We start from the raw sequence: 46,297 nt of genomic DNA on the forward strand, positions 1-46,297 counted from the left end.
TTTTCCTGCGCAATCTCCTCATTTTTCCCTTCCAATTCTATGAGACTTATATTGGTCAGGTAGGTTTGATAAGTAGTATTCACCAGGGACATTAATTCCTGTGTTCGTTGGGCAATGGCCACTTCCGTATTTTCAATTTGGATCTTGGCTATTTTCTCATTTCGATTTTGATTAAACCCATCAAAAACATTTAGACTTGCACCAAAACCATAATTCCATCCTCTTGAATTTGAACTGGTTGTAAAACCCAAACTAGATTCGGTACGACCAAAATTATAGCCTGTACTCGCAAAAATAGTAGGGTATCGCAATGCCTTGGTTTGTTTTAATTCCAGTTCACTTATCCTTTTGTTGATCTGTTCCACTTGAAGCGTCGGATTTTCTTTCGCCACTAAGGTTTCAAGTTCTGGCAATTGCAGTGCTTGATCTACAAAAATTTCGGGCACTACCTCAAAATCGATCTTCAGATCACGTGCCAGATACTCGTTCAATTGAACCTTGGTATTTACATATAGCTCCTTTTGCCGCTGCATCAAAGTTTCATCTGTATTTAAATCTACCTGGGCATTAAGCACTTCCAATTTTGAAGCTTTTCCAATGGTAAAGCGGTTATAGGCCAGATCAACCCTTTGTTCCGAGATAATAATGGTACTATCCAAAGCCGTGAGTTGCTGTTTCTGCTGTACAAGATCAAAGTAGGTAATCATAACCTCTCCTACCTTGTTAAGGATCACCTGTTTTAATTGTGCTTCTCCCAATTTCCGGGTTTCTTTTAGCTGCTCATAATCCGCGAACATTTTTAAACCATCAAACAATGTCCAATCCAAGGCAATTCCGTAGTTGAGACTATTGTTTTTGGCATTGTCCCTTTCCACAACGCTTCCATCAGATCGGGTCTGGCTTAAATATTGTACACTATTATTATCGATTAAATTTAGTCCTACCTGAGGAAGCATCCCTGCATTTCCCACACTCATCGAAACCTCATCTATTTGTAGCTCATTGGCCGCGATCTTTATCTGATAGTTGTTCTCCAAGGCAATTTGGACGGCTTCCTCTACTGTAAGAATATCCTGCGCATTAATGAGGTTGGTTAAGCTAAAGAAAACATATAGTATGGTAGCGTAATTATAGTTGCTCATTTTAATAGGATTCGAGGACTTTAAACTCAGGATGTTGTTTTTTCTCCCTAGACCATAAGAAATACAATGCCGGGATAACAAATAATGTCAGCACCAAGGAAAACATGGTCCCCCCAATAATTACCACCCCCATGCCTATGCGGCTGGTCGACGCCGCACCTAGGGACAAGGCTATGGGCAAGGCTCCCAAGGCAATAGTTAGACTGGTCATGAGAATAGGTCTTAATCTGGACTCCGACGCTTTTAAAATGGCCTCCATTTTAGACATCCCTTCCTCCCTAAGTTGATTGGCGAATTCCACAATCAATATACCATTCTTGGTAACCAGTCCAATCAACATAATAGTGCCGATTTGACTAAAAATATTCCAAGTCTGGCCAAAAAGCCACAGGGAAAACATAGCCCCGGCTACGGCCATGGGTACCGTTAAAATTATAATTATTGGGTCTATAAAACTTTCAAATTGGGCTGCCAATATTAAAAATATAAGAAGCAGCGCAAGGCCAAAAGCAAACAGGGTATTGGAACTACTCTCTACAAAATCCCTGGACTCCCCACCTAAATCGGTAGTAAAGCTTTCATCAAGTACTTTTTCCTTAATTTCTTCCATAGCGGCTATCCCATCGCTTAGGCTCTTCCCAGGAGCAAGATTTGCAGAAACTGTTGCCGAAGTAAATCTGTTGTTGTGAAATAATTGGGGCGGACTACTATGTTCCGATGTGGAAACAAGATTGTCCAATTGAATTAAGAGACCATCACTATTCTTTACAAATATGGAAGTAAGGTCCAAAGGTGCGTCCCGGTCCTTTTTGTCGAATTGGCCAATAACCTGATATTGCTTACCATTCATTAAGAAATACCCAAAGCGTTGCCCGCTGAGGGATAATTGCAAAGTTTGTGCTACGTCCAAAACGGAAACCCCCAGGCTCTCCGCTTTTTCCCTATTTATGGTTACATAAAGTTCGGGCTTATCAAATTTCAGGTTTACATCGGTAAAGGAAAAAGTTTCATTTTTTTCGGCCTCCTCCATAAATACCGGAATTTTTTCCTTCAGCTTTTCAAAATTCTGCGCTTGTATAATATATTGTATTGGTGCTCCTCCACGGCGATTCACCGCGATTGTTGGTCTCTCCGACACATTGGATTTTCCGCCAACATAAGATTTTGCCCATCTTCCAAGATCTGCTGCAATTTCTTTTTGTGACCGCTCCCTTTCATTAGGTTCTACAAGCGCAATATTTGCTCGACCACTATTCACTGAGGAAGTTGTACCGAAACCGGGAGACGTGAGTACCAAACTCACCTTTTTTTCCGGGATAGAATCGTTGATCAGGTTTGTAATGTCATCCATTAACCGATCCATATATTCATAGGAAGAACCTTCTGGCGCTGTAACGCTCAAACGAATAAAACTACGATCGTCATAAGGCGCCGTTTCTTTTTGAAGCAGACCGTAAAAAAGTGCAATAAGGCCTATACAGGCCAATAATATTGGAAAACTCATCCATTTCCTATTCATAAAGGCTCCTAATGCATTCGCATAGGATTCATTCATTTTTACAAAATAGCGCTCCGTGAAATTATAGAATTTGGAATGGCTCTGCTTACCTGGTTTAATAAGATATGCGTTTAACATTGGGGTCAAGGTAAGGGACACAAAGGCGGATACCAGTACCGCCGAACCCAGGACAACTCCAAATTCCCTAAACAATCTCCCAACAAAACCCTCCAGGAATATAACAGGAAGAAAAACCGCCGCAAGGGTAATGGAGATGGATATTACCGCAAAGAAAATCTCGTTGGACCCTTTTATTGCAGCCTCGATGGGGCTCATCCCGGCCTCCACCTTCCTATAGATATTTTCGGTTACCACAATTCCGTCATCCACAACAAGTCCCGTTGCCAGAACAATGGCCAAAAGGGTAAGTACATTGATAGAAAACCCGAACAACCACATAATGAAGAATGTGGCTATCAATGATACCGGAATATCTATCAACGGGCGCATTGCCATTGACCAGTTTCTAAAAAATAGATATATGACCAAAATAACCAGGATAATCGATATCAACAGGGTTTCTGCTACTTCGGTAACCGCCTTTCTTACAAATACGGTATCATCTATTACAATGTTCAATTTAAACCCTTCGGGCAAATCCTTTTTAAGCTTTTCATATTCCAGATAGAATCTGTCGGCGATTTCAAGATAATTGGTACCGGGTTGTGGTACAACGGCTATAGCCACCATAGGCTGACCGGAATCGCTCATCTTGGTTTCCATGTTCTCCCCTTCCAATGAAGCCTTGCCAATATCGCTCAGACGCACCAACTTTTCACCATCGGCCATGATTATAATATTATTGAAGCCTTCCTCGGAGTCCAAGTTACCAATGGTCTTTACGGTTATTTCCGTATTATCACCTGTTAATTTCCCCGATGGCAGCTCCACATTCTGCGCCAACAACGCACTGCGTACTTCTGCCACGGTTAAACCGTAGGACGCCAACTTAAAAGGATCTATCCACAGGCGCATGGCATACCGGCGTTGTCCCCATATTTGAACACTACTTACCCCAGGGATGGTCTCTATTCTTTGGGATATCACATTTTCGGCATAGTCCGAAAGCTCCAATATATTTTTACCATCGCTCTGAATGGTCATCGAAAGTATCCTATCCGCATCGGCATCGGATTTTGAGACTACAGGAGGGGCATCCAAATCATCGGGCAGACTTCTTACCGCCTGGGACACTTTGTCACGGACATCGTTGGCTGCGTCCTCCAAATTTTTATCAAGATTAAACTCTATACTTATGGAACTAGATCCCTGAATGCTGGAAGATGTAATATTCCTAATTCCATCAATGGAATTTATGGCCTTTTCCAAGGGTTCTGTAATCTGGGATTCAATAATATCGGCATTGGCCCCCGAATAATTGGTGCGAACCGATACTTGGGCGGGATCTATGGAAGGAAATTCACGAACTCCCAAATAGGTAAAGCCTATAATCCCAAATAAAATTATGACCAAATTCATTACTATGGTAAGTACCGGCCGCTTAATGCTTAATGTTGATAAACTCATTGTTCCGCAGTAAGAGTTTCAGTTTCCTTTAATAATACCTTTACCGGAGTACCGTCCTTTAATGCCATTACCCCATAGGTAAGTACAGTATCCCCGCCCTTTAATCCAGAGATAACCCTCACCGAACTGCCCGTCCTAGCACCTATTTCAACATCTATTTCTTTGGCCTTGCCATTCTCGACGATAAAGATTTTTTTTCCATTCTGAACAGGAATCAAAGATTCACTGGGCACCAATAAGGCATCACGGACCGTTTCCAGGGGCAATATTACATTGGCAAAAGCGCCTGGAAAAAGTTTACCCCCAGGGTTTTCGGCCGTTGCCCTCATTTTTAAAGTTCTAGTGGCAACCTCCACTTCTGGTTCAATTGCATATATTTTCGCATTGTATTCCTCTTTGGAATCGGCTGTTGTAAACGTGAAAGAAGTACCAACCTTAATCTGGGTAGCATATTTCTCGGGAATTGAAAAAGTAATCTTTAGTTGATCTGTATTCACCAACTTTGCCACAGGGGTTGCAGGACTAACATAGGTCCCTTTGGAAATAGAACGAAGTCCTATAATTCCAGAAAATGGGGCACGGACAGTTGCTTTTGATAATTGTGCAGCTATCAATTCCGATTCTGCACTGGCCGATTGAAAATCGGCACTTGCAATGTCATATTCCTCTTGACTGATGGCTTGTTTTTCCAATAGAAGTTTTGCCCTCCTTTCATTTTCGGCAGCCAGCTTTTGGGCGGTGCGTACTTTGGACAATTGCGCTTGCAATTCAATATCGTTCACCCTAAACAAAACCTGGCCTTGGAAGACCTTACTACCTTCCGCAAAATTAATACTTTCAACAACCCCTGATACCTCACTTCTTATCTCTATTTGCTCATTGGCCTCAAGGGTACCTGAAAGGGAAATATTGTCATTAAATTCTTGGGGACGAAGGACCAAGCCCGAAACTATAGGGACCGAACTGGTGCCGGCCGAACTTCCTGATATACCTGCGTCGCTATTTTGCAAAATGCGATAGGTTACCAAGCTCCCTAGTCCAATTAACAATAAAGTATAAACGAAGTATTTTATTTTCATGATTTTTGGAGATAGCAACCAATAATAAAAACATTAACAAGACTCTAACAAATCTAATTCTTCTGACCTATTTTTAAGAATAGTTAAACTTTATTTAACAGTGATTAACACAAAACGAAACTTTTAAAGAAGATGTTTGCGATAAAACTAAAAAAACACTGGGTTTCTTGAAGATTTCTAGTCAGTTTTAACTTTGATCCAATAACATTGAAAATAAAAACGATAGGAAAGATTGAAATGAGGAGCACTTTAATTATCTCCTGCCATAAATTACCCCTGCCATGAAATCGACAGTTCCCAAGCCAGTAATGAAGTCTAATTAAGATTTGTCGTTACCAAATGGATTTTATGGGGCTTATTGTAAATCCACCCAATTCCAATTCCATATCAGCTGGATTAGAAATCAACAAGGTCCGGTAAAATTCGTTTGGAAAAATCTGGGCGGTCATTACATATTGCCCACCATTTATAAATATCTCCACCGAGGACCAATCCGTCAGGATCCGTACTTCATATTCCCCATTGGGCAAATCGGGGATAGGCATGGTCTGCACATTTTTAGCGAAATCTTCATCAAAAGAAGTTTTCCCCGAACGTGACCTATCCAGAATAAATTGTTGGGCCTCACCGTCCAAAATCAAATTCAAATGCTCTCCCGAACTATTTTGGAAATCCAGACTGAATGCCCGTGAACTAGTTGTGAATTTTACTTCGGACTTATTAAAATGATCAAAAGTCAACGACTTATCCAATTTCGGACCTATTGCGATGTCCTCTGAAGAACCTGGACCCCGAATTTCATCAACACTATCCAAGGGGTAATTAACCAAAACAAACTTATCATTTATCTGGTGTAGGGAAAGTTTTCTGGGCAGCGTCATTGCACTACGCCATTTTTCGGTGGGTGTTTCCTGGGCATAGGCCCAATTACTCATCCAACCAATAAAAATCCGATCATTATTGGGAACATTGTTATAGGTTACCCCTGCATAGTTATCGGCACCCCAATCTATCCATTTATGCTCCTTTTGATCGCTTGTAAAGGTTGTACCATCAAAATCACCTACAAAATATTGGGTTCCGCTGCCTCCGTTCGGGGCACCTGGGTTAATACTGATCAAGAGCACCCACTTTTCCAAATCGCTACCTTCCACCTTTAAAGGAAATAAATCCGGACATTCCCAAACTCCACCATGGGCCCCTTGATCCTTTCCAAACTCGCTCACCTCGACCCATTCCTTTAAATCAGGGGATTGCCATATTTGGAGATGGTCCCCTGCAACCAATAACATTGCCCAATTGCCAGTTTTATTATTCCAAAAGACTTTGGGATCCCTAAAATCCCTTATTCCTTCATTTTTTATGACGGGATTGCCATCATATTTAACCCAAGTATCCCCATTATCCAGACTATAGGCAATTCCCTGGGTCTGAAAATTATCTTTTCCTGCTTTTTCACCTACCGGATCATGATAGGTAAATATGGCCACTAATGGTGGGTTATCCTTGGTTCCAAATCCCGAGGAATTATTAGTATCTACAACAGCACTTCCCGAAAAAATGTAGCCGTGTTCATCAGGAAATAAGGACATAGGCTTATTTTCCCAATGCACCATATCCTTACTTATTGCGTGACCCCAATGCATGGGTCCCCAAACAATATCCTCTGGATAATATTGATAAAAAAGATGGTACACCCCTTGGTGATAGACCAAACCATTAGGGTCGTTCATCCATTTTTCAGGTGGCGTAAAATGAAATTGGGGACGATGGGCTTCCTGATAAAGTCCCAGCTCGGCATCAACACTTTGAACCGGACCTACTTTTTTCTCTTCCTTGCACGACAAAAGTGCCAATCCCAAAACAATCCAAAACAACTTCATATCTTATTTTTTTAAAGCTACATTTTTATTAAAAATAGCGAATAAATGCCCATACCAAAAATATCACTGAACGATTTTGCTTCCAGGGCACAATAATCAACATCATACCCTTTGGATTATCCAATTCCAAAAAGGGGAAGGTGATATTTCTGACTGGTGATTAAAGTAGCAATGTGCCCCAATTATTCAACAACAATATAAATCGCAGGGGGAATCCAGGGAATATAGTAGCTTGATAATTATGGCCTGTTTAGTACCCTTCTCCAGTAATAAATGGGCACTACGACTCGAAGAAAGAATAATGCAAAAACTGATCCATGTCATATGAATTGAAGTAAATACTTGATAAATTATGTGTTAAAATACTGTGTCATGGAACCAAAAAAGAATCCTAGGGCAGATTTAAACAGAAAAAGTGGACTTTTCTTTGTAATTGGCCTAGTTATAGTACTATTTGCAGTATGGAGGGCTTTGGAGTTAAAAACGTATCCCAAGGCAAATACTGCCATAGAGCAGTTGACGGTAACAGATTACTTGGAAGAAAAAGTACCGGTTACCGAGGCATTGAATGTTCCACCACCGCCCCCTCCTCCAGCAGCTCCCGAAGTTATAGAAATTGTTGAGGATGTGGCCGAAATAGAGGAAACGGTGATTCAAAGTACAGAAATAAATCAGGAAACAATAGTGGAAGAGGCTATATTACAAGTTGAAGATATAGCAGTGGTGGAGGAAGAAGAGGAAGATATTGAAGTTCCCTTTGCTGTAATCGAAAATGTTCCTGTTTTTCCAGGATGTAAAGAAACCTCCAACGAGGCCCAGAAAGCTTGCTTTCAGAAAAAAATCCAGGAACACATCATAAAACAATTTACCTATCCCGATGTTGCAGTGGAATTGGGCATTGAAGGCAAGGTATATGTACAATTTATTATCGATAATACCGGTTTTATAACCAACATTAGAACAAGGGGACCGGACAAAATGTTGGAAAAGGAAGCCCACCGGATTATTGCCGCATTACCGCAAATGACGCCAGGAAAGCAAAGGGGAAGGGCCGTTAAGGTTCCCTATACCATCCCTATAACTTTTAGGCTGCAATAACAAAACAGACCCATTCATAATTGTACATCCTATTCCCTATAGGTTGTAGACCTAGGATTTAGCTTTATTATAACTGATAAGTTGTTGAGGCCCGTCCAGCAAAATTCTAACAATCTGCAGGGTGCCATCGTCCTTTGTAGCTATTTCCCATTTTATGAGGGCAATGGTCCCCTTCTGGATCTCAAGCCCGGTAATACTCCGAGGGTGAACACAACTACCGTCATTAAAAAACGGAATTTCCCCGGGAGCAGGAAAGCGTGGCCTATGGGTATGGCCCGCAATCGTCAGCATTTCATTGTTGGCCAAAATCCATTTTTTTATGCGCCTTTCAATTTTAATAAGCTCTTTGTAGTTTTTGGCGGGACTTGTAGGATCGGCAATGCCCCATACCTGCAACGGCTTCCATAAAACACGCACCAAGAATCTGCCCCAGCGCCAAAAGGTATAGTTCCACCAGTCTGCCTGGTGTCCATGGGTCAAAAACAACTCTTGACCGCTGTTCTTATGCTTTAAAATTATGGCTTCGTGATAGGTGATGTCTTCAAACAATTCTTTATTGCAATCATCAATGGGCTCAAAATAGGATGATAAATTCTTTTTTACATACAAAGGATCTTTATAAACCATGTCATGATTCCCCCAAATCATATGGAGCCTTTTTTCCAGGTGAAATTGCTTTAAAAGTTTATATACGTTCTTATGTGCAGTAAAAATGGAGTCAAAGTTGAGATTCTCCCAAAGTTCATCCCCGTCCCCCAATTCGCAGTACGTATAACCCTCGTTAAAGTAGTGCCTTAGGGCATGAAAATATATATTTCGGTTATTGGCAAATTCATCCGCAAAACTACTATCCCCCCTATGACAGTCGCTAAAAAGAATAATTTTGGAGCTGTCATCAAAAGGCAGGATTTTAGCATTTTTAAAAGCCCTGGACAATCTGGCAGATGAGGTCATTTCTTTTAGGTTAATAGTTCATACATATATAAGTTGGCATATGAGGGATCATCTGAACAACATCAACAAATTACCCATACATTTCTTCCAAATGTAGTATAAAGCTTAAATATCCAAAAAAAGAAGGATATTCCATAAGGGTGGAAAAAATGAAAAAAAGCTTTTTCTTTTGTAACTTTACGCTCCAAACTAGGACTAAGGTGAATAATGAAGGGATTATCTGAAAAAATATCACCACTGGATCACCATATAAGCTTTAATAAATTATTGAAGCAATATGATGAAATGGCAGAAAGCGAGGATTCGTTCTTGGCCACCAAGGCACGATATATTTTGAATGCCCAAGCTCCATTTCCGGAATTGCGTGAGGGTTTTAGCGATATCACCCTGCTGGAAAAACATAAGGAGGTAATTCAAATAATTTTGCAGGATTTGTTTTCGTCCGTTCTTACCACCAACGAAATAAAAACGGCTTCCTCACCTTACACGGATATCATATTTAATTCCAGTCAGCGTTTTGAAAAAATATTGGCAGCTGCCGGACCAAATTATTTACCTCAAATAAGGAACCAAGAAGAAGAGGTGAATTATATCATGGCCTGTGTGGTAATCCTTAACTTTCATTACGGTTATAACTTAGATTTCAAAAGACCATTTTTTTACGATATTCCTGATGCCAAGGGTGTAATGAGGCATTACCGCATTTTGTACAATGCCGATTTTATGGAAATCATTCCCAATGGAATCCCATTGGGAATTACCCAGGAAGACGTAGACAAGTTATTGGAAAATATAGATAATGTGGATCTTTGGAAACAGAAGATTCCGCCCAATAGTTTTATCAGCAAAGGCTTTGTAATCTCCAATATGTTCGATGTTACCGCTGAACATTCCATCTCGGAAATAAAATCCAACCTCATAATCAATGACAAAAGTGGTGGCAACTTCATCAAAGGAGTGGAGAATACCTTTAAATCTTTATTTGGGTTGCCAAATATGCGTATTGGATTCTCGGTCTACAATTCCAAAGATGAACAATTTGAGCGGGTTTCCGTTAACGGAATAAATAGTTTTATTTTACAAAAGAAACAAGTTGAAACTTGTAATGAGGCTCTTTGTAAATCCTCATACAGTAAGTTAATAGATCAAAACCACTACTTTGTAATAAGTGATGTTGACAAGTATTACAAGCTTTCACAGGGTATGGCGCCCTATAAAGGTTTATACGAACAAAAAATTAAAAGTGCCCTTTTAGCTCCCATTGCCAAAAATGGACAGTTGCTAGGGGTATTGGAGTTGGTCTCCGATAAGGCCAATGACCTTAACAGCGTAAATGCTACGAAATTGGACGATGTAATTCCCTATATCGTTTCTGCGGTTTTACGTTCAATACAAGAGGAGGAAAATTTGATCGATGCGGTTATTCAAAACGAATGCACTTCCGTGCACCCTGCCGTATACTGGAAATTTAAGGAAGAGGCCAAGCGATTTATATTGGACGATATGGAAGGTTTACAACCCTCTTTCCGCGAAATTGTTTTTGATGAAGTATATCCATTGTACGGACAGGTAGATATCCAAAATTCCTCCCAGGAAAGAAATATGGCGATTCAAAGGGACCTTATGATCCAGTTGTCCGAAATTAAACAAATAATGACCGAGGTTTGGCAAAAGTATAGTTTGCCAATTTACGAAGAACTTATATTCAGGGTGGACAACCACCTTGATGAGATCAAAGAGGCCTTACATACCAATAGCGAACAGGCTATTTTCGATTTTGTGCAAGAAGAAATAAACCCTGTGTTCGCCCATATCAAAAAATCCGATACCCAAATTCAAAATCTATTACTTTCCTATGAAGCCAAAATAGATAAGGGAACCGGTTCCTACTATGATCATAGAAAAAATTATGACCAAAGCGTAATGCTGATCAACAAAAAGTTGGCATCTGTAATCGACAGCAAACAGGAAGAGGCACAGCAAATGTACCCTCATTATTTTGAGCGCTACAAGACCGATGGGGTGGAACACAATATGTACATTGGGGACTCCATTACTGGAGCTAGGGCATTCGATCTACTTTATCTTAACAACCTTAGGCTGTGGCAGTTACAGGTTATCTGTGAAATGGAAAATAAGCATTACGACCTTAAATCCAAGTTGCAGGTACAATTGAATGTGGCATCACTTATTCTGGTCTATAACGGCTCTTTATCCATTCGTTTTAGGATGGATGAAAAACGATTTGATGTAGACGGTACTTACAATGCCAGGTATGAGATCATAAAAAAACGAATTGATAAATCCTACATCAAGGGTACCAATGAAAGATTGACCCAGGCCGGTAAAATAGCCATTGTCTATTCACAAAAAAAGGATGAGCTGGAATACTTGCGATATATTAGATTTCTTAAGGCCAAGGGTTATTTCAGCGGCAAGGTGGAAATTGTTGAATTGGAAGGACTCCAAGGGGTTTCAGGCCTAAAGGCCATTAGAGCTTCCATTCTATACAAATCCCACAAAGAAAAGGACAAGACCTATACCTACGAGGATTTAATGTTGGAATTGAACAAATAAGGTTGCTATCATTGGTTATAAACCACGATCCGGACCAAAATACTTAAAAGATACGACAAAGGCAATAACAGAAACAATCATTCCTATGATGAAAATAGTATAGGTCCATCGCAGTATTTTATACTTCCTGTTCAATACCAATCCAAGATAATATAAATCCTTGGTCAAGGAGGAATAGATATAATCCTTGTCCTGTACCAATTCGTTTATGGCCCATTGATAATCCTCCAATTTCATTTTATGAAAATTGCCAAAAAACAACAAGTTTACCTTGCGCTCCTTTACATCCTCCTTGGTAAATTCGCCTTGGGTAACATTTGGTCTTGTTGCAAGAACAGCAAGTACCATTGAAACCACACTAAAAATAACAAATAACAAGGTGGGATAGATTAGGTAATTATTGGACGGATTGTCCAGTTTGGTCATAAGATTGGACAACACCAAAGAAATAATAATGGCATTTACCGAGAGTAGGATATTAGCTTTGGTATCAGCAATATCACTAAGCATTAAATGATTTTTTAAAGTTACCCGAAATAAGGTCTGTATACCCCTATCAGGGCTTTCACTCTTATACTTGGCCTTTAATTTTTCCTTCTTTGCTAAATTTTCCTCCGCTTTTTTCCCCTTGATCAGCCTTTTTATATTCTTATTCTTTTCTTCCTGCCAATTCTGTAGAGCATAATCGGTATAAAAACGCTGTTCCGTTTGGAACATCTTAAGATTCGCGTCCCGCCATTCCTTTTGTGTATAAGTTGCCAACCCTAAAATTTCCAATTCTTCCCGAAGCAGCTCCGAAGTTTCCATATAACTCTTTTTTCCAAAATGGGAACAATCGGCATCTCTAATGATCTCCTCCAGAAGGTTTTGTGGCTCATAGAACCTTTTGGTTGCCATGATAAGGCTACAAATGCTTTCTATCTTCTTTTTATCATAATTCTGTGATGCCAAAAACTCCCGGGATATAACGCAACTTGTCTCCTCATGATTCTCCGAACCTTTTGTATATCCAGTATCATGTAGCCATGCTGCCAATAAAAGCATTTCGTTTTCCTCCTCCCCCAAATTATAAAAATTCAATAATTCTTTAGTACTTTTAACAACCCGCTGGGTATGACTCAAATTGTGGTATAAATAACTGGTATCTAATTTATTTGCTAATAAATCGACAACAAAATTTTTAGTTTTTTCTAGAATTTCCGACATAAGAGTTAATTGTGACCCACAAATTACAAAATTTTGATTTCTAAACTGATGTACATGCGGAAACATTACCTACTTATAATAATACTTTTTCTATTGGTAGGCTGTGCCACATATAAAACAAAATACGCGGAAAGTTTCAATGTTGGTAACACAACCGGCGACAGCGAATTAGTGCATACTTTTTATTTGATAGGGGATGCAGGAAAATCCCCTATGAAAGATCAAAGTGAAGCACTTAAAACTTTCCAAAAGACCTTGGAAAAAGCCGACAAAAATAGCACCGCCCTGTTTTTGGGCGATAATATCTATCCTGCAGGGATGCCCAATAAAAAGGATTCGACCCAAGCCTATTTGGAAGCTAAAAACAACCTGGATGCACAACTACAGACCTTGACCCAATTTAAGGGCAATCCCATATTTATTCCTGGAAACCATGATTGGTACAATGAAGGTCTGGATGGCTTGGAAAGACAACAAAAATACATCCAGAAAAAATTGGATAGCAAAGAGGTCTTTTTTCCCGAAGATGGCTGCCCTATAGAGAAAATAGATATCAATGATAAAATAGTGATTATTGCCATTGACACGGAATGGTACTTGACCAATTGGGACAAACACCCCACCATGAACGATAAATGCGAAATAAAGGACCGTGAAACCTTTTTTGAGGAACTGGAAAGCCTTATCAAAAAAAATCGGGACAGGACTACCATTTTGGCCCTTCACCATCCCATGTTCAGTTACGGGCCGCACGGCGGACAGTATTCCGCAAAGCTTCATTTAAACCCTGCAGGCGGCAAATTTCCCTTCCCTATTTTAGGTACTTTTGCAAACCTGATCAGAAAAACAAGTGGTGCCTCCTATGCCGATCTCCAGAATAAAAGATATACGGAATTAAGGAATCGTCTGGTAACCATCGCTCAGTATTCGCAGAAAGTTATTTTGACCTCAGGCCACGAACATACCCTTCAATATATTGTAGAGGACAATACCCCACAGATCGTTAGTGGTTCTGGGTCCAAGGAAGGAGCTGCCAGATTATTGAACGGCTCAAAATTCTCTACGGGAAGAACGGGTTTTGCAGAATTAAAGGTGTACAAAGATGGTTCCTCCCAGGTAAGATATTTTGGGGTTGGGAAAAATAATGATCCTGACCTTCTATTTTCTACACAGGTACTGCCTCCAGATAGAAACGAGAATTATATGTTTAGCGACAAGGATTTTCCAAAGGAGGTAAAAGCGACTGTTTACTCCAAGGAAGAAGTTAAAAAAAGTAAATTTTTCAAATCTATTTGGGGCGATAGGTACAGGAAATACTACGCCATGGAAGTAAATGCCCCTACCCTTAGGTTAGATACTTTGTTTGGAGGTTTAAAACCGGTCCGTAAAGGCGGGGGCAACCAATCCAAATCCCTGCGATTATCCGATAAAAATGGAAAGGAATACGTAATTAGGGCAGTAAAAAAAAGTGCGGAAGTATATCTACAGGCCATGGCCTTTAAGGATAAATACGTCTTGGGAGAATTTAAGGACACCTATACCGAGAAACTTTTAATGGATTTTTATACCGGAGCACTGCCGTACGGCCTTCTTACAGTGGGAACCCTTTCGGACGCAATAGACCTTTACCATACCAACCCTAAACTATACTATATCCCAAAGCAATCTGCTTTAGCGGAATTTAATGGTGAATTTGGGGATGAACTTTATATTTTGGAGGAACAGGTGGGTGACGGCCATGGGGAATTGGGCAGTTTTGGTTATGCCAATAAAATTGAAAGTTCCTGGGACATGATCGATAAAATTAAAAGAGACGAAAAATATATTGTAAATACCGACAGATATCTAAGGACCCGCTTGTTTGATATGGTCATGGGGGATTGGGATAGGCATGACGACCAATGGCGATGGGGCGAAGTAAAGAATAAGGAAACAGGAAAGATTGTTTTTGAGGCCATCCCAAGAGACCGGGACCAAGTGTATTCCATTTGGGGAGATGGGGCCCTGATGGGTGTTGCAACAAGAATAATTCCTGCCCTTCAAATGATGGAAGGATTTCATAATGACATTAGAAATGTGGAGGCGTTTAACAAGAGTGCTTATGGTCTGGATGCAACCTTACTTGCCGAAACCACAAAAGCCGATTGGGAGAAGGAAGTACACTATATACAGCAAAACCTGACCCCGGCGGTAATAGACGAAGCCTTTAAAGCCTTTCCCAAAGAAATTATGGACGAAAATATTCTTGAATTAAAGAATATACTTAAATCCAGGATCAAGAACCTTCCCAAAATTGCCGATGAGTACTTTTTGGCACTTAATAAATATGTAGTCATAAAAGGTACCGATAAGGACGATTGGTTCGAAATCAACAATTTGTCCGAACAAGAAGTGGAAATCAAAGCTTTTAGAAACATAGACGGAAAAAAGGAAAAACTATTTTTTCAAAAGAAATTCAACCGCAATATCACTAAGGAAATTTGGATCTATGGTTTGGACGATGATGATATTTTTGAAGTCGCTGGGACTAAGGGCAATAAGATCAAAATTAGACTTATTGGCGGGCAAAACAACGATGTTTATGATGTATCGGAAGGCACAAATACCTGGATTTATGACCATAGATCCAAAAAAAATACATTCAAGAAAATCAAGGGAGCAAAACTAAGACTTAACAACGATTACGAAACCAACACTTACCAACCACTTAAACTTAGGAATAGCACACGGCAGATAATACCGACCATCGGATTCAATCCCGATGATGGAATGAAGCTTGGCTTTAATGCCACAAGCACCTTTTATGGACTACGACAAAACCCATATACAACCCAACACAATTACAATGCCGCCTATTATTTTGCCACCAACGGTTTTGAATTGGGCTACAAAGGAGAGTTTGCCCATATTTTCGAAAACTGGAATTTGGAACTGGCCGCCCGTTTTACCAGTCCCAACTTTAGCATTAACTTTTTTGGAATCGGGAATGAGACCGAAAATTTTGATAATACTTTGGAGATGGATTACAATAGGGTGAAAATTCAAAACTTAAATTTTTCTCCCTCTTTGATTTGGCGTGGACAGCTAGGGGCAAAATTCAGAACCGGCATTTCCTTGGAAAGTCTGGAAGTGGAAGAAACCGAAGATAGGTTTGTGAACACCTTTTACCTGGCCAACGGGGAAGAGAATAGAAACAGTTTTTTTGGGGTTGATGCGGAATACAGCTATGAGAATTTGGACAATGCAGCCTTCCCCACCATGGGGATGACCACTGGACTGCTCTTGGGTTACAAGGCCAGTTTAGAGAATCAAGGTCAGGCCTATGCCTATATAGTTCCAAGTCTTTCCTTAGATCATAAATTAGTATCTAATGGTAGATTGGTCCTTGCCTCCAAATGGAAGGCCCATTTTAATTTAGGGGACGAGTACGAATTTTACCAGACAGCCAGTATAGGTGGTATAGATGGACTTAGAGGTTTTAGAAACCAACGATTTTCCGGTAAGACCAGTTATTATCAGAATACAGACCTTAGATACAGTCTTAAAAGCCTAAAAACAGGATTATTGCCTGTTACCGTAGGGGTATATGGCGGTTTTGATTACGGAAGGGTCTGGACTCCCAACGAAAATTCCGATCTGTGGCACACCTCCTATGGAGGAGGGTTTTTTATTAACGGAGCGGATGTGATGACAGCGAGATTAGCCTTGTTCAACAGCGTTGACGGTCCAAGATTTTCCTTCGGTGTTGGTTTTGGTTTCTAATATTAAACTCTATGTTTTTGTATATGGTTTAGTTGCCCAATACAAAAGAATATAAATTTCTTCCCGTTTTTGCAGACTCTTCGTCCGAAAGCAATAAGGTATTGTTATTGGTAAAGGAAACGGATTCCAATTGCGTATAGACGCCCAGGTCTATCGTTTTTAGTGTCCCACTGGAAATAAAATTGTCCGATACATAATCCGTAAACACCCATAAAGTACCATTCCCCAACAATACTATGGTCTTACCATCAGGAGAAATATCGGCAGAGGTTATTTGCCTATTCCTCTTTCCTTTCGGAGGAATAAAGGAACCCAAATATTGGGCTTTGTGTTTTCCCTCTACGGCAGGCACTTTGTACAATAAGGCTTCCCCGTTAAAAGGCTGGGTCCTATTCTTTGTTATGATGTAGAAGTTGTTCCGGTAATAAAAAAATGCCTCGGCATCATAAAGCATTTTATTTTTTTTTGGAGGAAAATCTTTTTGTTCGGGGTAATTGAATTCAATCTTTTCCGCCTCAATATCATCCCCATTTTCTTCATTGGGATCGGGAATTTTATAAATGGCCAAATTCTTCCTATCGTTGCTGTTATTACCAAAGTCCCCAATGAATACATTACCATTTTCATCACGTGCCATATCTTCCCAATCGTTGTTTTTGGCATTCTTTACTTTTAATTCCTTTACTAGGTCACCTTTATAATTCACTTGATAAATTTTATCGGGATTACCTCTATCCATCACGAACCAAACCGTTGAGTCCTTGGCAGGGACCATTCCAGAATTCTCGGTTAATTTATGAGGAAGTTTGGTAACATAGGTCAGTTGACCATAATTACTGGCACAGCTAATTATGCTTCCCCAGAGCAGCAAAAACAAGTATTTTTTCATCCAATTAAAAATTTAATCATCTATGTGGGGAACTAGCAAATTAATCCTGCTTATGCATATATTCTATTATTCTTTTAAGGGCATATAGATTTCAGCGATCCAATCCAATTCGTTTCCCCCAATATTAGGGTTGCTAAAAAATACCTCAACAGGTCTTTCCCAGACCTCCATCCCATTCTTATTTGCATAATCCAACAAGGCGTACCAAGCACGGTCAGAGGTTATATAATTTCCGTTATAAATGGCTTTTATCGCCCTAAGGCCTTCAAATTTCTTATACTTTATAATACCATTTTGCGGAAGGCTATCACTTTTGATAATTGGATAACAAAAATTATAGCTAATACTGTCCACTTCCCTGTTCCAATCGGTAATTTCCAGAAATGGTCTGCCGTTTAATTCTACATTATTGTCCACAAGTACCGTACTTAATATAGGGTAATTTTGCATCATTCCCTTTGCTTTCCCGAACTGCGAAGCCTTTATGGGGATATAGGCACAATAAGTATCTGGAAGCTGTTGTAAGGTATCCAAAACGGTGACCTTAAATTTTTCCAAATGCTCCGTCAGCGCATTGTTAAAGTCCAGAATGGTTCTTTTAGTACGTTTTTCGAAACCAGTATCGAAAAAGGGGATTATCAATCTATTCCCCAAGCTATGATCTACATCCTTTATATATACCTTAATCTTTGAGGTAGAATCATTAACCGGGGTTATTTTCCATTGATATAGGTATGTAGAATCATTAAACTTAAATTGCTGATCTATATTCAAAAAATCTCTTTCTTCCAACAACACCGTATTCTTATTGGCATTGCCCCATGACTTTATACTCTGATTAATGGTACCGGGGAATGTTTTGGAAGTAATGGATACCGAATAATCATAAGGCTTTATAAACAAATACCAAACCAATGATCCCAGAAGTAGGAAAGCCACTAAATAAACAATTTTGTTTCTCACTAATTGTAATTTTATGCCGGGTTAGTAATTCTTGAAACCTTTGTAAATTCAGATATGAATCCAGTTTAAAAAATTACTTGGATACCAATTCCTTTTTCCCGTTCATTTCCAGTTTATCCACAATAAATTTCCCCAAATTTCTACCTTGTCCTACCCCGACTTCCACTGCGGCCCTATAATGTATGCCCCCGTACATTCTACTTATGGCTGCTTCATCTGCCGCCTGATTAAAAGAGGTAAAACTTCGTATTGGCAGACCATAGGGTATTTCGGTATCGTCATCAAATGCAAAATTATCCCCAAAAATACTGGTTAAGGCCGTAGCTGCAGCACCGGAGACCACGGAATGTCCGCTGGTGTACTCTGGAAATGGGGGTGTTTGAAGGACAGGTGCCCAGTTTTCATCTATATACTGATTTATTACGGTTTCCGGACGTATTAAATTAGAACGGTATTTTTCGTCCCAACAGCTTATAAAGGCATCGGCTATTGCCATTGAAGTTTTGGTATAGGCAAATACGGTTTTGTCAAAATCCGAGTTTGTTTTCTCGCAAGCAATTTTGGTAATCCCGATCCAATGTGCCCCTGGAGTAATCTTTTTGGTTGCGAACATTAAATGGCCCATGGTTACCGAAACATAAGGATTACAATCCCAAAATTTTGCAATAGCTATCTCTTCCGAGCTATCCCCTTTGGCAGTAATGTCTTGACTAATATCATAAACCTCCTTTACTTCCCTGTAAAAGTCGGATCCTTTATCCATAGAAAATGATGGTGGTGGCGCTGGCACAAATTGATTGGCAGAATCAATTACGAAGGGCCTTATTTTACTCCAATGAGGTTCTATTCCGTCCATATAAGCCGGTGGGGTGGGTTGCCAACGCGAATCATCGTCCGTATTAATGGTAAATTTGGGCATAGTCCTGGTCTGCTTATAATTATCCTTGTCCAACCAATCCCCTATATGCTTTGCCACGGCCAGACCATATTCCTCAGAATTCTCAAAGAGGGTCAAGTTTTTTTCTTGCCAATTTGCATACAAACTATCTCGATGTACCTCAATTTTATCCTCGGAAAAAATTAAACGCTTACTTAATTCCATATGCGCAATTAGGGCCGCCATTTGATAATTTATGGGCTTGTCCTCGGCTGGCACTGGAATAGGGGTCAAATCTGTAACCTGACTTACCAAAGATTTGTACTCATCGTTGTTCAGCGCTACAATTTCATAGGCAGCTATATTGGGATAAGCAAAAATTCTACTGGCCACTGGGGGAGAAAAAATATCATGGATCATAACTTCTGTGACCTTATGGATAGACCTATGTAGATCCTGGGAAGTAATAATTATAAGCTCTTCCTTTTTGTTGCATGATATTACAACCGCAAATAATACAACTAATTTTAAAAATAGTTTCATCTTAATCTTTTTGTCCAAATAATACTAAATCTCCCTTAATCCCCCAAGTCATACACCTGGGCCTTGTCATCATTAAAGGTAACCAAGAGATAGGTCTTACCGTTTAAATCTATCATCTTCAAATGTCTAACAGATTTAAGCCCCAGTTCCAGTCCTAATTTGTTACCCAAAATTACATCATTTTTATCCTTTATCAGCGCTCCTGAGAAGGAATCCAACCTGCCATGATATGGCTTAACACCAAAATAGTTCCCCGCTGCAAGAATTTCAGTTTCCCCGTCCTTATCAAAGTCGTACTCCAAGAAGGCCCTTATTGGGGCAACCTGTAATTCCGATTTAAAGGGAACAAATGAATATTTCCCGCCATTATTCTCCAAGTAACCGGATTCTAGCGTATTCACTTCAAGAACGGTACTGTTCTTAAAGGAATCTACATCAAGAATATCCTCTATAGATTTTCCTGCAAAGGACTTATAAGTTAAAAATTTCTTTCTAAGGCCAACCATCTGGGCCGAAAGTTCATCCAATCCTTCCAAAGAATAATATTTGCCATTTTTTTCAATGGCCACTATAGTCTCCGTACTTCCGTTCTGGTCAAAATCCGAATAAAACATTTTCATTGGAAATTTATCCGATGCTTTAAATTTGGTGTTGTTGCCCCAATTACCCAGTAGATAATCCAAGTCTCCGTCCTTATCTATATCAAAGGGAATTATACATTCCCACAGTCCTTTATAAGGGCGGTCCAAAGGTAAAACTTCCATCAATTGCCCCTTGTTGTTCTTAAAGAATTTCGGCGACATCCACTCCCCTACCACTATTAAATCCAATACCCCATCATTGTCAAAATCGGACCAAGCGGCATCAGTGACCATCCCTACCTTTTGTAGTTCCTTATTTTCCACAACAGTGAACCTGCCTTGATCGTTTCTTAGCAAAAAGGAATTGGGGATATTGCCAAAATCGTTGGTTATGGCATTATTGCCTATAAATAAATCCAAGTCCTCATCGTTGTCGAAATCACTTTCCCGTATTACGGCAGCATTTTCAAAATACTCCGGTAACACACCAGGCTCAAAACCGGTAGTGTTTTGAAGGTAATAACTATCTTTTAAGGGTGGCATTTCATTATAAAAATCCCCGCCTCCGGATCCTATTACAAGATCGGCCATCCCATCTTTGTTCAGATCAGCTATTAGGGCAGTAATATCCTCCTTTATAGAGTCATTGGCAATATTATCTATTCTCTTTTCCAGATAGGTAGTATCGCCTTGTAAAAATATTCTGGACGGAATGTATTTGGAACCTCCAAAGAACAAATCCTTTTTACCATCACCGTTCAAATCCCCTATGGCCAATGCCGGACCACGATCCGATATTTGATAGGGAATCAATTTCTGTCTGTTGATATCCAGATAATTGTCTTCCTCATGCTCAAAATTGATTCCCAAGTTACCTGTAACCTTTTGGAACATCTTTTTGGAAGTAGGTCTTAGCGAATTATAACTGAAGGGTTTTGTGTTTTCTGGGGAAATAACCAAGGTTTGATTGGTAGCCACTTGTTTTAAGACTTGAAAGGTCTTATTTGGCCAGACAATTTTTAAGGAGTCTACCGTCTTTTGTTTTCCAAAACCAAAATGGACCATGGGTTCTGAAGAGGCTTGGAACCCCCGAACGGTATACAGTTCCTTATACTGTAATTTCCCATTTAGATAGGCAAAAACTTTGGTGCCAATGCCAAATTTATTCTTGGCCGTATAATTAAACCTAAGTTTTAAATAATTGGCCTCGGTGTCCGTTTTATTGATATACAATGCCGCGGGACTGTTGAGGGTATTGGTTATAAGGTCCAGATCACCATCATTGTCCAAATCTGCCATGGCAGTAGCCCCGGAAATCAAGGTATCCTTCATGATCCAAGTGCCGGACATATCTTGATACTTCATGTCCTCCCCACCTTTAAAAACATAATTATGGGTCACCCCGGAAGGCATCATATTAATGGCTTGTTGGTCCACAAGTTTGGTATTGTTAAGCTTGTTTCTTATTTGTTCGTCCGAAGCGAATTTTATAAAGTCAAGATCGTTTGGCCTTTTGGGGATACCATTGGAAATAAAGATATCCTGTTCCCCATCCTGGTCATAATCCCCAAAAAGTGCACTCCAACTCCAATCGGTCGCCGCAATTCCGCTTTGGATAGCTGTTTCGGAATAGGGGGCATTGTGCTGGTTTATAAACAGCATATTCCTGGAATATTGGTAGTGGTACCCAAAACGAGCCACTCTCAAAATTTGGGTTTGGGTAAGGTCGTCCCCCTCTGAAGACTTAAGTACCTTTTCATCTTCGGGGAGCATGTCCAAAGAAATAAGATCTGGCCAACCGTCATGGTTAATATCGGCTACGTCGTTCCCCATGGAAAATTTGGTGGTATGTCCAAAATAACTCCGCAATTGTTCTGAAAATGTTCCATTGCCGTTGTTGATATAATAATAATCGTCCTCATGAAAATCGTTCCCAACATAGATATCCGGATATCCATCCTGATTAAAATCGGCTACTGCAATACCCAGTCCGTATCCATTTGCGCCACCATAAATGCCCGCTTCTTCACTAACATCTTCAAAAATGCCCCCATCATTGCGCAACAACCTATCCCCCGATTGGGCATTTCTCTTTTTACGTATTTCGGCCTTACCATAAGATTCTTGGGTATGTACGGCATGATTGAGCAGGTACATATCCAAATCCCCGTCCAAATCGTAGTCCAACAAGGCGGCGGAACTACTGTAGGTATCAAAATCGAGTCCAAATCCGGCTGCACTTTCCGTAAAGGTAGTATCCCCATTGTTAATATACAGTTCATTATGTCCGTTAAAGCCATTTATACCTACTACTGCGCAGACGTAGATATCCAGGAGACCGTCCCCATTAATATCTCCCATAATGGCTCCCGTATTCCAGGAGCTTTCCCCAGCAATACCCGCAGTGTCCGTAATATCCCTAAACTTCAACCCACCTTCGTTTAGGTAAAGTCTATTTTTAACTTGGTTCCCGGAAAGAAAAACATCTGGCAGTCCATCCCCATTAATATCCCCAATAGCTACTCCACCTCCATTGTAGAAATAGAGATAGTCAAGAATATTCAAGTCGTCGGATTCCGTAACGGTATTCTGAAAGTCGATCCCCGTTTCGCTTGGCGATGGGTTCCTGAAAACCTCACCTTCCTTCGGGCCACAACCCAAGAGAACCACTGTGAATAAAACAAAAAAGTTATATCTACTCATCCAGTGCAAAAACTTTTGGTTTATTATCATTAATGGCAGCAATTACGAACCGTTTACCATTGCTGTCCTGAAACTGTTCAATATGTTTTACCTCCTCTTTTATTAAGAACCCGCTTTCATCGTAATTCTGCCATTTAAAATCCAATTTTTCATTTCCCAGAAGAATACTCCCAAAATTGGCGTCCAGACGTGAATATTGAGGTTTGAATTCAAAGTTATTACCGCCCATAATAAGGTCCAAATAGCCGTCGCCATTAACATCGGTACAGGTAATTCCGCAGACGCAGGACAATTGTACTCGCCCTGGTAACTTTTTTATGGTAAATTTTCCTCCCCCTTCATTAATGGCAATTACCGATTCCTGTACGGTGCCCTCCTTTACTATAGATCGATCGAAAATTTCGCCAGAAAACAATTCCCCTATCGTTCTTTTTGCATATTCGGAAGCTTTGAGGTTTTGCTTTTTCAAGGCCACCATTTGGGTTGTCAACTCCTTCTTTTGATGAATGGGGTAGTCCTTCCCCTCAAAATTTCGCGTGGTAATTTGTTCAATGGTCCCATTATTATCAAAATCGTTGACCCACAGTTTCATTGGATTATCCCTAGAACAGGAATAGGGCACATTATTCCCCTGATTTCCCAAAATCAAATCATAATCGCCATCATTGTCCAAATCTTCTGCACTCACTACATTCCACCATCCGGTTAAACTATCCAGTGCAGTATTCATCTTGGAAATTCTCTTGCCGGAGTTTTTATAGATTACCGGCCTGCCCCAATCTGCCACGGTTATTAAATCTTTCTTCTGGTCACCATCCATATCTACCCAGATAGCGTCCGTTACCATGCCTGCCTGTTTTGTATCGTAGGCAAGACGTTCCGTAGCATCCACAAAAGTGCCGTCTCCCTTATTTTCAAGGAATAAATGGTCTGGATCCAAACCATAATTCCCTACAACACTCCTAGACCCTATAAAGACGTCCATATCCCCGTCACTATCAAAATCATGGGGCGCAATCACGGCAATATTTTTAAAGGTACTGGGCAAAATTTCAGATGAAGCCACAAAAACTCCCTTGCCGTTATTAATGTAAAGCCTTGCCCTATAGCGTGTTTCATCCCCTACCTGATTTCCGCCATTACCTACCATCAGGTCCATATCGCCATCACCATCTACATCCAAAAAGGCCGCGGCAGTATCCTCTAGCGCCACATCCTTTTCAAATGCCTTTTGAACACTGGCGGTTAATTTTCCATTGCCATTATGAAGATAGAGTACCCCGGGCTGATTTGCCCCACCTCCAATAAAAATATCCTCATTACCATCACCATTAACGTCGGCCACAGCCAAGGCAGGTCCTTCTTGGGAGAGCATTTTAGAAATCAGCCCTTCGTAATCAAAGTCATTGTAATTGTTCTCTTTGTGCTGCAATAGCTTGGCATTGGCCAGCTCCCTAAGAAGAGGATTGACATTGCTTTTATTATTGGGAACAAATAAATCCTGGGCCTCAGAATTCTTAAGGGTCAGGAATTGATTGGTTTTAATATTGCTGAATTTTTGGGTACGGTCGTCGGGCCAAATTACCTGCAAGGAATCAATGGAGGTATTTTTGCCCAGGCCAATGGTCATTATATAGTCCACTGAGGATTGAAAACCTCTTGAAGGCATTAATTCCTGTACTATTACCTGATCGTCAAAAAAAAGTTTTACGGTGGCCCCAATGGCAAATTTGTTCCCATCCTTGCCTTCAAACTTTAATTTAAGATAATTGTTTCCGGACTTTTTTTCACTGTGATTCTCATATACAAAAGCCTCCATATTTACATTATTGACCACAATATCCAAGTCCCCATCATTATCAAGGTCACCGTAAGCCGCTCCATTGGACATACTGGGCAATTCCAAGCCCCATTTTTTGGTTTCATTGGAAAATGTAATGTCCCCATTGTTCCTATACGCGTAGTTTGGTTGGGGAGCAATGGGCATTTTGGATATTATGGAATCTATGGATTGTTTCTCTCCTGTTAGTGCCATTTCCTGGATAATCTCGTTAGCAAAGAAGTCCACAAAATCCAGATCCGTAAGATCGTGATTAATACCATTGGTTATGTAAATATCCTTTAAACCATCGTTGTCCATATCGAACATAAGTCCGGCCCAGCTCCAATCGGTTTTGGCAACACCACTGTAATAGGCTATCTCGGAAAACGAATTATTTCCGTTATTTAATTGCAAGGTGTTTTGGATGTACTGCTGGTAAAAATCCTTGCTCTGCTTTAGTTTAAAAACGTTGTAACCTTCAAACTCCATAACCGATTTCACCCTTTGGTCCCCTTCCGGTAGCATATCCGTAATAAAGATATCCGCATAGCCGTCATTGTTTATATCGGCCATGTCTATTCCCATTGCGGATAAACTTAAATGGGAGGTCCATTGTTCAATTTCCTCCTTAAAAGTGCCATCCTTTTGATTGATATAGAGGTAATCCCTTTCGTAAAAATCATTGGAAACATAGATATCCGGATAGAGATCCCCATTGATATCACTTACCATTACCCCAAGTCCAAAGCCTATTAAACTTCCATAAATACCAGCTTTTTCACTAACATCCACAAACTTGCCGTTGTCATTTCTAAGGAGCATATCGCCCACACCTTTGAAGATCTCCGGAACTCCGGCCCAATCTTGGGCCCTTACTTCGCGCTGTTCTGCATACCCCAGACTACTTACGGGAACATTACTGTTATTCAATATATATGCATCAAGATCCCCGTCCTTATCGTAATCAAAAAACGTGGCATGGGTAGAAAAACCGGTCTTGGCCAAATTATATTCAGCGGCCTTCTCGGTAAAGGTAAGATCGCCATTGTTTATATAAAGGTCATTATCATGGTTATTACCCTCCATATTACCTGCATTACTTACATAAAGATCCAATAATCCATCATTATTAATATCTACCATGGTTACCCCTGTAGACCAGGGTTTGTTTCCCTGTACACCTGCTTTCTCGGAAATATCCTCAAATTGTAGACCTCCTTTGTTCAAATACAGTTTATTGGGAACCATATTCCCTGTAAGATAAATATCGGGTAGGCCATCGTTATTAATATCACCAATTGCCACTCCCCCGCCATTGTAGAAATTTCTATACTTAAAAATATTAAAGTCTTTCTGGTTTACTACTTTATTTACGAAGTCGATACCTGTTTTTTCAGAGGCTAATAATGAGAATAAGGCATCCCCGTTATCCACGGCCACTTTATCCACTTCTTTTTTTTGGGAACAAGACCCCAACAATAGCACTCCCATTAAAATAAGGCTTCCCCTTATAATAAGTTTCCCCATATATTCTTGTGATTATTTTTTTGAGATAGCCTTAAAATCCATTAAATATTTTCCACGGCTATTTACCATTTTAATTTCAATCCATTTTGCCAATATTTTTTTCCAACCAGCAAGGAAAAGTGAATTCCATAAAATACATGGCCTTTTTGGACCTCCATTCAAAAGATCTAAAATCGTTATGAAAGCTGGTATTCAAAGGGAAAAAGCCACCCTTTAAACATAGGGACGAAGATAAATAAAGTTCAATAATTTAAAGGTGAAATCAATGTTAATAATTGATATTTTTTTGCGCTTCCCTGATAGTATTTTGATTCACCCTAAATATGCATTTTGTGATAAAGTAAATATCCATGCCATATATTATAAATAATCCAATATATTTAGACCACCAATCAATTAAACTCGAATTTATAATGTTAGGAATTCTTTCTTTCGTAGGCTTTACCCTTTTAGTGGCCCTTATAGCCTACCTGGCTACCCGAAAAACTGATGAAAGTTCCTCTGATGGTTATTTCTTGGGAGGTAGAAGCCTTACCGCCGGAGTAATCGCAGGTTCTTTACTTTTAACAAATCTTTCTACGGAACAAATAGTAGGTCTTAACGGAAGTGCTTATACCGATGGTTTATCGGTAATGGCCTGGGAGACCTTAGCGGCAATTGCCATGGTAGTTACTGCCGTTTTTCTATTGCCCAGGTATTTAAAAGGCGGACTTACCACCATCCCCCAATTCTTGGCAAAAAGATTTGATGTAACTACAAAAACCATAACCTCAGGTCTCTTTTTGACCGGCTATGTGGTAGTACTTTTACCTGTTATCCTATATTCCGGTTCCGTGGCAATAAGTGGCATGTTCAATGTTCCCGAACTTTTGGGGGTTTCAGATTCGACTGCCCTGGTCTTGTGCATTTGGGGAATTGGAGTAATTGGATCTATTTACGCAGTTTTTGGTGGACTAAAGGCTGTTGCCGTTTCGGATAGTATTAACGCTATTGGTCTCATTGTTGGGGGAATCTTGATACCCATTTTTGGATTGATGGCCATAGGGGACGGAAATATGTTTACCGGTCTTGACAATTTAATTACTTCGGATGCCGCACGATTTGACTCTACCGGTAACGCTGGACAGGAAGTACCATTTTCTACAATTTTCACAGGAATGATGCTGGTACAGCTTTTTTATTGGGGTACCAACCAACAGATTATACAAAGAGCCTTGGGAGCCAAGAATTTGGCCGAGGGTCAAAAGGGATTATTATTAGCTTCTTTTTTAAAGATTCTTGGACCTTTAATTTTAGTTCTTCCAGGAATGATTGCCTATCATTATTTTGATGGCAGTTTGGCTTCCAGTGACCTTGCCTATCCAGAATTGGTACGTGCCGTATTGCCTAAACCTTTGGTCGGATTTTTTGCAGCTGTACTGTTCGGGGCCATTTTGAGTTCCTTTAACAGTGTGCTCAACAGTTCGGTAACCCTGTTCGGAATTGATATATACAAACAGCATATAAATAAGGAAGCCCCTGAAAAAACAGTGGTTAAATACGGAAAGATATTTGGTATCTGTTTGGCACTGGCAGCTATGTTCATAGCGCCATTAATCGCCAATGCCGGTAGTCTGTTCAATTACCTACAGGAGATAAACGGTATATACAGTATTCCTATATTCACAATTATTGTAGTAGGGTATTTAACCAAAAGGGTACCTGCTATAGCTGCTAAAATAGGCATCTTTTCGGGATCATTATTATATATTATAAGTCAGTTTATCCTTAAGGGCCAGTTTGTGGATAAAGCCCTTGAAACGGCCAAGGCCTCTGGCATTACAGACCCTGCCGCATTGAAATTAATAGAGGCAGATGCTTATCCACACTATTTGCACATCATGGCTATTTTGTTTGTTACCAATGCCGCGATTATGCTTTTGATAGGAAAGTTTTACCCTAGAAAAGAAGCCTTTGAGCTGGAATACACCAAGCAAGTTTCTATAGAACCCTATAAATATGTAAACCATGTAGGGATTGCCATTTGCGTTATAGTAATTGGAATTTATATTTATTTTGCCAAATAGTTTCTTGGCAATAGCACTAAACAACTTTGCCACATAAAAAAGAGGGCTGTTCAAATGAACAGCCCTCTTTTTAGTATAAACCTAAATTAAATTTTTAGTATCCCGGATTCTGAACCAAATTAGGATTGGAAAGCAATGCTGTTTCCGGAATTGGGAAAAGATTCATATTAGGATCTCCAGTTACCTCCTTAAGACCCCAAGGGGCGGTGAACTTATCGAATCGTACCAAATCGTTCCTTCTCCAAAATTCTATGTATAGCTCCCTACCGCGTTCTGCCAATAATACATCCTCTGTAACATTGGGCAAATCAGGGGTATTGGTCCTAGCTTGACGTAATTCATTGACCATTGAAGTTATATCCTCTCCCATACGCATCATGGCCTCGGCCTTCATCAAATGGGCATCGGAATATCTAAAAAGAATCTGGTGCTTTCTAAAAGAGTTAATTTCTCCCCCATCATTCGGGTGGTATTTAAGAATTCTTATACCGTCAGCTTCTCCATTTCCTACCAAAGAGGTCAACTCTTTTTTCAATATTAGATCTCCTCCCTGTCTATTTTTCAATTTAGTTCCGTCTTCATTGTACTGCTGATTGATCAAAAAGCCGTACCCAAGACCTAAATTAACATTATCGGCATTGGAAGCGTCCGGAACCCATCCTCTTCTTTCTTCCTGGCCATCGCCCACATAATTGGTGTTGGGATCGCCTTCAAAAGAGTCATAGAATTCGGCCAAGGTAGAAAATCCGTTCCATCCACCACCAGTATTATCTGGGGAGTTCATGTTGTAATGCATACTATTCCATATCCTTGCCGCAACTTCACTCTTTAAATAGAAGATGGTTTCGTTATCATCCGAGGATTCAAATATCTGAAAATATCCAGTCTCGATTCCAAAACCAAGATCAGCTATCTCGTCAACAGCATCTATCACTTTTTGCATATTGGCGTCATCAACTGCACCCCCATTATAGATATGGGAATTCAGGTACATTTTAGCCAAAAGAAAGTTCACCGCTGCCTTTGTAGCAGTCCCCGTATTGGCAGTTCCTGGACTACCATCGGGCAAGCCCGGCAATGCTGCCAATAAATCCGACTCCACAAAGCTGAAAACCTCACTTCTGGTCAACACCTTTGGATTAATTTCCGGACCTTCATCCACTTCCCTAAAGGGAACGGATCCAAAAAAGTCCATCAAAAAAAACATATTGAATGCCCTTAGATATTTGGCTTCCGCCAATACTGCGGCATCCGGGTTACTTTCTATAATCTCAGAAGCCCTAAAGACATTCTCATTTAAATTGTTCCATGCGTTCTTAATAAATAAATGCGCTGGGGTCCATGTATGGGTATGCAACTGTCTCCATATCCCGTTATCGCCCCAGTCGGTTCCACGAGTTGGTATCAACAACTCATCCGTAGTAACCTCGGACATTGCGTACATGGTTTCCTGGGTCTGAAAATCGGCACCCACACCATTGTACAGGTCACTAAGTGAAGAAGCCGGATTAGCCAGTGGTGTAAAACCGCCACTGGTTGCCTTACTTATGATCGAATCCGTTTCTTCTATCTCCAAATTGGTACAGCCAACAAGGCCCACCAATACAAATATGGAGCCGAAAACGGGTTTCATATATTTTTGTATGTTCATAATGCTATGATTAAAAAGTTACGTTAAATCCTAATGTGTATGTTCTTGGTCTTGGGAAGGAGCTATAATCGATACCCGCTATAGGCAGACCATTTAATAGGGCAGCACTGGCCGGCGCCACACTAACCTCTGGATCAAGACCTGAATAATCTGTAATCACAAAAAGGTTCTGACCGGTAAGACTAAGTCTCATAGACTTGAACAAGCCTTCCTTTAAGGGAACGTTATAGGAAATAGATGCTGTTTGCAATCTTACAAAATCGCCTTTTTCCAAGAATCTAGTAGAAACCGAAGCTTCTGCAAATCTACCTTCCTGTCCTGCCAACTCCACCACATTCTGTGTTACATTATTACCACTACCAATGGCACCTCCCGTAAAAAATGCGTTGGCGGTATTGTTGTAAATATAGTTGCCAAATTGCCCATTAAAATACATGGATGCCGACCAGTTTTTGTAACTGGCAGAGGTAGAAAAACCTCCTGTGAAATCCGGTAGGGCACTTTTACCCACGAACTGTTGGTTATCCACACCGCCCTCATGCACAGGGTTCCCGTTGGCATCGAAACCTGTAAACTCCCTTAAATAAAAGGAATACAAAGGTTGTCCTGAGGCCAAGCGTTGGGCAAAAGCGTTGGACAGACCGGCACCGCGAATTGTACCCGCTGCAATCTCTCCGTCGAAATCCGTAATTTCATTTTTATTGTAGGCCACGTTAAAGCCAGCAGTCCAATCAAAATCCTCTCCTTGTAAAATATCGTAATTTAGGGAGAATTCAGCTCCTTGATTCAACACAACGGCATCCAAATTTTGGAAAAAAGTGGGCTGTGGGGAAGGCTGGGCCGCTTCTATATTAAGAAGTAAATCCCTTGTTTCCTTGCGATACACATCCACCGATCCACTAAAACGATCATTGGCAAACCCAAAATCCAAACCTACGTTATATTGGGTAGTCTCCTCCCACTTTAAATCAGGATTGGCAAATTCCACGGTTGAAATACCCGGTACGCTAACAGCACCTCCATCACCAATATTGGGATCACCATTGGTGGTAGTGGAATATCTTTCCCTACGAGCGAAACGACCATATCCCAAACCATCCTGGTTTCCTGTAATACCGTAACTCAACCTAAGTTTTAAGGTAGACATGGCATCGCCCATAAAATCTTCTTCATTGATCTTCCAGGCAAAAGCTGCGGAAGGGAAAATACCGTATCGATTATTTTCGCCAAAACGTGAAGAACCATCGGCCCTGACCGTTGCTGTAAACAGATACTTACTAGCTATACTATAATTGGCCCTGGCAAAAAAGGATTGTAACTCGTCCGTATTATCAAAAGTATTTGTGAAAATAGATTTCACAGGAATAGTTACCTCTCCCAAATATTCAGTTTCAGGTGTTGGAAAAAGCCTATTCACAAAAAGATCGGCAGCACCCCCGGACGCATAACCATATTGCTGGTAAGAGCCCGTAATCATGGATTCTATCTTGCTTGCTGCATCGGTTAAATTCCTGGCCATGGAGTTTAAATTGGTTGTGGAATAACCCCAACCTTCCACATTTCTTCCCTCTGTATTAAAATCCTGATAGGAGAAACCTCCTAGAACATCCAATACGGAATTATCGAACTCTTTTTTGTAAGTCAAGGTTAATTCCAACAGCCTATTTTCCAAATTAAGGTCATTTAAGGTACCTCTACCATTACCCCCTGCACCACGACCAACATTAAAGGATTTACTGCCCAATTCAGCTTCACGTGTAGAATTGGATTTATCGTAACCTACAGTAGCCTTGGCCGTTAAATCTTCCACAATATCATATGAGGCAGAAAAATTGATCAAAAAGCGATCGGTATAAGTTAAACTTTGCCAGTTCTCCAACAAATTCAATGGGTTGATCCTATCCCCTGGGTTGAAAGTACTATTGGCAGGCCAGGTAGGATTGGCAGAATAAGCTGATCCCAACATATCCCCAGTGGACCCTGCACTACCACTTAATGGTGGTGCCTCGTCATTTACCCTTGAAAGGGTAGTCTGTAAATCCAACCTCAACTTATCGTCAAATACTCTTTGGGAAAGATTAATTCTACCAGTAACCCTCTCCTGTGAGGATTTTGGTACAATCCCGAATTGTTTCCCATAATTAAATGTAGCCCTTACATTGCCCGATCCATAATTCTGGGAGTAGGCAAGGTTGTTATTGGTCGAAGATGAATTTCTGGTTACCAATGACTGCCAATCGGTATCATTCCCTAAATCTGTTGCATTTCCTCCAAAGGCAGAAACGGCGGACAGGAATTCGCTCCTATTCAATAAATCAAATTCATTGGCAGGTGATGAAAAACTTAAATCGGAAGAAAACTCCCAAGTACCTCCCTGTGCACCACCTTTACCACTCTTGGTAGTAATGATAACAACACCATTGGCACCTCTGGAACCATAAATGGCCGTTGATGACGCATCCTTTAGGATACTCATGCTTTCAATATCGTTTGGGTTCAAAAAGCTAAGTGGGTTTCTAGCAGAACTAGACCCTACACCTATATCCGTACCTTCAGAAGAACTACCTCCAGAAGGAAGTGGAACACCATCTACCACAAATAAGGGATCGTTATTGGATCTAACCGAAGAAGTACCCCTAATCCTGATGGAAACACCAGAACCTGGCTCACCACTTCCTTGGGAAATTTGAACCCCAGCGGTCTTACCCTGAATCAATTGTTCGGGAGACGAAATAACGCCTCCGTTAAAGTCCTCGGAAGTTACTGCGGAAACGGCACCGGTGGCATCCTTAACAGTTGTAGTACCATAACCTATGATAACTACTTCTGCCAATGCCTGTGCATCTTCTTCCATCATAATATTAATAGTGGTCTGGTTCCCTACTGCCACCTCCTGTGTTTTGTAGCCGATATAGCTAAAAACAAGGACAGAACTTGCATCCACATCACTAATGACAAAATTTCCATCAAAATCTGTTTGTGCCCCATTGGTAGTTCCCTTTACCACGACACTGGCTCCCGGTAAGGGGCCACTAGCATCAGATACCGTACCTGATACTTCTTGAGCCGATGCTAATCCAAAACACAAAAATGTTCCAAATAGCAAAAAGCTTTTAAGTAATTTAAGCTTCATACATTGTTAGTTTTAATTGAGTTAAATAATTGAAAGTTGTAATTGAGTTAATTAATAATTGAGTTCACTATTTCATAAAAATTCACGTTCCATTATCGAAGATAAATAATATTATCGCTATTTATTGTTATATTTCTATTTTTAACGCTAAAAATTTAACTAAAACGTTTTCGTAAAATTTCGGTCTTTCGTGACCATAAACACAGGGCCAACAACCGATCTCTGTCTTTTTTATGATTTCAGAAATGTTAAATATTGTACGAATATACACCATTTTTTATTTCAATGGTATTTTGACAAAAATATGTACTATTTAAACAATTCTTTAAAATAGATTTCACTCCTTATCTGAATATACTATTTTTACATCCTGTAATCCAATATTCCAATTAGCGCCAAAGCATTGTGAATGCCTTAATATTTTTAATAGTATATTCACTTGAAAAAAAATTGACCTTTGAAAAGAAAAATCACCCTCAAACATATTGCAAGGGAATTAGGGGTTTCCATTTCTACAGTTTCCAAAGCATTGAAAAATAGTGAGGAAATTGGATCTGACACTAAAGAGAAGGTCCAGGCTTTTGCCAAACTTTACAATTACAAGCCCAACAATATTGCCATCAGTTTAAAAAATAAGCGCACCAAAAATATTGGCGTTATAATCCCAGATATAGTACATCACTTTTTTACCACTGTTTTTAGAGGGATCGAAAAATACGCCAATGCCAAAGGCTACAATGTCATTGTCTGTGTCTCCGATGAATCTTTCGACAAGGAAGTCATTAATATGGAATTACTTGCCAACGGAAGTATAGACGGGTTTATTATGGCGCTTTCCTCCGGCACCCAATTGAAAAACGATTACAACCATTTAAAGGAAGTTACCGAACAGGGCATACCTTTGGTATTATTTGATCGTGTTGCGGAAGATATAAAATGCGACAAGGTAATCATCAATGATAAAAAGGGAGCTTATAACGCGGTAACCAAATTCATAAAGGACGGCAGAAAAAGAATAGCCCTAATTACTTCAGAGGACTATATAAGTGTAAGCAGGGAAAGAGCTGCCGGTTATAAGGAGGCATTGTTGGACAATGGCATAGACTATAATGAAGACCTTGTTTTAAAATTTCCATCCATGGAAATCAACGAAAACTTGATTGAGGATTTTTTTGAAAGGGAAACAGTAGACGCCGTGTTGAGCGTTAATGAAATATTTGCCATTCACAGTATGCGCTATGTACAAAGTAAAGGCTTAAAAATTCCTAAGGATATTTCCTTTATTGGTTTTACAGATGGGCTTCTGTCCAAATACGCCTCCCCCGGATTAACCGCCATTGCGCAACACGGTGAACAAATGGGAGAAATAGCGGCAGAAATACTTATAGACAAGGTAGAAAACGATATGGAGGAAGAAACCTATGTAACAAGGGTTTTGGAACCTACCCTGATAGAGCGCGGATCAACTGTTAATTAAGAACCCTAACAAGTAGTTTCAAGGCCAATAATATCCAATTACCCTACAAAAGCTGGCCATATGGCCCTCTGTCCCCAAGATACAGCCAGTACATGGTCATTTCCCCAACAACAAACACTTCTTTTTACTGGCCGTCAAAATATTTATTAATATCTTAAACCGATGAATAAAACTGGATTTATTTTTGATTTGGACGGTGTTATTGTGGATACTGCCAAATATCATTATCTGGCCTGGCGAAAATTGGCCAATGAATTGGGATTTGAATTTACCCAAGAGCAAAACGAACTATTTAAAGGGGTAAGTCGCAAAAGATGCCTGGAAATTCTCTTGGAAATTGGGAACATTAAGGCGTCGCAAGAACAGTTCAGCAGATGGTTGGTGGAGAAGAATGAGGATTATTTGTCGCTTATAGAAGAAATGGATGAATCGGAAATTTTGCCAGACGTACTAAAGGTGCTGCAGTTTCTTAAAAAGCACAACATGCCGATAGCCTTAGGGTCTGCCAGCAAAAATGCCCGTCCAATTTTGGAAAAAGTAAAATTAATGGATTATTTTGATGTCATTGTGGACGGAACCCACGTAGCCAAGGCCAAGCCCGATCCCGAAGTTTTTTTGATAGCCGCAAAACAATTGGGGGTTCCTCCAAAGGATTGCGTAGTCTTTGAAGATGCGGTTGCCGGAATAGAGGCCGCCAACAATGCAGGAATGCTGAGCATAGGCATTGGGGAAGAAAAAGTGCTTTCCGAAGCAAAATTTGTGTTTACAAATTTCACGAAAATGGATGATAAATTCCTAAATAGGCTATTAGAATAAACTCCGTGACGAACATTCACAATAATTAATTAATTTGGTGTCTTTCTATTTGGAACCTGATATTGATCATCAAACCCCATTGCAATAACCGAGAAACACTAGCACAATGAATCAAGATTATATAAAGCCCGATAACTGGTCTATCATAGAAGAAGGATTTGAAAAAGAAAGAGTAAAATCCTCCGAAAGTTTATTCAGTCTTGGAAACGGCGCCATGGGGCAACGCGCCAATTTTGAAGAGAAATATACCGGACCCACTTTTCAAGGAAGTTATATTGGAGGGGTATATTACCCGGACAAAACACGTGTAGGATGGTGGAAGAACGGCTATCCGGAATACTTTGCCAAGGTGTTGAACGCTCCCAACTGGATCGGGATCAACGTCCTTATTAACGGCGAAACTTTAGACCTGAACACCTGTAAAAATGTACAGGATTTTCGCAGGGAATTAAACATGCAGGAAGGGTGGTATACACGTAGCTTTAAGGCTACTTTGCCCAATGATACCATTATAGAAGTAAAGATTACCCGCTTCCTTAGTTTGGACCATGATGAAGTAGGTGCCATTAAATACCAAATTAAGGCGATAAACCAGGATAGCGCCATGGCCTTCCATCCCTATCTTGATAGTGGGATTACCAATGAGGACACCAATTGGGACGACCAATTTTGGAATACCACAGGGGTTACAACGGACGGTTCACAAGCCTTTATCGAGGCCCATACCATGAAGACCAATTTCGCTACCTGTACTTTTATGGAATCCAAATTGTTCCATAATAATGAATTGGTATTGGAAAAACCGCTGGAAGCCTTATCAGAGACTACTGTAGTACATCAATTTAAAAAGGACATTAAAAAAGGAGACACCCTTACCCTAATAAAATTTGGCGGATATACTGTTTCTACCAATCATAAGCCCAATGAACTGATAATGGCAGCCAAAAAAGTTTTGCAAAAAGTAACCGAAATAGGTTTTGAAGCCCTGTTGGAGCAACAAAGGATATCATGGTCCAAAATCTGGGAAATGAGCGATATTACCATTGAGGGCGATGTAAAGGCACAACAGGGAATTCGCTTCAATATTTTTCATTTAAACCAAACCTATCTGGGCAGGGATTCCAGACTTAATATTGGCCCCAAGGGATTTACTGGGGAAAAATACGGAGGAAGTACCTATTGGGACACAGAGGCCTACTGTATTCCCTTTTATATGGCCACCAAAAATAAAAAGGTAGCAAGAAACCTATTGACCTATAGGTACAACCATTTGGAAAAGGCTATTGAAAATGCCAGAAAATTAGGTTTTGTAAATGGAGCGGCCCTATATCCCATGGTAACCATGAACGGGGAGGAGTGCCATAACGAATGGGAAATAACCTTCGAGGAAATACATCGTAATGGGGCAATAGCCTTTGCCATTTACAATTATTACCGTTTTACAAGTGATTATACCTATATCCCGGAAATGGGGCTGGAGGTCTTGATCGGGATTGCCCGCTTTTGGCATCAAAGAGCCACATTTTCTACCCAAAAGAACAAATATGTAATTCTTGGGGTCACGGGTCCCAATGAATACGAGAACAATGTAAACAATAACTTTTACACCAATTATATTGCAAAATGGTGCATTAATTATGCGCTTCAGGAACTACAAAAAGTTAAGGATGGCTACCCAGATGATTATCACAGAATTATAGGAGTAACCAAACTTACAGAAAAAGAGACGGAGGCTTGGGCCAAGGTGGCCAAAAAAATGTACTTCCCCTTCGATGAAAAACTGGGCATTTATTTACAGCAGGATGGCTTTTTGGACAAGGAACTTATCCCTGTCAAGGAATTAAACCAAAAAGAGAGGCCTATCAACCAAAAATGGAGTTGGGACAGGATTTTGAGATCCCCTTACATTAAACAGGCAGATACCCTACAGGGATTTTATTTCTTTGAAGACCATTTTACTACGGAAGAACTAGAAAAGCATTTCGATTTTTACGAACCTTTTACCGTACATGAATCTTCATTATCCCCATGTGTGCACAGTATTCAGGCTGCAAAGCTGAACAGAATGGAACAAGCATATGCCTTTTACCTCCGAACTTCCAGATTGGATTTGGACGATTATAATAAGGAAGTAAAGGAAGGACTGCATATTACCTCCATGGCCGGTACCTGGATGAGCATAGTGGAAGGTTTTGGAGGTATGCGAATATTGGACGATAAACTGTCCTTTAGCCCAAGAATACCTAAACAATGGAAATCCTATTCCTTCAAGGTAAATTTCAGGAATAGAATCCTGAAGGTAAAGGTTACGGAAAACGAAACCACATTTGACCTGGAAGGCACAGACGAAATGTCCATTAGGGTAAACGGAAAACGCGTGGTTTTAACCGCCGGCCAGAAAACCTATTCCCTCGTCAACTAAGTTCTAGATACTATCAAAACAAAACGTTTAAAAAACACATAATTGGGATTGTTTTTTGAAAAAACTTGAAATAATTGGGTTGAAAGTCGCTCCCAAAATAAAATTTTTGAAAAAATTGACCCTAATTCCAAAAACAAGTATCATTATTGCACTGAAAAGCTAAGCGGCCAATAGATTAGGCTTTTTGTTCCGAAAAGAAAGCACAAAATGAAAGAGACCACTGCAATTAGAAAAACAGTTGTTTATCAAGTATTTACCAGATTGTTCGGGAATACCAATACCACCAATAAACCTTGGGGGACCATTGAGGAAAATGGAGTTGGTAAATTTAGTGACTTTACACAAAAGGCTTTAAAAGAAATCAAGGATCTGGGGGTAAGCCATATTTGGTATACGGGTATACCCCATCATGCCCTTATAAGGGATTATACCGCATACGGCATCTCCAATGACGATCCGGATATCGTTAAGGGCAGGGCGGGTTCGCCATATGCCGTTAAGGATTATTACAGCGTTAACCCCGATCTGGCCAATGATCCCCTCAATAGGAATTTGGAATTCAAGAAACTTTTGGCCAGGAGCCATAAGGCAGGCCTAAAAGTGATCATAGATATAGTTCCCAACCATATTGCCAGAAAATACGAAGGCAAGAACAACCCTGAAGGGGTAGTGGATTTTGGTGCTAATGACAATACCAATGTGGTCTACGACAAGGACAATAATTTTTATTACAATCCCGGGGAATCTTTTATGGTCCCGGATTGGCGGAATGGCTACCAACCTTTGGGAGGGGAGAACATCAACTTGGCCAATGGCAAATTTTCAGAAACCCCGGCAAAATGGACTGGAAATGGTTCCCGTTTGTCCAAACCGGATTTTAATGATTGGTATGAGACCGTAAAGATCAATTACGGAATTAGTCCGGACGGACATAGGGATTTCGCAAGCCTACCTGAAGATTTTGGCCATAAAAACTTTACTGAACATTTTAAATACTGGAAAAACCAAGTAGTTCCGGATTCCTGGATAAAATTTAGGGATATTGCCCTTTTCTGGTTGGACGAAGGAGTGGACGGATTTCGTTATGATATGGCCGAAATGGTTCCTGTAGAATTCTGGAGTTTTATGAATTCGTCCATAAAAATGAAAAAACCGGATGCATTTTTAATGGCAGAAGTATATAATCCACAGCTATACCGGGATTATATCTTTAAGGGAAAAATGGACTATCTCTATGACAAGGTAGAGTTTTACGACTCCTTAAAACATATCATGCAGGGACACGGCTGGACAGACCATATCCCGGTAGTCCAAAACGGACTCATGGATATTGAGCACCAAATGCTACATTTTCTGGAGAATCATGACGAGCAGCGTATTGCCTGTCCCGAATTTTTGGGAAATGCTGAAAAAGCCAAACCCGGTATGGTGGTTTCGGCAACTATAAGCACCTCGCCTACCATGATCTACTTTGGGCAGGAAGTAGGGGAACCGGCCGCCGAAAGTCCTGGATTTGGATCGCCAAGCAGAACCTCTATCTTCGATTATATTGGGGTTCCCCATTTTCAACGCTGGGTAAACAACAAAAAATTTGATGGAGGGCAATTGTCCCCAAAAGAAAAGGAGTTAAGGGCATTTTACAAGAACTTGCTCAATTTCACCATTAACAGTAGCGCTTTAATGGGAAAATACAAGGATATTCATTTTTATAACAAAGATCATACGGAATATTATAATCATAGGGTTTTATCCTTTGTTAGATGGTCCGAGAACGAAAAACTCATAATTATCTCTAATTTTGATGCTGGTCAGACCTTTGGGTTCGATCTAAAACTGCCGAGAGAAATTATTAGGGAATGGAGGCTACAGCATAGTACCTACCTTGTAAAGGACGAATTGTTCAAGGAAAAGGAGCTGTCCCTAAATGTGGAAAACGAAATTGGCCATATAAGAATTGATATACAACCCTTGGAATCCTTAATTTTAAGTTTAAATTAGATATATAGCATCGCTTTATGAAAACATCATCTTTAGTTGGATCTTTCTTCCTATTTCTATTAATTATAAGTTGTGACAATATGAATAAACCCTTGGTTATTGGCCATAGAGGTGCCATGGGGCATGAAACGGAAAACACCTTGGCGTCTATTCAAAAGGCAATGGATCTAGGTGTGGACATGATAGAAATTGATGTGTTTAAAATAAAAAGTGGCGAAACCGTAGTGTTTCACGATGAGGAAGTGGAAAGACTAACGGACAGCGTTGGAAAAATAGAGGATTATAATTTTGAAGACCTACAGAAACTAACCTTGATCGGCGATCATAAAATTCCGACGCTTCAGGAGGTCCTAAACCTTATAGATAAAAAAGTACAGTTGAATATAGAACTCAAAGGTGCCAACACTGCTGACAGAGTCAATTTTATCATGAACTACTATATAAAGGAAAAGGGTTGGCCTATGGATAAATTTATAATTTCCAGTTTTAGGTGGGACGAACTTAAGACTATGCGAACACTCAATGCCGAAGTACCCATTGCCATTCTTGTGTTTGGAGATCCACTGAATGCTTTGGAAATTGGAAAAGAGCTGCAAGCGGTGGCTATAAACCCTTATTTCGAAGACCTGACCTTGGAGAACGTAAACGAAATAAAAAAAGCAGGCTTCAAAATTTATCCCTGGACGGTAAATGAGCCAGAAGAAATTGAAGCTGTAGAGAGATTGGGAGTAGATGGAATTATCACCAATTTTCCAGAACGCATTAATTAATGTTCGATGTAATAGTTTTAGGAGGGGGTGCCGCAGGTTTCTATGGCGCCATACATATAGCAGAACGAAACCCCAAGTTAAAAATCGCCATCATGGAACGTGGCAAAGAGGTGCTTACCAAGGTAAAAGTATCCGGGGGGGGACGCTGCAACGTAGCCCATGCCGAATTTGACCCTAAGGAAATTTCCAAAAATTACCCCAGGGGAGAACGGGAACTTGTTGGACCATTTCACACGTATTGTAGCGGTGATACCATGGCTTTCTTTGAAAAAAGGGGCATCCAATTGAATATTGAAGGTGATGGGCGAATGTTTCCCGCTACCAATTCGTCCCAAACCATTATAGATTGCTTTCTTCAGGAAACGGAGCGCTTGGGAATCAAAGTCTTAAAGAACAGTTCCATTGTTGGGATAACATCTCTTAACGAAAATACAGTAAAAGGGGATTACGCTTGGGCAATCAAAACAATTCGAAACACCTACCAAGCCAAAAAAATACTGGTCGCTACGGGCAGCAATCCTAAAATATGGGAACTTTTGAGACAAATGGGGCATACCATAATAGCCCCAGTACCTTCGCTTTTCACTTTTAATATCGAGGATGAAAGAATAACGGGCATACAAGGGGTAAGTACCAATGCCAGCATCAAGATAATTCCCTCCAAGGTCAACAATGGAAAATTTAAATCGGCCTTAAAAAAGTATTCTATCCAGACCAGCGATCTGGAATCTGAGGGCCCGCTATTAATTACACATTGGGGAATGAGCGGTCCGGGTATTTTGAGGTTGTCCGCCTGGGGTGCACGGATTTTGAATGAGTTGAATTATAAGTTTACTATAAAAGTAAACTGGCTTCCTGCCTATCATGAAGAAGGTTTGTTGAGACAGCTTCAACAAATTAAGGAAGTTGAAGGAAAGAAAACCATATTGCGCACCAAAGCGTTTGATCTGCCAAAACGTTTGTGGGGCAGTCTGGTAAAGGCAGCGCAAATTTCGGATACCGATAAATGGGCCGATATTTCCAAAATTCAACTACAAAACTTAGCGAAACAATTAACGGGTTCCAAGTTTAGGGTAGATGGAAAAAGTACATTTAAGGAGGAATTTGTCACTGCAGGAGGGGTAGACCTAAAAGAAATAAATTTTAAGACCTATGAAAGCAAAATACTACCCGGATTATATTTTGCAGGGGAAGTGATAAATGTAGATGCCATTACGGGCGGATTCAACTTTCAAAATGCCTGGACCGGAGCCTATATTGCCGCCCAAGCCATAGCTATTGAGTAAACTCATAAACCCTAACATAATCTACAGTCATTTGTTGTGGAAATATAGTTAGATCCACACCATTTTGTCCGCCCCAAGTCCCGCCGATGGCAAGATTCAATTTTAAATAAAAAGGTTGGTCAAATGGCCATTCATTTATTGTTCGGTGCTCATTGTTAAAATAGTGGTACACCTTCCCGTCCAATAGAAAATTTATTTTCTCGCGTGTCCATTCCAAGGAATAGATATGGAATTCATCATAGGGATTGGCAATAAAAACTGCTTTCCCCTTGGCTGTTCCCTTAGTGTGATTGTAGGTTTCTGTATGTACGGAACCAAATATTGAATCCTTATTATAGCCCACATGTTCCATAATATCCAATTCGCCACATTTGGGCCAGTCTACCTCACTAATATTATCGCCCAGCATCCAAATGGCCGGCCATACACCCACCCCTTTTGGCAGTTTCGCCCTGACATCAATTTTACCATAGGTCCACTGTTCCAGGCCCCGTGTTGTTAGACTAGCAGAAGTATACTCCGCAAATTCCCGATTTTCCCGCCAATCCTCGGCCTCCTTGGACACATAAGCTTCATTGGCAATTTCTTCATAAATACTCTTCAGTATTAAATTTCCGCCCATTACGTAGGCATTCTTAAGGCTATCGGTATAATATTGATCTTCTTGGTTTCGAATCAGTCCTTTTTCATGTTTCCATTTAGTGGGATCGGGACCACCCTCCAAATCAAATTCATCCGACCACACCAACCTATAAGGTTCTTCTGGTAGACCATCCTCCTCAGAATCTTGATTTTTACAAGACGCCAAAAGGCATAAAAAGAACAAAAACAAATAAGGGAGATTTTTTTCCACATTTAAATTACTTAGGAAAGAAACAACACCAGCAACGCGGCCAATATAGCTCCAATAACTGGACCTAAAACGGGAATCCAAGCATAGCCCCAGTCGCTGCCACCCTTCCCCTTTATTGGCATTATGGCGTGCATTATTCGAGGGCCCAAATCTCTGGCAGGATTAATGGCATAGCCTGTGGTCCCTCCCAAGGAAAGTCCAATTCCCCACACCAAAAACGCAACGGGAAGTGCTCCCAAAGACCCTAGTCCAATAACCGTTTCCGTATCCGTTATGGTAGCATCTGTAAAATATAGTACTACAAATACCAGAGTAAAAGTACCTACTACTTCACTAAATAGATTGTTAATGGGATTTCTTATGGCCGGAGCTGTACAAAACACGGCCTTCTTGGTGTCCTGGTCCTCTGTGGCATCAAAATGATCTTTGTAAAAGAGCCAAACGATCAAAGCGCCCAACATGGCCCCTATAAATTGTCCCAAAACATAAATGGGAACCAATGCCCATTCAAATTTTTCCGCCATGGCAAGGCCTATGCTCACGGCCGGATTTAGATGTGCCCCGCTATAAGGTGCGGCCACTGCCACCCCAACGTATACGGCCAATCCCCAGGCGGTGGTAATGACCATCCAGCCAGCATCGTTAGATTTTGTTTTGTTCAGGATTACGTTGGCAACAACCCCGCCCCCTAAAAGGATCAGGAAAAAAGTGCCGATAATTTCAGCAATAAATGGAGTCATAGTTGGTTGGTTTTATATTTAATGGTTTAGTTTGGACCAATATTCTACAGCATCAATGGCCCTGTACCAGCCTTTAATATTTTGTTCTATTTCTTTTCTTTCCGTTGTGGGATCAAAATTGGCATCGACTTGCCAAATTTCCTGAATCTCTTCCAGATTTTTCCAGAATCCGACTGCCAAACCGGCCAAATAAGCCGCTCCCATAACTGTAGTCTCTATCACTTTTGGTCTTACGGTAGAAGTGTTGAGCACATCGGCCTGAAACTGCATCAGTAAATTATTGACGGTAGCTCCCCCATCGACCCTTAATTCTTTTATAGAAATTTTGGAATCCGCTTCCATAGCCTTCAAAACATCCATGGTCTGAAACGCAATGGATTCCAGAGCTGCTCTAGCAATATGGGCATCCGTACTACCCCTGGTAAGTCCAAATATACTTCCTTTGGCATGTTGGTTCCAGTAAGGCGCGCCCAGACCTGCAAAAGCGGGTACCAAATAGACCCCTTCCGTACTGTCTACAGAAGCCGCCAGCTTTTCTACATCTTCCGACTTTTTAATGATCTTTAAACTGTCCCGCAACCACTGAACTACCGCACCAGCTATAAAAATACTGCCTTCCAATGCATATTGGGTTTTCCCATTAATGGACCATGCAACAGTGGTTAACAGGTTGTTTTCAGAAACAATGGGTTTTTCCCCAATATTCATTAGCATAAAACAACCGGTTCCATAGGTGTTTTTAACCATTCCCGGTTTGGTACACATCTGGCCGAAAAGTGCCGCCTGTTGGTCTCCCGCAATTCCGGCAATGGGTATTTTGCTTGCAAAGAAATTAGGATTGGTATTTCCATAAACTTCACTGGACTGTTTTACCTGTGGCAGCATGCTCTTAGGAATGGTAAAAAGTTCTAAAAGCTCATCATCCCATTCCAAAGTATTTATATTGAAAAGCAATGTTCTAGAGGCATTCGTAACATCGGTAATGTGCAGTTCTCCCTTGGTCATGTTCCAAATTAACCAAGAATCGATGGTTCCCATAATCAAGTCCCCGGCATCCGCCCTTTTTCGGGCACCTTCCACATTGTCCAATATCCATTTTACTTTGGTACCTGAAAAATAGGAATCGATTACCAAACCGGTTTTTTGCCTTATCAGTTTGGATTTCCCTTGGCTCTTTAATTCATCGCAATAGTTGGAAGTTCTCTTATCCTGCCAAACAATGGCATTGTAAACTGGTTTTCCCGTCTTCCTATCCCAAACTACAACCGTTTCCCTTTGATTAGTAATCCCTATAGCCGCTATATCGGCACCATAAATACCCTTTTTAGTAGTCGCCTCCGCGGCCGTGCTGACCTGTGAGGACCAGATTTCCAAGGGGTCGTGCTCCACCCAACCCGGTTTCGGAAAATATTGGGTAAATTCTTTTTGGGCCACCGAAACGATGTTACCTTTTTTGTCAAAAACAACGGAACGGGAACTCGTTGTACCTTGATCCAGCGCCAGTATATATTTTTCCATATGGGTAAGATTAATTTTAAATGGGTATCAAGATAACAAAATATAGGCACTAAATTTGAAAAATTAATAACCAAACCTAAAGCATTTCAACAAAAGTGTTTTTTTTGATGCTAAACCAAAAAGTGACGGTTATGCCACAAAGTCCCGAATATGTACCATCTAAAATATTGTTATTTTTATACCGCTGTATTTAAAAAGGACATAGATGACAAATTATATTGTTCTGCTTAGGGGAATCAATGTAAGTGGCCAAAAGAAAATTAAAATGTCCCAACTACAGGCAATGCTGGAATCCTTGGGTTTTTCCGCGGTAAGCACCTATATACAAAGCGGTAATATTGTTCTAAAAAGCTCAGCGTCCATACCCAATGAAGTATCCCAAACCATTAAAAGGGGCATACACCAAGCTTTTGGCTTTGACGTCCCTGTAATGGCCTTGACCCTAGCTGAAATGGAAGAAATCCTTGAACAATCCCCATTTAGGGCACTAAATGAATCGGAATCGAAAAAATGGTACTATGTACTGATGCATGAAACTCCCAAAATGGATTTGATACACAGTCTACTACAAGAACAATTCCCCAATGAACGGTTCATGATTGCCAATAGCTGTGTTTACCTCAACTGTGACCAAGGCTATGGCAAAACAAAATGTGACAATAATTTTTTTGAAAAAAAACTTCAGGTTACCGCTACTACAAGGAACCATAGGACCATGATGAAGTTATTGGAAATGGGGAAACAAATCAGTGAACAGTAATCAGTGAACACTAGTCAGTAATGTACGTCCCTGATATAGGTTGACCACTTAAAGAGTGGAAAACTATGAAAGCAAACATACGGAGTATCCGCAAACAGCGTAAATACTCGGAAGAA

The 46,297-nt window shown here is 40.3% G+C and carries 27 protein-coding genes (1 of these 27 running past the window's edge); 11 read left to right on the forward strand and 16 right to left on the reverse strand.

Translation table 11 applies throughout. From position 1 onward, the window contains the following. The 4 genes from LV92_RS18325 to LV92_RS18340 all read right to left on the reverse strand — a co-directional run. Positions 1-1,142, reverse strand: the 5' portion of a protein-coding gene (locus tag LV92_RS18325; RefSeq protein ID WP_111625049.1) for a TolC family protein. The gene continues 169 nt to the left of window position 1, outside the view; the window shows 1,142 of its 1,311 coding nt (coding positions 1-1,142); it begins with the start codon at positions 1,140-1,142; the stop codon falls past the left edge of the window. Between the two features lies 1 nt (position 1,143). Continuing rightward, on the reverse strand, positions 1,144-4,227 hold the full coding sequence (locus tag LV92_RS18330; protein WP_111625050.1) for an efflux RND transporter permease subunit: 3,084 nt from the start codon (positions 4,225-4,227) through the stop codon (positions 1,144-1,146). After that, positions 4,224-5,306 carry an efflux RND transporter periplasmic adaptor subunit gene (locus LV92_RS18335; RefSeq protein ID WP_111625051.1) on the reverse strand — a complete coding sequence of 361 codons (1,083 nt, stop codon included), beginning with the start codon at positions 5,304-5,306 and terminating at the stop codon, positions 4,224-4,226. Before LV92_RS18335 ends, LV92_RS18330 begins: the two co-directional genes overlap by 4 nt. 332 nt (positions 5,307-5,638) lie before the next feature. Then, the gene (locus LV92_RS18340; RefSeq protein ID WP_111625052.1) at positions 5,639-7,189 is read right to left on the reverse strand and encodes a glycoside hydrolase family 32 protein; all 1,551 of its coding nucleotides are present in this window, start codon (positions 7,187-7,189) and stop codon (positions 5,639-5,641) included. Between the two features lie 372 nt (positions 7,190-7,561). Between LV92_RS18340 and LV92_RS18345 the strand changes: the two genes are divergently transcribed. Continuing rightward, positions 7,562-8,287, forward strand: a complete 726-nt coding sequence (locus LV92_RS18345) for an energy transducer TonB (protein WP_111625053.1) — start codon at positions 7,562-7,564, stop codon at positions 8,285-8,287. Positions 8,288-8,338: 51 nt separating this feature from the next. On the opposite strand, the gene LV92_RS18350 is transcribed toward LV92_RS18345, so the two are convergent. Next, positions 8,339-9,241, reverse strand: coding sequence for a metallophosphoesterase (locus tag LV92_RS18350; RefSeq protein WP_111625054.1), 903 nt, complete (start codon positions 9,239-9,241; stop codon positions 8,339-8,341). Positions 9,242-9,448: 207 nt separating this feature from the next. Here LV92_RS18350 and LV92_RS18355 point away from each other — a divergent pair, with 207 nt between their 5' ends. After that, the gene (locus LV92_RS18355) at positions 9,449-11,818 is read left to right on the forward strand and encodes a GAF domain-containing protein (protein ID WP_111625055.1); all 2,370 of its coding nucleotides are present in this window, start codon (positions 9,449-9,451) and stop codon (positions 11,816-11,818) included. Positions 11,819-11,833: 15 nt separating this feature from the next. Here the strand turns inward: LV92_RS18355 and LV92_RS18360 are convergent, their stop codons facing one another. Then, positions 11,834-13,024: a Pycsar system effector family protein gene (locus LV92_RS18360; protein WP_111625056.1), complete on the reverse strand. Its 1,191-nt coding sequence runs from the start codon at positions 13,022-13,024 to the stop codon at positions 11,834-11,836. A 54-nt stretch (positions 13,025-13,078) separates the two neighbouring features. Here LV92_RS18360 and LV92_RS18365 point away from each other — a divergent pair, with 54 nt between their 5' ends. Next, positions 13,079-16,786 (forward strand): metallophosphoesterase, encoded by a 3,708-nt coding sequence (locus LV92_RS18365; protein WP_317046773.1) that lies wholly within the window; start codon positions 13,079-13,081, stop codon positions 16,784-16,786. 28 nt (positions 16,787-16,814) lie between these two features. Here LV92_RS18365 and LV92_RS18370 read toward each other — a convergent pair whose 3' ends face one another. The 5 genes from LV92_RS18370 to LV92_RS18390 all read right to left on the reverse strand — a co-directional run bounded on the left by LV92_RS18370 (position 16,815) and on the right by LV92_RS18390 (position 26,691). Next, positions 16,815-17,675: a hypothetical protein gene (locus tag LV92_RS18370; protein ID WP_111625058.1), complete on the reverse strand. Its 861-nt coding sequence runs from the start codon at positions 17,673-17,675 to the stop codon at positions 16,815-16,817. Between the two features lie 66 nt (positions 17,676-17,741). Next, positions 17,742-18,638 carry an AraC family transcriptional regulator gene (locus tag LV92_RS18375; protein WP_111625059.1) on the reverse strand — a complete coding sequence of 299 codons (897 nt, stop codon included), beginning with the start codon at positions 18,636-18,638 and terminating at the stop codon, positions 17,742-17,744. Between the two features lie 73 nt (positions 18,639-18,711). Next, positions 18,712-20,058, reverse strand: a complete 1,347-nt coding sequence (locus LV92_RS18380) for a vanadium-dependent haloperoxidase (RefSeq protein WP_111625060.1) — start codon at positions 20,056-20,058, stop codon at positions 18,712-18,714. Between the two features lie 35 nt (positions 20,059-20,093). After that, positions 20,094-23,342 carry a VCBS repeat-containing protein gene (locus LV92_RS18385; protein WP_111625061.1) on the reverse strand — a complete coding sequence of 1,083 codons (3,249 nt, stop codon included), beginning with the start codon at positions 23,340-23,342 and terminating at the stop codon, positions 20,094-20,096. Then, positions 23,335-26,691 carry a VCBS repeat-containing protein gene (locus tag LV92_RS18390; protein WP_111625062.1) on the reverse strand — a complete coding sequence of 1,119 codons (3,357 nt, stop codon included), beginning with the start codon at positions 26,689-26,691 and terminating at the stop codon, positions 23,335-23,337. The genes LV92_RS18385 and LV92_RS18390 overlap by 8 nt, the downstream gene beginning before the upstream one ends. 413 nt (positions 26,692-27,104) lie before the next feature. Between LV92_RS18390 and LV92_RS18395 the strand changes: the two genes are divergently transcribed. Beyond that, positions 27,105-28,757: a solute:sodium symporter family transporter gene (locus LV92_RS18395; protein WP_111625089.1), complete on the forward strand. Its 1,653-nt coding sequence runs from the start codon at positions 27,105-27,107 to the stop codon at positions 28,755-28,757. Positions 28,758-28,851: 94 nt separating this feature from the next. On the opposite strand, the gene LV92_RS18400 is transcribed toward LV92_RS18395, so the two are convergent. Both LV92_RS18400 and LV92_RS18405 read right to left on the reverse strand, forming a co-directional pair. Next, positions 28,852-30,408, reverse strand: coding sequence for a RagB/SusD family nutrient uptake outer membrane protein (locus LV92_RS18400; protein WP_111625063.1), 1,557 nt, complete (start codon positions 30,406-30,408; stop codon positions 28,852-28,854). A gap of 10 nt (positions 30,409-30,418) precedes the next feature. Next, the gene (locus LV92_RS18405) at positions 30,419-33,541 is read right to left on the reverse strand and encodes a SusC/RagA family TonB-linked outer membrane protein (RefSeq protein ID WP_111625064.1); all 3,123 of its coding nucleotides are present in this window, start codon (positions 33,539-33,541) and stop codon (positions 30,419-30,421) included. Positions 33,542-33,998: 457 nt separating this feature from the next. Between LV92_RS18405 and LV92_RS18410 the strand changes: the two genes are divergently transcribed. From LV92_RS18410 to LV92_RS18435, 6 genes are all read left to right on the forward strand, one after another. Next, positions 33,999-35,018 (forward strand): LacI family DNA-binding transcriptional regulator, encoded by a 1,020-nt coding sequence (locus tag LV92_RS18410; RefSeq protein WP_111625065.1) that lies wholly within the window; start codon positions 33,999-34,001, stop codon positions 35,016-35,018. A gap of 162 nt (positions 35,019-35,180) precedes the next feature. Continuing rightward, entirely contained in the window at positions 35,181-35,834 is a 654-nt protein-coding gene (pgmB, locus tag LV92_RS18415) for a beta-phosphoglucomutase (protein WP_111625066.1), read from the forward strand. 106 nt (positions 35,835-35,940) lie between these two features. After that, positions 35,941-38,256 (forward strand): glycoside hydrolase family 65 protein, encoded by a 2,316-nt coding sequence (locus LV92_RS18420; RefSeq protein ID WP_111625067.1) that lies wholly within the window; start codon positions 35,941-35,943, stop codon positions 38,254-38,256. A 207-nt stretch (positions 38,257-38,463) separates the two neighbouring features. After that, entirely contained in the window at positions 38,464-40,254 is a 1,791-nt protein-coding gene (locus LV92_RS18425; protein WP_111625068.1) for an alpha-amylase family protein, read from the forward strand. An 80-nt stretch (positions 40,255-40,334) separates the two neighbouring features. Next, positions 40,335-41,024 (forward strand): glycerophosphodiester phosphodiesterase, encoded by a 690-nt coding sequence (locus tag LV92_RS18430; RefSeq protein ID WP_245946434.1) that lies wholly within the window; start codon positions 40,335-40,337, stop codon positions 41,022-41,024. Next, positions 41,024-42,310 carry a BaiN/RdsA family NAD(P)/FAD-dependent oxidoreductase gene (locus tag LV92_RS18435; protein WP_111625070.1) on the forward strand — a complete coding sequence of 429 codons (1,287 nt, stop codon included), beginning with the start codon at positions 41,024-41,026 and terminating at the stop codon, positions 42,308-42,310. Before LV92_RS18430 ends, LV92_RS18435 begins: the two co-directional genes overlap by 1 nt. Here the strand turns inward: LV92_RS18435 and LV92_RS18440 are convergent. The 3 genes from LV92_RS18440 to glpK are packed head-to-tail and all read right to left on the reverse strand — an operon-like array spanning position 42,300 to position 45,421. Beyond that, complete coding sequence (locus LV92_RS18440) at positions 42,300-43,163, reverse strand: glycoside hydrolase family 16 protein (protein ID WP_111625071.1); 864 nt, start codon at positions 43,161-43,163, stop codon at positions 42,300-42,302. The two genes, LV92_RS18435 and LV92_RS18440, sit on opposite strands and share 11 nt — an antisense overlap. 11 nt (positions 43,164-43,174) lie before the next feature. Continuing rightward, on the reverse strand, positions 43,175-43,903 hold the full coding sequence (locus LV92_RS18445; protein ID WP_111625072.1) for an MIP/aquaporin family protein: 729 nt from the start codon (positions 43,901-43,903) through the stop codon (positions 43,175-43,177). Positions 43,904-43,921: 18 nt separating this feature from the next. Next, entirely contained in the window at positions 43,922-45,421 is a 1,500-nt protein-coding gene (glpK, locus tag LV92_RS18450) for a glycerol kinase GlpK (protein WP_111625073.1), read from the reverse strand. A gap of 205 nt (positions 45,422-45,626) precedes the next feature. Here glpK and LV92_RS18455 point away from each other — a divergent pair, with 205 nt between their 5' ends. Beyond that, entirely contained in the window at positions 45,627-46,181 is a 555-nt protein-coding gene (locus LV92_RS18455) for a DUF1697 domain-containing protein (RefSeq protein WP_111625074.1), read from the forward strand. The last annotated feature ends 116 nt before the right edge of the window (positions 46,182-46,297 follow it).

It is taken from the genome of Arenibacter echinorum (assembly GCF_003259375.1).
GTDB classification, from domain to species: Bacteria; Bacteroidota; Bacteroidia; order Flavobacteriales; family Flavobacteriaceae; genus Arenibacter; species Arenibacter echinorum.

Coding starts and splice junctions, on each gene's coding strand:
- LV92_RS18330 (WP_111625050.1), bottom strand. CDS start 4,227: ATGAGTTTATCAACATTAAGCATTAAGCGGCCGGTACTTACCATAGTA.
- LV92_RS18335 (WP_111625051.1), bottom strand. CDS start 5,306: ATGAAAATAAAATACTTCGTTTATACTTTATTGTTAATTGGACTAGGG.
- LV92_RS18340 (WP_111625052.1), bottom strand. CDS start 7,189: ATGAAGTTGTTTTGGATTGTTTTGGGATTGGCACTTTTGTCGTGCAAG.
- LV92_RS18345 (WP_111625053.1), top strand. CDS start 7,562: ATGGAACCAAAAAAGAATCCTAGGGCAGATTTAAACAGAAAAAGTGGA.
- LV92_RS18350 (WP_111625054.1), bottom strand. CDS start 9,241: ATGACCTCATCTGCCAGATTGTCCAGGGCTTTTAAAAATGCTAAAATC.
- LV92_RS18355 (WP_111625055.1), top strand. CDS start 9,449: ATGAAGGGATTATCTGAAAAAATATCACCACTGGATCACCATATAAGC.
- LV92_RS18360 (WP_111625056.1), bottom strand. CDS start 13,024: ATGTCGGAAATTCTAGAAAAAACTAAAAATTTTGTTGTCGATTTATTA.
- LV92_RS18365 (WP_317046773.1), top strand. CDS start 13,079: ATGCGGAAACATTACCTACTTATAATAATACTTTTTCTATTGGTAGGC.
- LV92_RS18370 (WP_111625058.1), bottom strand. CDS start 17,675: ATGAAAAAATACTTGTTTTTGCTGCTCTGGGGAAGCATAATTAGCTGT.
- LV92_RS18380 (WP_111625060.1), bottom strand. CDS start 20,058: ATGAAACTATTTTTAAAATTAGTTGTATTATTTGCGGTTGTAATATCA.
- LV92_RS18385 (WP_111625061.1), bottom strand. CDS start 23,342: ATGAGTAGATATAACTTTTTTGTTTTATTCACAGTGGTTCTCTTGGGT.
- LV92_RS18390 (WP_111625062.1), bottom strand. CDS start 26,691: ATGGGGAAACTTATTATAAGGGGAAGCCTTATTTTAATGGGAGTGCTA.
- LV92_RS18395 (WP_111625089.1), top strand. CDS start 27,105: ATGTTAGGAATTCTTTCTTTCGTAGGCTTTACCCTTTTAGTGGCCCTT.
- LV92_RS18400 (WP_111625063.1), bottom strand. CDS start 30,408: ATGAACATACAAAAATATATGAAACCCGTTTTCGGCTCCATATTTGTA.
- LV92_RS18405 (WP_111625064.1), bottom strand. CDS start 33,541: ATGAAGCTTAAATTACTTAAAAGCTTTTTGCTATTTGGAACATTTTTG.
- pgmB (WP_111625066.1), top strand. CDS start 35,181: ATGAATAAAACTGGATTTATTTTTGATTTGGACGGTGTTATTGTGGAT.
- LV92_RS18420 (WP_111625067.1), top strand. CDS start 35,941: ATGAATCAAGATTATATAAAGCCCGATAACTGGTCTATCATAGAAGAA.
- LV92_RS18425 (WP_111625068.1), top strand. CDS start 38,464: ATGAAAGAGACCACTGCAATTAGAAAAACAGTTGTTTATCAAGTATTT.
- LV92_RS18430 (WP_245946434.1), top strand. CDS start 40,335: ATGAATAAACCCTTGGTTATTGGCCATAGAGGTGCCATGGGGCATGAA.
- LV92_RS18435 (WP_111625070.1), top strand. CDS start 41,024: ATGTTCGATGTAATAGTTTTAGGAGGGGGTGCCGCAGGTTTCTATGGC.
- LV92_RS18445 (WP_111625072.1), bottom strand. CDS start 43,903: ATGACTCCATTTATTGCTGAAATTATCGGCACTTTTTTCCTGATCCTT.
- glpK (WP_111625073.1), bottom strand. CDS start 45,421: ATGGAAAAATATATACTGGCGCTGGATCAAGGTACAACGAGTTCCCGT.
- LV92_RS18455 (WP_111625074.1), top strand. CDS start 45,627: ATGACAAATTATATTGTTCTGCTTAGGGGAATCAATGTAAGTGGCCAA.